Below are 57,671 nucleotides of genomic sequence, written 5' to 3' on the forward strand. Positions count from 1 at the left end.
GTCCGCTCGGCGTGTTCGTGTACCGGGTCCGGCGGCTGGGGCTGCTGCGGCGGCGGGACGGGAACGGGTGCGGACGATGCCAGTCCGAGGTCTGCGGGCGACGCCTCGTAGAGCGCGCACAGCAGCTGAAGGGCCTGCTCGCGGGGCTTGGCACCGAGGTCCTCCCAGGTACGCAGCAGCTCCCGGGTGCCCTTGAAGCGCGTCCCGTCGCGCTGCTCGGCGAGCGCCGCGAGCCGGACGATGACCTCCGGCCGGCTCCACCCCCGAGCCTGCCGGTGGGCTCGCAGGCGAGTGATCCCGCAGCACTCCTGCAACGCCGCCACCAGCACCGGCAGGCCGCCCTCGAGTACCTCGGGACTCCTGCGCAACCTGGCTGTGCACGACCGGCCGTGACGACTCGTCATACCGGCATTGTGCGGTCCGATGAGGGCTTCGGTCGCCGGATCGGCGGGAATCCGGGCCGAAATGGCCCGGATACCCGGCACGAGCCGGGCCGATCCACGAGAACGGCCCAACTCGCGGCCCGGAACTGTCGCTACGGCTCGATTCGCCCTGGTTGCCGGGCCCGTGCGACGCGACGAGTCTTTCCGGACCCAAACACCTCTGCCGCCGCGTGCGGCCCGTCATTTCGAAGGGGGAGGGCATGAATCCCACCAGGTCCACATCACCCGGCGATGCCCTGATGCCGTCACGGCGCCGCCCGGCGACGGGAATGCTGCACCGGCTCGGCAGCCGCCTGCCGCGGTACGGCTCCGCCGCCGCTCGCGTGCGCTCGGAGGCGGCGGCGCGCACACCGTCACTCGGGACGCAGTCTCACCCGGTCGCGGTGGAGACCGCGCCCAGCACGACGGACCTGCCCGACCTGACGGACGGCTTCGCCCTGCGGGACCGGCTCGTGCGTCTGGCCCAGGCGGTGCTGCGCGCTGACGAGCTGGCCTCCCACCGACCCACCTTCGGTACTGCCGAGGTGTACCTCGCCGAGGCGCGCCACGGCGTTGACGAGCTCCTGCGGATCGTCCGCGACAGGGGATGGCCGAGCGTCCAGCTGGTGGGGCGGGATGGTCTCGATGCCGCTCTGGTCCTCGCCCAGGCGGCCGGCCTCGAGGTCCAGCTCCGACTGCGACCCGCTCTGGCCGGGGCCGTCCACCAGGGCGGCGTACCCGAGTCGCACCTGGTTCACCTGACCACGCTGATCGCCCGCGTGACGGGAGATCCGATCGACGATGCAGACCGATTGGTTCCCCGGACCGGTACCTGGCAGGGCGTAGCTCTGCCCTCCTCACTCGGAGGTCGGTGATGGCGGTCTTCCCCCGTGCGGGCCGCCATCGGGGCACCGGCGAGGACGTTGTGGCTGTCGTGCGCCGGGAGGCGTACGACGCCGCCTTGAACAGCTTCGTCGCGACCTGGCTCCCGCACCTGTTGCGCACTGCCGAACTTGGTCTGCCGCCCCGGCTCGACGAGGCTCCGCCCGCTGTCCTGCAGGCTGCGGCCATAGTCGTGGAGTCCGTCGGCCGGGTCCGGGCGCAGGTCTGCGAGGATGCGGCCGCCGCGTCCCTGCCGGTCCTGGCCCAGCTCGGCCGGCAGGCCCGCGAGTTGAACGCGGCCCAGCAGCTGATCACGGACGCCGAGTCGCTGGCTGGCCTCTACCGGGCTGACCTGGCCAACGCGTTGGCCCTGCGTTTCGCTGTGCGGCAGGCGGCCCTGACCGGCGGGATCTGGCCGGCACCGCGCCGACAGCCCGCGCGGCTCGATGAGGTCGGTCAGGCCGCGACGAGCCGGGTGGCGGACTTCGAGCGGGTGCGGGTACTGGCAACCGCGGACCTCACCGTGGTGCCCGGGGCGGTCGAGCCCCTCGCCGCCGCGGTGGCGGAGCTCCTGGACAACGGGTTGCTGTTCGGCAGCCCGCAGGCGCACGTCGTCCTGGCCAGCTCGACGGAACCGGGCGGTGGCGGTGCCACGTGGCTGACCGTCACGGACAACGGCGGCCCCGGCATGGACGCCGGGACCCTCGCAGCCGTCCGGCAGGTCCTGGAGAGCGGTGGCCGTGTCCCGGCCGGGACACGGTGGCCCGGCCTGGGGCTGCGGATGGTGGCAGCGGTCGCCCGGTACCTGGGTCTGAAGGTCACCGTCACCAGCGTTCCCGGGCAAACCGTCGCGAGCGTGCTGCTGCCGACAGCGCTCCTCGTCCCGCCACCGGCCACCGTCAGCCACGTCCTGCGCCAGTTCCAGTGACTCCGTCGGCCAACGGCCGGACCGGACCGCATGTCTGTCGCCCTTCCCAGCGATCCACGAGGACGATCCCGATGACCTCCCCCAGCACCACCAACGGCGTGCCCGCGTTCGGCGACCGGACCCGGATCCCGGCCGAGCGCGTCCGTACGGGGCCCGGCGAGCTCAGCGCGGCCGCCGCCCGGGCCGGTGTCCCGGCGGCGCTGCTGGTGTCCTCGACGGTCCCGCGCACCGGTGTGCGGGCCACCAGGAACAGTGGTCGGCCCGCAGTCACCTGCTCCTACCTCGACGGGTCCTTCACCCGCGCCGAGCGGGCCATGCCGTTGCGGGAACGCGGACCGCAGATGCTGCTCGAGACGGTGCTGCCCGGGGTGACAAGCGGCGAGGCGAAGGTCTTCATCGAGAGCACGCTCCAGCCGGCCCTCGTGGCGGTGGCCGGCCGGTGGCGGGCCTACACGCTGCAGGCGCACGGATTGCTGCTGCTGGCCGTGGTCCCGGATCGGCCCGGTGCCAGCTCCGCCCCGCATCTGCACCTCGTCGGTCCCACCATCACCCGGGTCCCCGAAGTGAGGGGAGCCGCGTGACGACACCCCAGTCCGATCGCCGGCCACGCGATGTCCGGGCCGCCGCGCCCACGGGAAAGCCTGCGTCGTGGACCGGGCCCACGGCAGCCGCCGAACACAGGCGTTCGGGGCGCAGCCGACCGGGCGCCGGCCCGCGCCCACGGCGCGCTCCTCCCGTGCTCGGCCGGGTCCTGGAGCAGGGTCGGTATTCGCCGGCCTCCTCGCGACGCCGCTCACGGGACAAGTCCGGAGGAGCCCTGACCGGGGTCCTTGTGCTGGTGACCGTGGCGGGCTCGGTGACGGCAGCTGTGGCCGTGATCGCCGTCCGGACGGGGTCCTGGTCTGCTGCGCTGCTCATCGCGGTGCTGATCGTCGCGGGCGTCGGCGCCGGGACTGCGGGTACCGCCCGGCTGCCGGCCGTCTCGCCCCGGCCGGACGCGTCGCAGGGCAGGCGGCCCCGGGTCCGCGGCACCACCAGCCTGCTTCGGCCCCCAGCGGCCCCGACGTCCCGGCCCACGCCCATCATCCGATCCGTCTTCTCTGGAGGTTCGATGCCCCACCTCGACCCCACTGGCAGTCCCGCCGACCGCGCTTCGACGGCGCCGACGTTCGTCTTCGCTCTTCTGGCCGGTGGTGGCCGGGGAGAGGCCGCTGCCCAGGCGGGCGCCGACAGCGTCACGGTCTACGCGGACGGGTCCCGGGTCTCCCTCCACCCGCCGGGCCACGACGGCCCGGAGAGTCTGGTGGCCGCCGCGCTGCCGCAGGGGGCGACGGCGACCGGGACCCTGAGCGTCGACGGCGTACTGCTGCCGGCCCCGGTACGGGCCGACGGGACCTGGACCGCCCGCGCGGCCCAGTACCGGGGATGGGCCGTGGTGACGCTGACGCCCGCCGGCGGACACGAGATTCCCCGGGTGACGCTGACCACCGACAGCGGCACCCCTGTCGCCGGCCCGAACCGCGACGCGTCCTGCGAGCACCGGCCCGCGTGCCCCGTCGCCGAGGCGGCCGACTTCCAGGCGGCCGTCGCTGTGAACGGCCATCCCGAGCAGGGGTGGAGTCTGCTGTGCAACGGTGTCGTCCTCTTCTCGGACACCGGGGCGGCGATGCCTGACGGTCGCGTCGTCGCACCGCAGGACCGCCGCACCGGTATCTGCGAGCGTGCCGCGTGAGCGGGCCGGCTCTGACGCGCGCCGGCTCCGCGCACCGTGCTCGCGTGCCGCGGCCCCTCGGGATCATCCACGTCGACCGGCCCACCGGCGTCGGCGCGCCGTGGGACGACCCGTGGCCCGCCGCGCCCACGAGGTACCCGGTGCATCTGGAAGCCGCCTGCTCCGCCCGGGTGGCCAGCCACGTGCTGGGTGGCAAGGACAACTTCGCGCCCGACCGGGCTGTGGCGGCCCTGCTGAGCGAGGCCGACCCCGACTGGGCGGCCGACGCGGGCGAGGCCCGCCTCGCCGTCCTCGCCCTGGCCGCCCGCCTCGCCGACGACGGTGTCGGCCAGTTCGTCGACTTGGGCTGCGGCCTGACCACGGGCCAGGCCGGCAGCGCGCTCGCCCCACTGCACACCGCCGTCCTCCCGAACGCCCCCGCGGCCCGCATCGCCTACGCGGACCGGGACCCGATGGTGATGGTCCACGCCCGCGCCCTCCTGCACACCCCCGCGGCCCCCGGCCGGATCCGGCACCTGCACCTCGACCTGACCAGAGCCCACCGGACGCTGGCGGTACTGCGCGGCCCGCGCGGATCGGGTTTCGACTGGAGCCGACCGGTCGCGGTGGTCCTCTCCGACGTCTGCCACGAGCTGACGGATGGCCAGGTGACGCGCCTGCTCGCGGTCCTGCACCGGGCGCTGCCGCAGGGGAGCGCCGTCCTCGTCAGCCACCGCGTCCGCGCCGACGACCACGTGCGGCGCGCCGCGGTGGCCACCGCCCACGCCGATGCCGCACTGCCGTGGCAGCCGCGCACGCCCACGCAGTTCGCCGACCTGGCGCAGTCCTGGACGAGCACGACGGTCACGACGGACGGGGCCGGACTCGCCGTGGCCGTGCTGACGGACGGGAGGCAGGGCCGGTGATCGCCGCCGTGCCAGCCGCCGTTCCCCGGCACGCTCTGTCCGTCGGGGGACTGCGGGCCGGCGGGGGCGTCCTGTCTGCGGCGCCGGTTCCGCAGGTCACGCGCTGGAGCAGCGAGGTCCTCCAGCGCCCGGGGCCCGTGCGCGCCGCCGACGGCAGGCTGCGCCTGGGCTACCGACGCGAGACACCCGCCGACCGTGTGGCTGGCGCGCTGGTTCTGCGCTGCACCGGGGCGCCGCGCTGGGTGGCGGCTACCCACCTGCTGCGCACGCTCACCGGATGCAAGGTCCTCGCTCCCGAGGATCTGCGGGCCCTCCACGTGGGCCGGCCTGCCGTTGCCGGGGTGACGGGGTGATCACCAACACGATCGGCGGCCAGGCGCACGTGGCGGGGCCGGTGTTCCAGGCCGGCAGCATCCACGGCGGCATCCACGTCCACCAGGGCGCCAGCGAGCCGTGGGCCCGCCCCGAGCAGCTTCCGCGCACGGCGCCAGCTTTCGTGAACCGGGACACCGAGCGGCGGACGGTGGCCGCGGCGCTGGACGCGGGCCGGGTCGCGGTGCTCGTCGGTCCCGACGGCGTCGGGCGGACGGCCCTGGCGGCGCGGGTGCTGCGCGAGAGCGACGAGCCGGGCGGGTACCTGGCCGCCGACCTGAGGCCCGCCCCCGGCGGGCTGCCGTCGGCACTGGACGTCCTGGGCGGGTTCCTGCGCGCGCTCGGTGCGCCGCTGGTGCCGGGGCGGCTAGATGAGGCGAAGGGCCTGTGGCGGACCCTGACGGCGGCCCGCCGCCCGGCGGTGCTGCTCACCGGGGCGCACGACGAGATCCTGGTGGGCGACCTCCTGCCCTCGGCGGGCTGCAGGACGGTGGTGACCGCCCCGGTGCCCCTGGCCGGCCTGGTGCCTCACGGTGCCGTGCACCTGGACGTGGGCCCGCTGCCTGCGGGCGAAGCGGCCGACCTGCTCGCCGCTCTCGCCGCACGCGATGATCTCGACCCCGGCGACCGGAGGGGCCTGGAACGGCTGGTGGAGGCGTGCGCGGGCCTGCCGCTCGCGATCGGGCTGGCCGCCGCCCAGCTCCAACTCGACCCGGACCTTTCACCCGCCGCCCTCGCCGACACCGTGACCGCACCGGCCACCAGCCGCTGGCCCCGCCCCTTCGAAATGGTCGTGAACCGCGCACTCGACCAGGCCTACAGCCGCCTCGACGACGCCCCCGCCGGCGCGTACCGCGCGCTCGGGGCGCTGCCGCCGGTCCCGGTGGACGCCGCCCTGCTCGCCGCCGCCACCGGCACCGGCGTCCCCGCCGCAGCCGCGCACCTAGCCGCCCTCACGCGCCACCGCCTCCTCGCACACGCCGACGAGGGCACCGCCGGGCCGCGCTACCGGCTCTCCGGCCCCGGGCACGACCACGCCGCCCACCTCGCGACCGCGGCCCTCGACGGCGCCGAGACCGCGGCCGCCACGGTGCTGCGCACGGTGCGCTGGTGGGTGGCCACCGCCGAGGAGGCCGGCACTCTCACCAGCGCCCGCCGCCCGCTCCTGCGACCCGAGCCCGGGCCCGACGGTGCGGCCTTCACCGGGTCCGCCGACGCCTGGGCGTGGACGGACACCCAGGACCCGCTGGTGCGCCCGCTCGTCGGCGCCGCCGCCCGCGCCGGGCACCACGCGCTGGTGTGGCGCGCCGCCATCGCCCTGTGGCCGCTCGTCCTGCGCCGCCGCGACTACCCGCTCTGGCTGTGGCTGTACGGTCACGCCCTCGACGCGGTACGCCAGGACGCCAGCGCGCCGCCCGCCGCGCTGCGCCAGACCCTCAACTCCCTGGCGATCGGCCTCCGGGCCGTCGGCCGACACGACGAGGCCCTCACCCTGCTACATGAGGCGCTCGCCGGCGCGGACGGCGAGGGCGCGGCACTGTCCCGGTCGCAGCACCTGCACGACATCGGCGCGACCCTCCACGACGCCGGCCGCGTCGCCCAGGCCCTGGGCCCGCTCGAGGAGGCACTCGGGCTGCGTCAGGCCCTCGGCTACGAGCGGGGCGTGGCACTCACCAGGATCGTCCTGGCGGGTGTCCACGCCGACCTCGGCGCAATCCGGGCCGCCCTGGCGCAGCTGCGCCGGGCCCGCACCGCGCTGGCCGGCGAGCCGCTGGAGGCCATGCGGGCGCTCGCCTGGACCGGCCACGTCCTCGTCCTCGCCGGGCATCCGCTGCTCGCCGGCCGGGTCCTGCGCTACGCGCAGGCCGACGCCGAGGCGCTGGGCAACGCCCTGTGGAGCGCCCGACTGGTGGAGTGGCGCGCCCTGGCGGCCGAGTCCGCCGGCCGCAGGGCCGCCGCGCGACGGCTGCTGGAGGTCTCGCTCCGCGCCTACACCGCGGCCGCCTCCGGCTCCGACATCCGGCGGCTGACCGGCCACCTGGAGCGTCTCGACCGGCCGCCCCCGGCCGCGCCGCGCTGATCCCCCGCCCCTTTCGATCCCGCTCCTGGAGAACCTCGTGCCCCGCTCGTTCCCCGCGCCGACCGCCCTCTGGGCCGCCGGTGCGCCGTCGCCCGGCACGGACGGCCTGGCGCCCGATCCCGGCGCCGGTGTGCCGCTCGCCGAGCGGGCCCGCGTCGTGGCCGAGGCGACCGGGCTGCCGGTGGCCGTCCTCGACGACGCCGCGGTGCCGTCGTGGATCGACGCCGACAGCGAGCCGGTGGACGGCCGGATGCGCTACGCCGGCGTCACCGCCCACTACGACGGTGGCTTGTCCGTCTCGGTGCGCGCACGCCGCACCCTCCCGGAACCGGCGAACGTGCCGACCGGGGAGCGACTCGCGGCGGCTGGCGGCCTGTTCGCCGACGGGACGCTGGTCGTGGACGGGGTGACGTACCTCGCGGTGGGATGCCGTGCCCTGCCCCGCGGGCCCGTGAAGGGGTGGACGGCGTGCGCGGCCGGCTGGCTGGTCACGGTGCGCGGCGCCGCGCACCGCACCGGCGTGCGACTCCTGCACGCCGGTGCGGCGGTGCCCGGGCCCGGGCACCCCGTCCCCCGCCGGGGAACGGCCGCTTTCCTGGCGGTGCCGCTCCTCGAGGACGGGGACGCACCCCGCATCACCCCGGTCACCGGCCCGGCCACCGGGTGGCGCAGCACCTACCCCGACGGCACCGGCCTGCTGCTGACAGGGCCGCTGGCGCTGGACGAGGCCGCACGCCTAGCCCTCGGCGACGAGCCCATCGCCGACGGGCCGGAGACCTTCGTCCAGATCGACGGCCGCACGCTCGCGGCGCGGCTGCGCTCGAGCGGCCGTGTGAGCGCGCGGGTGGCCGACCTGGAGGACGCCCGCGGCCCGCGCACGCTCGTACTGGTCACCCCCGGCCGGTCCCACGGCCCGACTCCCCGGATCGTGCTGACCGATCCGCCCGGCGGCGGGCGCGCCATCGGGCCGGGCACCGAGGACGTGCGGTGACGGCCCCGCGCAGCGGGCCGCCCCGCGGTGCCTCCTCGGTGGCGCTGGCCCGCCTGCTGGCCGGCCCGGAGACGGCGGACGGCATCGCCGACGCCCTGGACTGGACCGCCGCCCAGGTGCGCAGGCAGACCGCGACCCTCCACCAGGCCACGGGCGCGCGCAGCCGGGCCGAGCTGGTGGCCGATTACGCCTGGGCCGGGCACCTGGCCCCGGAGCACCTCGGCGCCCGCGACCTCACCGCCGTGCACGCGCTGCCCGCCGGGACGCGGCTGCTGCTGCGGCTGACCGCCGCCGGGATGGACGACCGGGCGGCGGGCGGGGAGATCGGCGCGAGTGCGGAGACCGTGCGCCGGCGCCGTGAGGGGCTGCGCGAGGCCCTGGGGGTGGACAGCGACCACCAGGCGGTGGGGCTCGGCTGCCTGGCCGGCATCGTGCGCCGCTGTGACATGCCAGGACGCCGTCCCCCGCGCCCGGCCGTACCGGTCCCGGAGCACCTGTGTGCCCCGGCGGCCCGCGCCCAGCGGCACCTGGCCGCGGACGGGCGGGCGCTGGTGGTGGTGCCGCGCCGCGAGCAGGCCCGCCTGGCCGCCGCGGCCGCCGCACTCGCCGGCGGGCGCCGGCGGGCGCTCGTCCTTACGGCGCCGGGCGAGTACTGGGAGCACGACCTCGCCGCGCTCGCCGACGCCCACCACGACATCGGGCAGGTCGTCGCCGTGCTGGACCGGTCCGAGGCCGCCCGGCTGCCGCTGGCCCCCGACGTTGCGGCCGCCACCAGCCCGCGCGCGGTGCGCGCCGCCGCCGGGACGACGCTGCCCGCCGTCCTCGTCACCACCCCCAACGGCCTCCCTGTCCTCGACCGGCTCCACCGCGACGGATGGCCGCCGCCCCCCGACCTGGCGATCGCCCTGGACGCCCACCTGCCCGCCCTCGGCGAGCGGATCGGCCACTGCCGCGGAGGCCCCGCGCCCGCCGCGGTGCTGCGCCTGACCTCCGCCCCCCGGTTCACCGCCGCCGGCCGCGCCTACCGCGGCGGCTGCGACCCGGCGACCACGGGCCCGCTGACGGCGGTCCTGCCGCTGCGCCGGGCCGTGGAGGCCGGCCTGATGCGCGGCTACCGGCTCGCGGCCGTGTGCACGACCAGCTCGGCCAGTCATATGGGCCCGGCCCGGCTGGTGGCTGACCTGATCGCCGCTCACGGTCTGCGGCGCGTGATCGTGCGCAGCACGGGCCCGACCCCGTCCCTGCGCCTGGCCGAGGCCCTGGGCACGGCGGGGCTGGCCGCCGAGGCGTTGCCCGCCCGCGACCGGGCCGGGGCGCTGGCGCGCTTCACCGCGCCGGGTCCGGAGACGCGGGTGCTGGTCTGTGACGGGGCGCTGCCGCCGGGGCTGGGCGCCGACGCCCTGGTCCACACCGGGGCGACGGCGCCGACCGCGTACACCGCGGCCGCCGTGGAGGCCGCACTCACGCCCGGCACACTCGGCGAGGGCCCGCTGCTGGTGGTCTCCGCCGACCGGGCCGAGGACAGCGGCTGGCCCGTCCTGGCCGCCCTCACCGCGGCGCTGGCCGCTCTCGACCCGCACTTGGCCGCAGACCTCGCCGAGGCCCGGGCCCGGTGGTCCGGCCACGACGGCCTGGAGTTCGCCCTGCCGCTGCCTGTTGGTGCCGACGGGCAGCGGGCCCGGCGGGTGTGCGCGTGGGCGGACACCACCTGGGACGAGGAGATGCGCACCGTGGCGGCCCGGGCGATCGCCGACGACCTGCCCCGGCGCCGTGTCCTCTCGCCGTCCGGACGCCCGCTCGCCGCCTGGACGCTCCCCGCCCGCCGCACGCCGGCGGGGGCACCGCCCGCGAGCAACCGCACCCACGGCCGCTCGGCCGGTGTCGGCCCCTGGCCCCCGTACCCGCCACGACCGGCCGAACGCCCCGCCGCGCACGTGAGCCTGTCCACCTGGTCCCGCCCCGCATGAACGGAGTCCCCATGCCCCGCACCGACCTCACGCCCACGCGCGCGGACGAGCCGTCCGGCCACGAGGACCACGAGCGCAGCGCCCATCACGAGAACCTCCTCAAAGACGTCCAGGACTGGCTCGCGCCCGTCGCACCGGACGGCGCACACCGGGTCCTCGACCCCGGGTTCGGCCAGTCAGTCCCCGCTGTGGCCCTCCCGGCACGGGCCCAGGCGCTGTCGGCCGCGACCGGTTTGCCGGTAGCCCTGCTGGAAGACGCCCCGGCACCGCACCGTATCGAGGCTCTCACCGACCTGGTCGACGGAACCGTGCGCTACGTCGGAGTCAGGACCCGCTACCGGGACGGCCTGCACGTGACCGTGCGCTGGCTCAACCCGGCGGACGAGCCCCCGGCGAGCGACGAGCTCCGCCAGGCGGCGGCGTCCTGCTCGCTGTTCGACGACGGCCTGCTCGTCGTGGACGGCACCCCCCTGCCCGCGACCGTCTACCGGCCGCGGCACGGGGCCCCGGTGATCACCAGGGCCGCCATGGCCCGCGGCTGGTACGTCAGCGTGCACGGTCCGGACCGTGACGGCATCCGGGTGCGGCTGGAGGCCGCCGACCGGGCGCCGGGCCCGGGCCTCCCGCGCCGGGGCAACGCCACCTGACCCGCCCGACGCCCCTGACCGCCCCGCACCTTTGCGACCGAGGACCCGATGTCTGCCGCCCAACCGCCCGTGTCACCGCCGCCCGCCTCCACCCGCCGGCCGCCGGGTCACCGGTTCCAGGGCGACGAGGGGCCCGATCCCACCGCCCTTCACCGCCCCTGACACCACGGCCCGCACCCGACCTCCAGGAACCCTGTGAACCACGCCGACCCCGTGTCCACTCCCGTCACCGTCCACACCCCGCCAAGCGCGGCGCAGTTGCTCGCCGGGACCCTGCCCCAGGGCCGGGCCTCGCTCGACTGGGCGGCCGCGCTGTGCGGTCCGGGCAGCGTCAGGAGCATCGCCGCCAGCCAGAAAGCCCCGCTCGCCACCGTCCGGCGCGAAACGGCGGCCCTGATGGAGCGCTGCCACACCTTCCTTCGCGCCCAGCTCACCGCCCAGTACGCGGCCGCTGGCCTCATCCCCGCCATCCGCCTGCCGCGCGTGGCGGCAGACCCGTGGGACCTCGACGCAGCGGACCGGGCCCTGCTTCGGCTGCTCGCCCGCCTCCCCCACGCCGAGATCGCCGCCGAACTCTCCCTGACCCAGGCCACCGTGCGCGAGCGTGCCGCACGGGTCCGGCGGCTGCTGCATGTGGCCACCGACCACGAGGCGACCGCACTCGCCGCCAGCCGTGGCCTGGTGCGGCCGGGCGACGCCCGCCCCGGCCTTCCGCTGCCCGCCCCGGACGTCCCCGCCCCGCTCGCCCCCGCCGTGGAAGCGATCCTCAGCGCCCTGGCCAGCACGCCGGACGCGGCCGCGCAGATCCCGCAGCCCGAGCAGCACGTCGTGGCCGCCGCCGTCGCCCACGCCCGCGCCGGCCACGCTGCCCGGGTCCTGGTGATCGCCGCAGACGGCCCGGCGTGGGACAGCGCGATGGACACGTGGTCCCGCGCCCGCGAACACGAGGGAAGCGTGGTGGGGCTGCGGCCGCGCCCCCGCGCCGCGCACGACGACGGGGAGCGGGCCCTGGCCTGGACCCAGCGCGGCCTGCTCTCTCTGGCCGGCACCCGCCAGCCGGTCACCGTCGTGGCCACGCCCGACGCCGTGAATCGGCTGGCCGGCCTGAAGCTCGCCCCGTGGCACCTGATCGTCACCGTCGACGCCCGCACCTGCCCTCCCGGGGCGCCCGAACATCCCGGCGCGCGGCCAGGTGAGAGGCGGGACCTGCACGCCGCGGCCCGCCTCACCCTCACGTCCCTTCCTCTGCACTGCCTTGCCCGGGACACCGACCTCGCGGTGCGGCGCACTGCGGCACTCGCCGCCGGGCAGGGCCTGGTACGCGGCCACCGGCTGCTGGCCGTGCCCTGGACGGGCGACGCGGCCACCGTGGTCCTCGAGGCGGCGCGGCGGCACGGGCTGCAGCGGGTGCAGGTGGCCTGCCACTCGCCGTCGATGTGCCGGCGGGTCGCCGACGCGGTGGGCCGAGTGGGGGCGACCCTGCCCGCGTGGCGGCGCCCGGCGTCCTCGTGGACCGGCGCGATCGCTCCCGGCCTGCCCGAAAGGGAGCGGACCGAGGCGGCGCTGCGGTTCGCCGAGGGCCGCGAGGAACTCCTGGTGCTGGCCACGTGCGGACCACTGCGGGCCGCGGGTGCGGACGCGCTGCTGGTCCTCGCCCCACACGACGAGCACACGGCGGCCGAGGCCGTCGAGTGGGCCCTCGAGCCCCGCGACCGGCACGACAGTGCGCGCACACTCGCCGTCCTGGTCCCCGTCGCCTCCGATCCCGCCGCCGGCGCCGGCCGCGCCGAGGCGCTTCTTCGGGCGTGCGCCGCGCTGGACCCCGCCCTCGCCGGCCGCGCCATCCAGCACCCGGCCGGGTCGCGGTGGCCGTGGATCGAGGGCACCCCGTACCTGGACACCAAGCAATGCGATCACCTCGACGCAGCCGTCCGCGCCCTGACCGAGGGACGGGCCTCGTGACCGCCGGCCCCGACGACACCGAGGGGACCGCAGTGCGGGTGCCGAGCGGTCCAGTCGTCGCAGGCCTGCGCCTGGCCGCGCTGCGCGAGGCAGCCAACGTCACCCCGCAGGCAGCCGCCGACGCGGCGAAGATCGGCGTGCCACAGCTCACCGCCGTCGAGGCGGGCCGGGCACCGGCCCCGCCGCGTCCGCGGCTGAGCCGACTACTGCGTGCGCTCGGCGCCGACGAGGACCTGCCGGTCCTGGACGCTTTCATCCGTCAGACCTGGGGCGAGAGCACCGCCGACGACCAGGCCGGCTGGGCCGGCCGGCTGGAGAGCGTCCTGTCGCAGGCCACCGGGTGGCGGACGGCGTGCGGCGGCATCGTGCCGGCGGGTGTGCGGACCGCCGCCTACCACCGGGCCCTGACCCGTGGCCGGAGCGCGCGCGCCGACGGAGCCGTGTTCGCGCGCGTCGCGACGACGGCACCGCCGGTGCGGGCCTTGGTGCTCCTCGACGAGCAGGTCCTCGACCGGGCCACCGGCGGCCCGGCCACCGCCGCCGAGCAGCTCGACCACCTCGCCGAACTGACCGGGCACAGCTGGGTGACAGTGGCCCTCGTCCCGACCGTCGCCTCCACTGGCGGCCCCGCGCTGACCCATCTCACCACCCCCGCCGGCCCGCTCATCGTGGAAGCGGACGCAACCGGCGCCCGCTACCACACCGGAACGACGGCGCAGCGGGCCATCGGCCTCATCGACTCGGTCCGCCACCGCGCGGGTCGGCCGCAGGACGCCCCCGGGCACCTGCGCGCCGCGGCCCAGTGGATGCGTGCCCGCACCACTGTGGCAGGAGCGGCACGATGACCGCCTCCGGCACCGTGACCGGCCCTGACAACGCCGAGCCACCGGCAGCGGCCGGGTCGCTGCTTCCTCCGGGTGGCCGTGGTCGCGGCCTGCCCCGCGCCGGGGACGCGCAGGCGAGCGTCGGCGCGCCGACCACCGCCGGACCCGGCTTGAAGCTGCGCCGAGACCGGGACGCGGTCACTCTCGTCCTCCAGCTGGCGGGCCCGGAGACGACCCGGACCGCCGAACGCCGGACCGCCGGCGGCCTCAGGCCGGGCGCCCTGTACGCGGCCTACCGCGTCCACCGGGCCGGCCTGGTCGCCCTGTACACGCTCGCGCGGGTGGTCCGGGCCGAGCACGTCCGCGCGGGCCACGCCACGCGGACTGCGGCCGAGCTCACCCGCCCCGAGGAGCACCTGCTGCGGCTGATGGCCCGCGACCTGACGAACGGCGAGATCGCGGCCGTCCTCGGGGACCGCCCCTCCCTGGTGTCCGGCCGGATCGGGGACCTGCTGCGCGCGCTGGGCGTGCCGTGCCGGCATCAGGCTGTCGCGCTGGGCTGCCTCGCTGGCGTCGTGGCATTCGACGACGTGCGCCCCGACCTCGTCCCTGGCGCCGACGCCCGCGTGTCCGCTCCCGCGTGGCTGCCGGGCGAGCGCCTCGCGGGACTGCTGGAAGCCCTGGGCAAGGGCCGCGCGTGCGCGATCGTGCCGCACGCCGGCCGGCACGCGGTGGCCGAGGCGGTCGTCCGGCACCGTCGGGCAGCCCGGGTGCTGGTCCTCACCTCGAGCGATCCGACGTTCGCCGACACCCTCACCCGGTGGCGGACGGCCGCGCCGGCGGGCGTCCGCGTCACGGGGCTGGTCACCGCGAGCGACCGCACCCGCCCCGTGTTCCGGACCTTCGCACTGGACCCGCGCCTCCTGGCGGGCCCCGACCGGATGCCCGGCCGCCTCGCCGCCCCGGGGCTGGCCGTCGTCGTGGCGAGCGCGTCCGGACTCGCCGCCCTCGCGGCGGAGCACCGGCACCGCCCGGACCGGTTGGGAGAGTGGGACCTCGTCGTGTCCTACGACGCCCCGCTACACCCGGCGGCAGTACCGGGACCCGACGCGGACGTTCCCGCGTGGGCCCGGCTGTACCTCGGCGTGTCCGAGGAGGCCGTCACCTCCGATCGGGCCGAGCGCCGGCGCCTGCCCGCGGCGGTGACCGGTCCGGTCGCGCTGCGGGTCCCCCTGCCGGTCCTCACCTCGACGGGATCGGCCCGCTCCTACCGGCTGCTGGCCGCTGAACCGCCCCACGGCGCGTCCACGGAGCCGATGCGCCTGCAGATGCTGCTCGTGGACATCGCCGCCCGCTACGGCCTGACGCGGATCCACGTGCACTGCGCCGGCGACCGTGACGCCGCCGCCCTGACCGCGGGCTTCGCCGAGGCCGTGCGCCGGACGGAACCGTGGCTGCGCCCGCGCCGGCACTGGATCGGCCACCTGAACGCCCGTGCCACCGCGGCCCAGCGTGGCGCCGTGTTGCGGAACTTCAGGTCCGGGCCCCAGGACCTGCGGATCCTCGCGACCACCGAACCGGTTCCGGAGGCCGGCGCGGAGGCCTACGTGCACCTCGCCCCCGCCGCTCCCACCGAGGCCGTCGCCGACGCCATCGGCCACGCCCTCACCTCCCGGTTCCCGGCCGACACGCAGACCCTGTTGCTCGTCGCCCCGGTCCTGACCCGCCCCGCGGTCCCGGTGCACGCGGCCGCAGGCCACCTCGCCTCGCTCAGCCGCGCGGTGGCGGCGCTCGACGACGACTACCGTCGGCACCTCGCGGACCTGCGCCGGCACGGACACGGCATCACCGACGCGGCGCGGCTGGTCGTCACCGGCCACACCCTGGACGCCCACGCGCGCATCCAGCTGACCCATTTCTGCGCCTGGGCCGACACGACCTGGGCGGAGGAGTACCTCGCCCGCATGGGCCGGGAGAACCGGGCACCCGACGATGTCGGCCCCAGCGGCCTGCCACGCGCGGCCGTCGAGCGCGCCGTACGGCGCCTCGGCCAGGAACCGTCCCCGCCGCGCGGAACACCCGGGCGCCGCCCGGTCCCCATGACCGGCCCCCCGGACAGCGCTCGCGTCCCGGGAAGCAGTCGGCAGCCCGCCGCCGCGCCCCGCGAGAGCACCGTCCGGCCGGCACGGATGGCGACGCCCGCGCATCCGTCCAGTGCCTGGCCGGCCAGCGGCCATGCGGCCGTGCCGGGCGGTCAACCGCGCGGCGTCCAGGGCGTCCACGGCGGGCCGACGGGACAGGAGGCGGCACCCGATGCGTGACCACCGCGCCGTCCTCACCGCCTGCACCGGGGACCTCCACACGGGCGGGCCCCACCCCGGCGCCCTGCTCCTGGGAGCCTGCCTGCGGGCCGAGCGAATGACCGCCGACCTGGGCCTTGGCCAGGCCGCGTCCTCGATCCGCGGCACCGTCCACGACCTGGCCGCCATCGAGTGCGGGCACCGCCCGCCGGGCCCGGGGCAGGTTCGGCGGCTGCTGGGCGCCTATGGCACCGACCCGGCCGGCGACCCGTGGACCGCGCTGCCGGCCATCGCCGCGCGCCTGCACACCGACGGCCCGCGCCCGGACTTCGAGGACACCTACCCGGGCTGGGCGGGCCGGCTCCTCCAGGCGGCCCGGGGCTGCCGGCAGGTCCGGGCCACGGCCGCCCTCGTCGTCCCCCTCGGGCTGCGCACCCACCGGTACGGGATGTGGATCGCCGGCACGCAGGGCGCGCCGACCCCCGACGACCTGGACCACCTCACCGTCCCCCTGGACCCGGCCTCGCTGGGAACGCCCCGCTGGACGGTCCTCCTCGGCGAGGCCACCGCCGTGCAGTTCGGCGTGCCGGGCCTGGCCGGACAACTCGACCACCTCATACGCCTCTCCGAAAAGCGGGTGATCGACCTGCGGCTGGCCACCCAGCCCGGCCCGGACACCGAGCTCCTCGAACTCCACCACCCCGCGGGCTCGCGGCACCGGCTGCTGGCCGAGGCCGGCCCGGGCGGCGTGACCTACCGCACCGGCGAGGCCGCCGCCGCGCGCAGCCGCCAAACCGACGTCCTCCTCGCCCGCTCCCGGGACCCCGCCACCAGCCGCGTCCTGCTGTCCCAGGTCAGCACACACCTGGCCACGACCCCCTGACCACACCCCGGCTCGGCCCCCTGGACCGGGTCCCCACCCACCCTCCCGAACGGATACCCCCTCGTGAGCACCATGACCATGCCCCACCCCCCGGCCAGAGCCGCCACCGCCCTGGAGGACCTCGTGCCGCTGGGCGACAGCCGCACCGCCGTGCTGCTGTCCACCGCCGGCGTCGTCGAGTGGGGCTGCGACACCCTCGGCGGCACAGCGCACTTCGCCCGTCTGCTCGGCGGCCCCGAGCACGGGCACTGGGCGCTCGCCCCCACGGGCGCCAGCCGCGCGACGAGCAGCAACTGGGACGGCGACGCACTGGTCCTGGTCCAGGAGTGGGACACCGCCGACGGCGGCCGGGTGCGGGTGACGTCGTTCATGCCGCCCCAGCCGCAGGGCTCGACGGTCAGCCGCCTCCACCAGATCGTCGAAGGCCTCGCCGGCACCGTCCCCATGACCTCCCACTACGCGCCGATGTTCGAGTACGGGCGCCTGCCCGGCCACGCGCAGCGGCTGCGCCGGCCCAACGGCGCCGAGGCCCTGCGCCTGTCGGCCGGCCCCGTCGCCCTGCTCCTGGACGGCCCCCGGCACACGCCCGCCGACGTCGGGCCGGGCTGGGCGGCGCAGTTCACCGTCACCGCCGGGCAGCGCGCGACACTGACCCTGACCATCGGCGGCTCCCGCGCCGCCACCTCACCCGCCCCGGTGCCGGACGTCGACCTGCTCGCCACCCGCCGCGACTGGACAGCCTGGTCATCGAGGCTCACGTACCAGGGCCCCTACCGGGAGGCGGTCCTGCGCGCCGCCGCGCTGCTGCGCCTCCTGACCGTCCGGGACAGCGGCGCCGTGGCCGCGGCGGTGACGACCTCGGTCCCCGAGTGGATCGGCGGCGCCCGCAACTGGGACTACCGCTTCTGCTGGCTGCGCGACTCCGCGCTCACCGTCGAGGCGCTGGTCCGCTGCGGCTTCCTGGAGGAGGCCGCGCGGTGGCGCCAGTGGCTCCTGCGGGCGGCCGGCGGCGACCTCGACCAGCTCGCGATCATGTACACCCTCGACGGCGGGCGCGACCTGACGGAACGCGAACTGCCCTGGCTGCCCGGGTACGCCGGCTCCTCACCCGTGCGCACCGGCAACGGCGCGGCCGGCCAGGCGCAGCACGACGTCCTCGGCGAGCTGGTGCAGGCGCTGGTGGCGTGCGAGCGGGCGGGGCTGCCGGCGGACCCGGACGTCGACCGGCTGATGGCCGGCCTGGGCGAGCGGATCTGCGCGGTGTGGTCGCTGGAGGACGCGGGGATCTGGGAGGTCCGCGGCCCGTTGCGCCACTTCACGCACAGCAAGGTGCTGTGCTGGCAGGGTCTGGACCTGCTGGTCGGGTGGGCCGCCGGTCGGGCCGCGGCCGGTGCCGAGGTCGTGGAGGGCGCCGTCGTCGCGCGGTGGACGGCGGTACGCGAGGAGATCAGGGAGTCCGTCTGCCGGCACGGCTACAGCGAGGAGTCCGGCGCGTTCACCCAGTACTACGGCGGACGGGACCTGGACGCCGCCGTGCTGCTGATGGCGTCCTGCGGCATCCTCGACCGGGACGACAAGCGGCTGCTGTCCACCGTGGACGCCGTCGTGCGCGACCTCGCCGACGCCAACGGGTTCGTGCGCCGCTACCAGCCGCGCCCGGACGGCGCCGTCGACGGCCTGACCGACGACGAAGGCGCCTTCGTCGCCTGCTCGTTCCACGCGGTCGAGGCCCTCGCCGCGGTCGGCCATACCCACGAGGCCCGGGCCCTGTTCGAACGGCTGCTGGACCTGCGTACCCCGCACGGGGTGCTGTCGGAGATGTGGGACGCCGACCGCCAGCGGCTCACCGGGAACCTCCCGCAGGGCTTCTCCTTGTGGGCGCTGATCTCCGCCGCCCTCGCGCTCGACCCCCCGTCACCCGGCCCGCTGGCCCGCATTCCCCACAGCCGGCGCCCCGTGGACGCGGAGGCCGCCGCATGACACCCCCAGCCCCCGTCACCGCGGCCGCAGCGCCGGACCGCACCCTGGTGGACCAGGTCATCGACGGCCTCCTCACCACGGCCAGGTCCTGCCGGGTCACGAACTACTACATCGGCGGCTCCGACTCCTTCCCCGTCGACCGCGCCACCGGGCTCGCGTTCATGCGGTGGGTTCCCAACGCGCCCGACCTCGCCTTCCACGCCAGGGCGTTCACCGAGCACAGCGTCCGCGCCCTCGCCCGCGAGCACGGCATCCGCCAGTTCCTCGACCTCGGCTGCGGCCTGCCCCTGCACAGCCACCGCAACACCCACGAGATCGCCCAGGCCATCGCCGCGGACAGCACGGCGGTCTACGTCGACAACGACCCCCTGGTCCTCGCCCACGCCCGCCTCTACCTGCACTCCGACCGGACCGCGGTCGTCGACGCCGACCTCGCCAACGGGCTGCGCCCGGTCCTCGAACACCCGAAGGCCCAGGCTCTCCTGGACCCGGGCAGGCCAGTCGCGGTCCTGCTGTGCTCCACCCTGGAGACGTTGCCCGACGAGGCGCTGCCCGCCGCGCTGCTGGCCGACCTGCCCGCGCTCCTGCCCGCCAGCAGCTTCGTCGTCCTCACCCACCTAGTCAGCGACGACGCGCATGTCGCCGACCGGGCCTCCGCCCTCATGCAGGAGCAGATCGCGGGCGGCTGGGGACGTATCCGTTCCCGCGACGAGGTCGCCGCGCTCGTGGCCGGGCTGCCGCTCCTTGGGCCGGGCCTGACCGACCTGACCACCCTGCCCCCGCGCGCACCCGCCGTCCGAACGGACCTACGCGTCACCGGCCCCAGCCCCGTCACGGTGCTGGGCGCCGTGGCCCACCTCGACCCGTCCCTCCCACCGCACCGGCAAACCGCCAGCCGGTGCAGCGATCGCGTACGGCGGCAAACGACGCCTTTCACCGCCGCGCCCGTTGACACCCAGTCGGCGCTCCTCCTGCCGTCCGCGCCGCACCTGGACTGCCACAGCCTCGCCCTGCTGCGATACACCCTGCTGCCCGGCACCACTGCCGACCGCGCGGCCGCCGCCGACCTGGCACCGCACGAAGCGAGGGACGCCGAAGAGCAGGCCTACCGCATGCTCGCCGCCGCCACCCCGGGGCAGGCCGGCGCGCTCACCGCCGCCTACCGGCTGCTGACTCCCCAGCAGATCGGCCTGGCGCTGGTGCCGGGCCCGGCCACGCTCTCCCCGCGCCACCTGCGGGCCCTCACCCTGGTCACGGGCGGCCTGCCCGAAAGTCGGCTCGCCGACCATCTCGGCCTTCAGGAGTCGTTCGCGCAGGCGCTCCTGCGCGCCGCCGCCCGCGCGTTCGGCGTCCACACCGCTGCACACCTGGGCTACGCCGCAGTCGCCACCGGCACCGTCCGACTCGACGCGGTCCACCCGGCCATTCCCCGTCTGCCCCTGCCCGACGCCCTCACCAGGAACCCGTTCCCCGCCCCCGCCGGAGATTGCCGATGAGCACTGCCAGCGACCCCGCACAGCCCGCCTCGCCGACCACCCGCGCCGAGCTGCTGTTGGTCGACCAGCGCGGCCGCGTACTGTTCACCACCAGCCCGGACGGACCCGTTCTTCCCGGGGGGCCCGTGCCACCTGGACTGACACCTCACACCGCCGCACAGCAGCACGCCCAGGCCGCAACCGGGCTGGCCATGCTGACGCCTGGACGCATGCTCGCCACCGACTGGTACCCGGACACCGCGCAGACGGTATTCACGTACGAGCACCGAGTGCTGACCGACGCCCAGGCCAGCGCAACCATCGTCGACGACCGACACCGGGCCCCCCGCCTGATCGCCCCCGCCGACCTGCGCACCGAGGCCCCACAGGCCGAAGACCGAGTCGTCTCGCTGCTCCACGCCCGGATCGAGGGGCGCACCGTCGAGCTGGAGCACGGCCGCCCGCGTCGGCCCAGCCCGCTGGACACCCACCGGGTCATGGGCCGGGCACAGGCCTGCACACCCGCCTTGTGGTCACCGGTGGGCCGTAACCACGCGATGGCGATCGGGGACGTGCACGCCTGGCTCGTCCACCCTGCCGGCCTCGTGCTGGTGTGTCACGACCCGAGCACCGGCCGCACCATGCTGCCGGGCGGCCGCCTCGACCCCGGCGAAGAGGACGTCCCGCAGCGGGCTCTGGGCCGGGTGTGCGCAGAGGTCGTCCGCACCAGGCCGACGAACGCGGCGGTCATCGGCCACCGCGGTGCCAGCGTCCGCCTCGTCGCCGACCTGCCCGGCCCTCTTCTCGCCATGCCGTCCGGCTCCACTGTCCTGCGTCTGCTGGTCACCCCCGATCAGGTTCTCGACCTGTGCGCGGGACAGGTGGGCGCCGACGAGGCGCAAGCCGCCTGGCGGACGATCGACCCCGCGGGCGCGGCGCAGCTCGGCGGACGGCGTCCCGTCCTCGCCGTGCCGAGCGAAGGGCTGACCTGGTGACCACCGACGAAGCCCTCGACGGGGCGCCCGGGCTCGCTGGGCCGAACGGGCTGGGAATGATGGACCGGCTGGGCGGCGGCAGCCACCACTTCCACGCCGACCGCGAGGCCGCCGCCGAACTCGAGGCGCTCGCGGCCGGCGTGTCCGCCGCGGTCCGCAACGCCCACGCCTTCAAGGCCTCCGTTGTCCGCGCCGCCGCCGGCGCAGGTGTGCGTCAGTTCCTCGACCTCGGCTGCGGCATTCCGCGCCAGCCCTACGTGCACCAGATCGCCCGGGAGTACGAGCCCGGTGCGCTGGCCGTCTCCGTCGAGCAGGACCCCGTCGCCTACGGCTGGGCTTGCGACTACCTCGAGGTGGACGAGCGCACCGTACTGGTGGACGCCCCCTACCTGAGCGCGGACGCGTTCGACCACCCGGCGGTCGCCGGCAGCCTTGATACGGCCGAGCCCGTGTGCGTGCTGCTGGTCTCCGCTCCCCATACCGCTCCCCTGTCCGAGTTCGGCTTCGCGAACCTGGTCTGGGCCGTGGTCGGACGACTCGGCCCTGGCAGTGTCCTCGCCGTCTCGCAGTGGGCGGTGGACGAGCCCAGGCTGCGCTGGGCCGTCAACGGCTTCATGGGCGAACGCACCCAGGGACGGTGGGGCGCGACGCGCAGCAGCGCCCAGATCGCCGATGTGCTCAGCCGCTACCCGATGCCGTCGTGCTCGCCGGGTCCCGTCAGCGCATGGTTGGCGCCCGGGCCCGCTCCCGCCCGGGCACTGCCTGCCGGCACGCCACCGGGTCTGGTCGAGTTCGGCGGCGTCATCGAACTGGGCGATGCATGTCGATTCCAGGTACCGGGGGGTGCCCCGTGAGCGCTGTAGCCGCCGACACCAGCCCGCGCCACACTCGGCGGGAGGCACCATCCGTCGGGACCGAACGGAGATGGCTCTACCGCGGCGATGCGTCGGCCAGTACCGGCCGACGCATCGCGGTGGCATGCCCGGCCCTCCAGATCGAGTCACTGAGCATCGTGCTGGGCTGGGCCGGGCGCCACGCTGTGCCGGCCCGGCCCGGGCCGGCGTGGACAACCTGGTACTCGTCGTCGGCGCCACAATGCCCGCGGCGGCGCCACTGCAGTACCCGAGCGACGTCGACGACGCCCTCGCGCGGGTCCTGTCCGTCCGGGTCGCGGCCCGGATCCAGGAGCAGGCCCCGGCCCTCGTGGTCCCGCACGACGAGGGCGCGAGCAGCCCGGACGTCGCCGAGTTCGTGTACTCGAACAGAGGTGCCAGGCCCGTGCGCGCGACGTCGGGGCCAGCCGGAGTGCTTCACCGCGTCGGGCGGGCCGGTGCCGAGATCGGCGTCTCCCTCGACGGTACCCAGGCCCGTGCCCTGCTCGAGGCTCCCAACCGCGAGCTTCTACACGGAAGATCATCAGCTCCGCCGACCCCGAGGCACACCTTGATCACCTTTCTTCCGTCAGGCGAGACGGCCCTGGCGAACCGGATTCTCGGCGAGCACCTGCGCCACCTGCGTGAATGCCAGGGCGACGACGTCACCGCCGTCGTCGAACGGCTGCCCGCCCACCTCCGGATCAGCCCCGACGACCTCACCACGGCCGAGCACGGGCGCAACGCCCTGCTGCGCACCATGATGACGGCAGGCGAGGGCCTGGCGCTGGCCCGCGCCTACGGCGCAGGCCACGACGCCGCCGACGACTGGAAGCGCCGCGTCCTGGCACATCAACAGGACCTCATGCTGGGCTTCACGCCCGGCCGCTTCGAGGACGAGGGACTCGGGTGGGCGCACCGGTACCAGGTGATCGAGCAGCGCGCTGGCGACGTCCTGCTCGCGTGCGGTGGTCATCTGGTGCCGGTGCCGCTGCGCACCGCGGCCTTGGAGGAAGCCGTCTGGGCGGGGCTCGGTTCCAGGTCCCGCGGCCACCGTGACCGCCCGTCCCTGGGCGCGCTGCCGGGCGCCGGATGTCGACTGTGCCAGGTGTACCGGGCCGGCGTGCTGAGGGACCGAGCCGCCGTCCATGCCTGGCGGCGCGAGGTTCATCAGGCCCGCACGGACGCCTTCGCCGCGCGTGTCCGGTCCCCGGGCGCGCCGAGCACTGTGGTTCTCCTAGACCAGATGCTGCTCTGGCGTCAGTCCGGTGGCGCCCAGATCCATGCGGGGCAGATGAGGCATCTGGCTCGCCTCGCTGACGAGACATCGTTGGAGATCCGCATCGTCCCTGCCTCCGGCTTTCACGCGGGCATCATCGAGCGTGTCCAGCTCGAACTCCCCGACGGTGTCCTCTCCGTCTCCGTCAATGACGACATGGGCGCCGTGTACGAGAGCGTCGTGGACCCGAGGCTGGCCGGCATGCGGGCCCGCGCTCTCGGGGCTGAGGAGAGTCTCGACATGCTCCGGAGCGCAGCAGACGGCACGCTGAGCAAGCCGTGGTAGCCCCCGGCACGCCTCAGGGCCCGGCACCCGAGGGCGGAGGCCCTGCTCCGGGCATGACGACCTTGCTGCCGAAGCCCTCCGACCTTGGCCCGCGCGGTCGTGGCCTTCTTCGCGGATCCCTCCAGGGCCGAGGCCATCGTGCTCCGCCGCGGACGCGGCGCCCTGCGTCCGCCCGCACCGTACGAACACGCGGGGCAGCGGCGAGCCGGCCTGGTCACGTCCTCCGAACTCGCCAGCCGGTCCGCCCGGCTCGCAAGCTGGCCCTCCCTCTGCAGGACCTCGGGGGCCGGCCATGACCGAACAACGACAGCACCAAGTGAAAGTTGGCCGTGAGTGAGCACTACCAAGACCGAGATCCGAGTGCCGGGTGTCGGCTCCACTCCCGCACTCGGGGTTCCGCAGCCGGACGATTCATGGATGGCACCCCAGCTCCCCGAGGGTGCTCTGCGTGCTGACCAGATCGAGGCCGCCACTGCCATCGTGCGCGTCCTGGAGAAAGAGGACCGCACCATCCTCACGAAGGCGTGCGGGACCGGGAAGACGCGCACCAGCGGCGAGATCAGCCGGCGGATTCCTCATCGCACCGAACTGCGGACCTTCCCGAGCCTGGCACTCATCGCCCAGACCGCCGCCGAACTGGTGGCCACCTTCGGTCGAGCCAGCCTCGGCCGTGTCGTGGCGGTGTGCTCCGACAAGAAGGTTCTCGCCCGCCATCGTGGCGTGCTGGACGATCTCGGAGCCAGCGTCACATCCGATCCCGCCGCCCTCGCGGCGATCGTCGCCGAACCTGCGGCTCGGGTCACCGTGTTCTGCACCCTGCAGAGCCTGGATGTCCTGATCACCGCCCACGCCCAGCACCGGCTGCCCGCATGGAACCTGGCGATCATCGATGAGGCCCACCGCACGGTCGGGCTGGAGGACCGCGGCTGGACCGCCGTTCACGACCAGCATCGGATCCCCGCGGACAAGCGCGTCTCCATGACCGCCACGATGAAGATCGTCACCAGCCGCGTGGCCGAGGGCCACGACGACATCGTGAGCATGCACAACCGCAAGGTCTTCGGTCCGATCGGCTACCGCCTGTCCTACGCGACAGCCAGAGAGCTGAAGATCGTCGCGCCCTACCGGCTGGTCGTCCCCGTCATCACCGACGAACGTGTGCGCGAGGCCGCCACCGCCGTCGACAACCCGGTCTACTACCAGGCCGGCGCCGCCGGGATCTCGGCCGAGGTCCTGGCCACCCAGATCGCCCTGCTGCGGGCCGCCACCGAGGCCGGTTCGCGCCGCATGATCACCTACCACCGCACGATCGCCGACGCCCGATGGTTCGCCACCACACTCCCCCTGGCCCTGCAGCATCTGGACCCCTCTGAACGCCCGGCCTCCCTGTGGGCCGCGCACATCTCCGGCCGACAGGACGCGGAACAGCGCGAACGGATCCTGGACCGACTGCGCTCTGCCGAGCCAGGACTTGTCGTGGTCTCCAACGCCGCGCTCCTGACCGAGGGGGTGAACATCCCGGACATCGACTCGATCGCTCTGCTCTCCCCACGTGGCGACATCGACTGCCGCCAGGCCATCGGACGCGCCGGCCGGCTGCCCGACCCGAGCGTCGACAAGACCGCCCTCGTGTTCGCTCCAGCGTTCCTGCGTGAAGGCGAAGACCCCGCTGCGGCACTGCGAGGCCCTGAGTTCGCGACGGCCTACGGTGTCGTACGAGCCCTGGCCGCGTACGACGACGAGCTGGCAAGCACCCTCGAGAAGACCCGCCGCTCCTTGGGCGCGTCCTCCTACACCGGCCGGGGGCACAGCGCACCGGAGATCCCCGACTGGCTCGCGGTATCGGGCATCGAGGTGCCACCGGAGTTCGCCGCAGCTATCGCCGTCCAGGTGGTCCGATCAGCTACGTCCCCGTGGGAGGAGTTCCTCGGCGCTGTTGCCGCGTTCCGAGCCGAACACGGACATCTGCGGATACCCCGGGGATGGGCCACGCCCGACGGACTCCAGGCGGGCAACTGGCTTGAGTACCAGCGCACCCGCTACTCCCAAGGGCTGCTCGCCGCCGAACAGATCGAGCAGCTCGAAGCCCTCGACGTCGTATGGAACACCTACGATCGCGTCTGGGAGACTTTCATCTCCGATCTGAAGGAATTCCGTAAGGAGTTCGGACACCTGAAGGTCCCCGTCACCTACGTGAACAAGGCCGGCCGGCCCCTCGGTACCCAGGCGAACACGCGACGCACCCAGTTCCACGACCTGCCCCCTGAGCGCGCCGAGGAACTCCTCTCCCTCGGGTTCATCGTCAACATGCTCGATCACCGCTGGGAGGAGCACTTCAAGGCCTGGCTGGAGTACCGCGACACGCACGGCACGCCGGTCGTCCCCCGCCTTCACGTCACCAAAGACGGGATTCCCCTCGGAGACTGGCGCATCAGGCGGCTCCAGGAGTTACGCCGCGGCACGCTGGCCGCTGACCGCCGCCAGAAGATCACCGATGAGGGCCTGCACCTCAGCGGCAACGAGTTCCGGTACCAGCGCAACGTCAAGGCCCTACGGGCGTTCCGTGAACAACACGGCCACGTCCGGGTCCCGTACAACGCCACCGGTCCTGACGGCGCCAAGTTCGGTGAGTGGGTCGGGCGGCAACAACAAGCGCTCCGCGACGGCAAGCTCACACTCGAGCAGGCGAAGATACTCGTCGCCATCGGACTGACCCCCGCCAAGCCGAAGGGGTCCTGATGACGAACCTCGACCCGGGACGCATGACCCAGCTCCCGCTCCGCCGTCCCGCCATCGGAGACCTCGTCCTCGGACACCACCTCGGCCACCTGCGCGCCACCCGCCGCCTGACAGCCGACGAGGTCCACCGGCGGCTACCGGCCCGCCGCTACCTCACCCCCCGCAGCCTCGCCGACATGGAAGCCGGCCGCAACACCGTGCTGCGCCGCGCCCTGGACGACGGGCTCGCTCTCGCCCTCGCCCGCGCCTACGGCAGCATCCGGGCCGCGGACGACTGGGAGGCGACCCTCGACACCCACCACCGCGACTGCGAGACCGGCACCAGCAATCCGGACCTGTCCTTCGCCGACACCGGCCCGGGCTCGCTCCACCGCTACCAGCTGCTCGAACAAGCGGCCACCACCCTGGTGGTCACCGTGGCCGGGGACCTGATGCCCGCACCGCTGCACACCGAGGCGATGCGGCAGCAGATCCTGCAACGGCTCCCCTCGGCCCGGGCCGCTCTCAGGTCCCGCAGGCGGGTGTACGTCACGAACGAGGCCCGGTGCGGGCTGTGCATCCTCTACAACGACGGCCTGCCGCTCGAGAACAACGCGCTCTGGCAGTACCACGTCGACATGGCCCGCTCCCAGGCCTTCACCGCCCGGCTGGAACGGCCGGGCGGCGGCGTCGTCGCACTGATCAACGAGAGCCTGCTCCACACCTACGCCCAGGCCGGCACACAGCCGTGGACCGGGCAACTGCAGCACGTCGCGAGGCTGGCCGAGGGCACCGGTCTGAGCGTTCGCATCGTGCCCCTGCGCAGCGGACAGACAATCCTCGTCAACCGCGTCGAACTCCGCTTCGGCCAGCACCGGACCGTCACGGTCACACCGTGCGGGCCCCACGAGACGCTCTACGAGGACATGGCCGACGACCGGCTGACCGCCCAGCGCCGAGCCGCACTGGGGCACCGAGAGAGCCTCGAACTACTGCGACGGGCTGCTGTAGGAACGCTGGAATTGCCGTGGTAGCCCCGTCAGGCGCCCCCGCCGCAACGCTGGCATTGGGCACCGAGAGGTACCACAGCGTCCCGGCCTCCGGCCCTCCCCTCGGGTGGTCCTTGGCTGGGCTCTATGCGGGGCCGGAGTCGGGCCTCAGCACCACCCGACGGGCCAGGTTGTTTCAGCAGCCCCGGTCCTCGTTCCTGCCCCTTCGTCCACAGCGGCTGACACCACGAGGTGACCCATGTCTGCACGGGATCGAAGCAAAACTGCGCCACCGTTCACTGGGGCCGACGGCGGTCAGGCCGTAGGCTCGTCCACCGCCCGGCGCGGAGTTGCGCCGACACCTCACGAGGTGAACACCGCTCTGGGAAGCCTGATCGCGGAGGCCGACGTGAAGCGGGCGTGGCTCGCGCGCGAGGTCAACCGGCTGTCCCAGAGCGACGACAAGCCGACCGTCTACACCCATACCCATGTGCAGCGCTGGCTCGACGGGGCAAGGCCCAGCGAAGTGACGGCGAAGCGGATCGTCCGGCTGCTGGGCGAACGTTTGAACCGTGTTGTCACTCTTGAGGATGCCGGGTTCGGGGAGTTGGCGCCGTTCGAGCCCGCGGTCGGGTTGGATTTCCCCCGAGACCGTGAGAGCGCTCTCGAAACCGCCGTAGCCTGCTGGAGGACCGTGCACCGCCGTGATGTCCTGCGCCTGCCCAGTGCCGCACCCGCCGTCCTCGGCGCGGCGACGATGCGGTGGATGGCGGTCCCCGCCGATGCCCCCGCACCGCGGGACGGAGAACGGCGCGTCGGCAAGACCGATGTCGACGAGGTGTGGGCGGCGGCTGCTCAGGCCCAGCTCATGGACTCCCGGTACGGGGGCGGGGACTGGCGCCACAGCAACGTGCTGGTCTGCCTGCGGTCTGCAGCCCCGCTGCTGGTCGGGAACTACTCTGCGGAGACCGGGCAGGCGCTGCACAGCGCGCTCGCCGAGCTGTCGCGGGTGGTGGGATGGGCAGCAATGGACGCGGGGCACCACGGCGCGGCGGACCGGCTGCTGATCCAGGCCCTGCGCCTGGCCCGGTCCGCCGGGGACGTGGGGCTGGGCAGCTACGTGCTGGCCACGCTGGCGCTGAAGACGTTCCTGGCCGGCTGGCCGTCGCAGGCCGCGGACATGGCGGAGGCGGCGTACGAGCGGGGTAAGGGCCACGCCGCACCGAGGGTGCTCGCGTTCTGCAAGCTCGCCGAAGCCAGGGCGCTGGCCAAGGACGGTGACGGCGCGGGCGCCGCTGCCGCACTGGTGCGGTGCGAGAACCTTCTGTCCGGGATCCACCCAGGTACCTACGACCCTTCGTGGATCGCGTACATGACCCCTGAGCGGCTGGCCACCGACAGTGTCGAGGTGCACAGGGACCTCGGGCTCACGGCAGCGGCCCGGCGTTGGGCCGAGCGCGCCGGCGCGATGCCGGTGGACCGCTTTACGCGCGCGGTCGGCATCCGTCACGCCGTCCTCGGCAGTACGCACGCGATTGACCGGGACCTCGAGCAGGCGGTGACCGCCGGCTACCGGGCACTGGACATCCTCGCCGGGGTGCGATCGCCGCGGGCGCACAGCTACCTCCACGACCTGGTCGGCAGGCTCGACCCGTGGCACGGCGATCCGCGGGTGCGTGAGCTCACACACCGGGTCGGTTCCGACCTCCCACCGCCGGCCTGAGCCTCCGGGCGCCCGGCCACCGGCGCGGCGAACACGAGGTGTTCAGCCGAGGACCCCTGTCCGCCGTGCGAAGTCGCGCACGCCGGCCGCAGGCATCGCCGTGTAGAGCAGTTCAGACGTGAGCGCCCGCAGTGCGGGGCGGCGGGCCTCCTCGGGGGCGACCCGGTCGACGAACTGCAGTGCGGCCAGGGTCCGCTGCTGGTCGCCGAGGCGCATCCACATGCGGGCAGTGTCGGTGCCCCAGCGCGCTTGGCGCTCCGCGGTGGGCAGGGCAGCCGGGTTGATCCGCGTCGCGTAGGGGATGGCCTTGTCCGGTTCGCCGAGAGCCGTGTGCACGCCGACCTGGTACAGGTCGACCTGGGTCTGCGTCGCGTCCACACTGAACAGCCGCTGCCGGGGGAGGCCGGCTGGCAGCCGGTCGACGGCCTCGGCGGCGCCGGCCAGCAGGTCGTGGGCCGTGCCTGCGTTGTGGGCGCATGCCGCGGTGTAGGCGGCCGTCTCCACAGGCTGGCTGCGACGGCCCGCGCGGCGGGGCCGTGGTCGTCGAGGTCGCGGGCTGTGCGCTCCAGGAGGACGACGGCCGCGCCGGGTCGGCCGGCCCGGCGCACGGTGACGGCGAGGACGCGGACGACCTCGCCGATGACGACGGGGTCGCCGCTCTGGCGGGCGGCCCGTACGGCCCTGTCGGCCGTGGCCCAGGCGAGGTCCGAGTGGTGCTTCGCGGCCGGTTCCGTGGCCAGGACGTAGCCCGTGCCGCGAGGGCGTGGGCCCGTTCGCGGGCGCCGTCACTGGAGGTGTCGCGGTGGGCCTCTGCGGTCGCGATCAGGCCTCGCAGGACGGAGCCGAGACCCCGGTAGCGCGAGGCCGTGAAGTGCGCCCGGGTAGCGGCGAGCAGCCGGTCCAACTGCGGGAGCGAAGCCACGGGCACGGGTGGCGGCAGTGTGTAGAGGAGTCCTACGAGGTTGTCGGCCGGGTCGGTGGGGTTGTTGTGACCCCAACGCCTCTGCCGGGCTGCCCGGTTCGCACATGCTGAGGTCGATCTCCAGTACGTCCTCGAAAACCGTGAGTGAGCGGGCAGACGGGCACATCTCGCCCTTCTCGATCCTGCTTACCGCCGAAGCGGAGTAGCCGGTTTCCCTCCCCGGCTTGGCCTGTGTCATCCGCCTGACAGTGCGAGCGCCGCGAACGGCTGCCCCAAGGCCACGGCTCCCCTTGGGTGACGTAGCCATCAACCTCCCCAACTCGCCCTGACTGCACGCGCAGTGAGCGCAGCCGTCCTGCGGGTCGGTTCACAGGATGTGCAGGTTCTGCACCCGTTGTGCGGGCGGTGCCCCGAGGGGCCTCACTACCGCGCTCGGCAGCGGTGTGCCGAGCTCCGCCGCCCGGTGCGGACGACCATCGAGCCTACATGGCGTGTCCATGCCTGATGTGTTGAAAAGTGCCCCCCTGAAAGTGCCTTCCGCTGTCCTGCAATCTGGTGTCTGCTGGGTCCTCCGCACGATGCGCTCGCCGGTCGGACGCCGGACAGCCCTCTGTGTCCAGGCCCTCCGTCGGCGGCAGCAGGTGTTCCCGGACAGCCCTCGCGGCGTCTGGCGACGCCGGGGCGAGATAGCTCTGTGGGAAGGAGCACCATTTCCCACGATGTACGAGGAGACTCGATGCGTCTTGTGATGGTTGACGACATCGACCTGGTCGGCAGGACCGCCGTGGTCGAGGCCGTAGTACGAGACGTCGCCGATCACAGGGTGACGGCGGCGCGGCACCGCGGGATGCCCACCCGGCGCTACCCGCAGGATCGGCCCCTGCGCCGGCTGTCCATGGTCCGCCAGCCGGACAGCGCGTTCACCACTACCGCGCACCTGTTTGCCTCCGCCTCGGACGGCGCTGGCCTGTCACGGTCACCCCGAGCGGGGTCGAGACGTTCTACGAGGACCTGGCCGACGACCGGCTGGCGACGCAGCGCCGGACGGCATTGGGCCACCGGGAGAGCCTCGACCTTCTATGACGGGCTGCTGGCGGAACGCTGAAGCCACTGTGAAGGGCAATAAGCCTACCTGGCACCCGTAGCTTGCCTCCCTAACTTGCCCTGTCCGATCTGCCTGATTGAGCGTCAGATAGTGGTCCGCCCGAGCAGCGAACCCGTGACCGACTACCTGGGTCGCTCGACCGGCTGTCCCACGACCGGGTGCACCCTGTCCGGTTCGAACGGCTGGTTCTTGCCGAGTGCCGTTCCATGCGGCCCAGTGCCGCCCCGCCTTGAGGAGATGATGGCCCTGTCCGCCTCCCTGTCCGCCGTCGAGATGCCGCCCGGTACGGTCAGCATCGGCAAGTCGTTCACCTTCGAGGCCGGCCACCGGCTGACGGGGTTGCCGCCCGAGCACCAGTGCTCCCGCCAGCACGGGCACAGCTACATCGTCGAGGTCGAGCTGGTCGCGGACGAGCTCGTCGCGCCGGGCTTCGTCACCGACTTCGCCGACCTCAAGCCGTTCAAGGCATTCCTGGACGGCCAGTTGGACCACCGCAACCTCCACGAGGTCCTGCCCGTCGAGCCCACCTCCGAGCTCCTCGCCCGGTACCTGGCCGGCTGGTTCATCCAGCACGTGGAGCCCGGTATCGCGGGGCGCCTGGCCGCTGTCCGGGTCCGCGAGACCGGGAGCAGCTGGGCACGCTTCGAGGTGGCGGTCCGGTGAGCGCGCTGAGCCTGCCCGGTGCGCCGGTTCCCGCCGACGGGACGCTGCTGATCGCCGAGCGCTTCGGGGTGGAGGTGCCCACCTTCCAGGGGGAGGGACCCAGCGGGGGCCGGCCGGCTCTGTTCATCCGCCTCTCGCGCTGCAACCTGGCCTGTGCCAGGTGCGACACCAAGCAGACGTGGGACTGGAGCCGGTACGACCCGCGCGAGGTCTCCACCCGGGCGACGGTGTCGGAGCTGGCGCGGTGGGCGCTGTCCTCGCCGGTCGAACTGGTCGTGATCACCGGCGGCGAGCCGCTGCTCCAGCAGCAGCGGCTGCTGCCGCTGGTGCGTGAACTGCTCGCGGGCGGCAAGCGGATCGAGTTCGAGACCAACGGCACCATCGCGCCGGTTTCCGAACTGCTCGTCGACGGTGTCCGGTTCAACGTCTCCCCGAAGCTGGCCAGCTTCGGGGAGGACGAGGGCCGCAGCATCGTGGCGGCGGTGCTCGCCGCGTTCGCGGCCGGCGGCCGAGCGGCGTTCAAGTTCGTCGCCTCTAGCCCGGACGACCTCGGCCGGATCGCCGAACTCGTCGAGGAGCACCAGCTCGTCGAGGTGTGGGTGATGCCGGAGGGCACCACCACACAGGCTGTCACCGCGACGCTGCGCGCCATCGCCGACGAGGTCGCCGCCCGCCACTGGAACCTGACCCCCCGCCTGCACACCCTCGCGTTCGAGAACGCCAGCGGCCGCTGAGCCGCCCGCCCCCGTGTCACCCGCTCCTCATCCGAGAAGAGAACCCGCCATGTCGAGTACCGATCTCGCCACCCGCCCGGCCGGCGCCGAAGCCGCCCCGGCCCAGCCGTGCATCGACCTCGCCCGCGTCGAGTGCCTGTTCACCGAACTCCTGGTCGCGTTCGGCGAGGACCCCACCCGAGAGGGCCTGGTGGGCACCCCGCGGCGTGCCGCCGCCTCGTGGGCCTCCTTCCTGTCGCCCGCTCCCGCGGACGCGGCGTGCTTCCCCGAGCCGCGGCTCATGGGCCAGATGGTCCTCGTCGACGGGGTCAGCGTCTGGTCGAAGTGCGAGCATCACCTGCTGCCGATGCACCTGACGGTTGCCGCCGCCTACCTGCCGGGCGAGGAGGTGCTGGGCCTGTCGAAGTTCGGCCGGATCGCGCAGTACTACGCCGGCCGGCTCCAGGTCCAGGAGCGCTTCACCGGGCAGGTCGCCGACCACCTCGCCCAGGCGGTCAACAGCCCGGACATCGCCGTCCACGTCGAGGGCCAGCACCTGTGCATGAGCATGCGCGGCGTGCGGATGGAGGACGCCCGCACCACGACCCTGCAGGCCCGGGGGCGCTTCGAGAAGGACCCCGTGCTCAGCCAGCAGTTCCTCGCCATCGCCACCCGGCACCGCGCGGCCTGAGAGGCCGAGCCGCCCACCGACCCATGGAGGAGCACCCGATGGACACACCGCCGACGGCCCCCGCACACGACACCGCACCGCCCACCCCCCTCCACCTGACCTGGGACGACATCCGCTCCGCCGTACAGGTCCTCACCGAGCGGGTGAACGCCGGCGGGCTGCCGCAGGCCGTGGTCGCCATCATGCGCGGGGGCACGGTCCCGGCCGTGTGGCTCGCCCACCGCCTCGGCATCCGCGACGTGCGCGCCGTCGAGGTCGTGCGCACCACAGGCGATGGCGTCAACGCCGACAAGAACCCGCTGCCGAACGTCCGCAACCCCGCCTCGCTCGGCGACCTGCGAGGCCTGGACGTGCTCCTCGTCGACGACATCGCCGGCTCCGGCGTCACCCTCGCCCACACCGCGGACCTGCTCCGCGACCTCGGCGCCGCCCGCGTGCGCACCGCGGTCCTCGCGGTGAACCGGGCCAACTGGCAGCAGGACGCCCCGCCCGAGGACGCCGTCAACCACATCGCCGCCCTCTACGACACCTGGATCGTCTTCCCCTGGGAGGAAGCCGTATGACCGCCGAACTGACCGAGCAGCACCTCACCCGGCCCGGCACCCCGATGATCGGGCAGTACAGCACCAACCAGATGGACGACTTCTACGGCGCGCTCGCCGTGGGCGAGGCGAAGCCGTCGGGGCTGATGAACCTGATGCAGCACCTCATCGTCGCCGAGCAGAGCCCGCAGGGCGCCCACATCCTGGACGTGTGCTGCGGGCGCGGCCTGGCCCTGCCGCTGCTGCACCGCTACGCCCCCAAGATCGCCCGCTATGTCGGCCTGGACATCAGCCCGGACAACCTCGCCGAGGCCCGCACCCGGCTGGAGGCGCTGCGCGGGCACTACGGCTCCCTGTTCCCCGTCGACTTCCTCCAGTGCGACGTCTCCGAGCCCTGGCCGGACCTGCCGCCGTTCGACGTCGCGATCTACACCTCGGCGCTGGAGCACCTGCCCTACGAACTCGGAGTCAAGAGCCTGGCGGCCACCGGTGCCGCGCTCGCCCCCGAGGGCGTGCTGTACCTGTCCACGCCGCAGGCGTTCGGGCCGCCACCGCGCCCGCTGCAGTACCGGGTACACGTCTACGAGTGGTCGCGCGAAGAGGTCGAGCGCGCCGTCGCGGACGCCGGCCTGGTCGTCGAGGACGTGATGGGACTGCTGCCGCCCACCCCGGACGAGATCGCCGCGGAGCTGGAGGAGCGCTTCGGCCCCGCCGCGGTCGACTGGTACCGCCACCTGACCGCCCGGGTGCCGAAAGCGCTGCTGGACACGGTCTCCTCCGTGTCCGTGCCCGACCGGGCGACTGAGCTGCTGTTCGTGTGCCGGAGGCCGGCGTGAGCACCACCGCCGTTCCCCGCCCCCGCCCCGCCACCGGCCCGCACGGCGCGGGCAGGCCGCTGTGGGTGAGCGTCGAGGGCATCAACGGGGTCGGCAAGAGCACCGCGGTGCGCGCGGTGGCCGCGGCGCTCGGCCCGCGGTGCCTGCGCCTGGAGGAGCTGACCGACCAGTCGGCCGACTCACTGCCCGGCCAGGTCATCACCGCCCTCGCCGCCGGCGGCGACGTGTGCCTGCGCACCGGTCACCCGGTCACCGAGACACTGGCACTGCTCGCGCTGAAGTTCCGCGAGTCCGAGCGCCTGACCACAGCCCGGCCCAAGGGCGTGCAGATCGTCCTGGAGGACCGCGGTGTGGACAGCGTCGCCGTCTGCCAGGCCGCGATCCTGCACGCCGAGCACCCCGCCACGCCCGCCCCGGCGATCGCCGAGCGGATCCTGGCCACCGCCCGCCGCTGGCGGCCCATGCCCGACGCCACCGTGCTGCTGGTCGGCGACAGCGACGTGTGTGCGGCCCGCTTCGCCGAGCGCATCGGCCGCGCCGTCCCGCCCGACGCCCGCGCGGTGATCAAGCACACCGGCCGGCTCTACCGGCGGCTCGCCGCCGCCGAACCCGACCGGTACACGCTCATCGACGTGAGCGGGTGCAGCCCCCAGGAAGCCGCGAAGGCCCTCGAGGAAGCCGTCCGCGCCGCCGAAGCCCACCGGGAGGCCGCCCATGCAGCCTGACACCCGAACCCGGCCGCTGCAGGAGCGCGACATCACCCTGCTGTGGGCGCTGCGCTCCCCCTGCTCCTTCGGCTGCCCGCACTGCTACTTCGGCGAGCTCGCGGACGACAAGATCGGCCCGCCCAAGGAAGTGGGCCTGCTCTCCCACATCCCCGTGCGCGACGTGGAGCGCGCCGAGCTTGAGGCGTTCGCGCGCACCCTGGCCGACTCGCCCGTCGAGCGGGTCGTCCTCGCGGGAGGCGAGCCGCTGGACTGGCTGCCCACCCTCAGCGTGATCAAGACGATCAAGGAAGCCGGGTGCGAGGTCGTCATCGCGACCAACGGCGTGCCCCTCACCCGCCCCGGCATCGCCCGCACGCTCGTCGAACTCGGCATCGACGGCGTCTCGGTGTCCCTCGACAGCGCGGACGCCGCCGTCAACGACCGCCTGCGGCCCTCCCGCTCCGGCCGCGCCGGCCACCGCGAGGTCCTGGCCGGCATCCGCACCCTCCTGGACGAGCGGGGCCAGGGTCCCGGCCCCCGCGTCGGGATCTACACCGTCGTCATCCGAGCGCGCCCCCAGGAGATCACCAACGTCGCCCGCCTGGCCGCCGAGATCGGCGTCGACTACTACGTCCCGCAGCCCATCTCCCTGCCCCCCGGCCACAAGCTCTTCACCGAGCGCTGCCACACCGCCGCCGACGCCCCCGCCGTCGAGCAGGAGCTGCTGCGCCTGGAGCAGGACCCCGGCGGCCTCACCCTGCCCGGCCCCACGTACGTCCGGCAGTTCCTCGACTCGATCGCCACCCAGGACAGCGGCCGTGTCGAGCGGTGCTTCGGCGGGGCTCAGCTGTTCTTCGTCCAGCCTGACGGGACGGTGTGGGACTGCCCCTCCGACCGGCGGATCGCCGCGACACCGCCGTCGGCGCGGCGCACGATCGTCGGCGCCGACGCGAAAACTCTGTTCGACGGCCGCCCGGCGTGCACGGACTGCTCGCACTTCTCCCGGGACTGCGTCAACATGACACCGCTCGTGCTCGGCATGCCCAGCTTCCTGGGCCGGGTGGGGTCATGAGCGGCCCGCCCCCGCCGCCCGCGGCGGACCAGCTGGGCCCCGGGGTGCTGGCGGCGCTGGCCGACATGCCCGACCCGGCCCGCAGCGCCCACGCCGACGCCTTCGAGGGCGGCCTGGCCGGCGCGCTCGGCACGCGGTACGCGGTCGCGGTGAACTCCGGGACCGCGGCGCTGCACGCCGCGCTGTTCGCCGTCGGCATCGGTCCGGGCGACGAGGTCCTGGTGCCCGCGCTCACCGTGATCATGACCGCCGCGCCCGTCGTCCAGCTCGGCGCCACCCCCGTGTTCGTCGACAGCGACCCCGCCACCCTCGACCTGGACTACGCGGACGCCACCTCCAAGGTCACGGCCCGCACCAGGGCGATCGTGCCGGTGCACCTGTGGGGGCGGATGGGCGACCCGGCCACCCTGGCCGCCTTCGCCTCCCTCCACCACCTGGCCGTGGTGGAGGATGCCGCCCAAGCCGCCGGGACCTCGCGCGCGGGCGTTGTGGCGGGCACGGCCGGCAGCGCCGGGTGCTTCAGCATGAAGGACGGCAAGATCCTCTGGAGCGGCGAGGGCGGCTTCGTGGTGAGCAACGACGCCCACCTCGCTGCCCGGGCACGGGCATTTCGCGGGCACTGGCTCACGCCGCCGCCCGGCGACCGTGCCCAGCAGCACCTCGCGGTCAACGCCCGCCTGGCCGAGCCCCTCGCCGCGCTCGCCCACGCCAACCTCCGCCGTCTCCCGGCCCTGCTGGAGCGTCGCCGCTCCCAGAGCACCTACCTGCTGCACGCCCTGGCCGGCGCCCGCGGCCTCTCCCCGATCCGCCCGGCCACCGACGAGACGTGGAACCACTACTCCCCGCTCCTGTCGATCGCCCTGCCCCGGCCGCGCGCGTTCGCCGAACACCTCGCCCGCATCGGCGTGCCGAACTCCACCGGCACCTTCCACCTCATCCCGTGCGACACCCGCCCCATGTTCGCCGCCGGCGCCCGGCCGCCGTGCCGAGGCGCCGCCCAGATCCTGGAACGCACCCTGGCCGTCGTCCTCACCGACCGCGACGACGAAGCGGTCCTCGACCGCTACGCCGCCGCCATCACCCACGCCGGCTCCGAGTGGAACGGCTGACCGCACACCACCCGAGCCCGGGCCGCCGCCGCACCCGCGGCGCCGGCCCGCCTTCCCCGAGGGGACACCGCAGCATGACCACCACACCGAACCGAGGGCGCTGCCGCCGCGGCCCGCTGATCTCCGCCGAGGGCCTCAACGGCGTCGGCAAGACCTACCTCACCAACCGCGCCGTCGAGACCCTCGACGACAAGCCGGTGATGCTGGACGAGTTCTCCCAGCGCGCCGACGGCCGCCCCGGCCTCGGCGAGGCACTCCTCCAGGCACTGCGCCAGGCCAGCATCGGCGATCCGTTCCTGCGCGGCGGCACCCCGATGGCCGAGGCCCTGCTCCTGATGGCCATCAAGCGGCACGACCTCGACACCGTCCTGCCCGACCTGGCCCGCGGCCGCGCCGTCGTGGAGGGCCGCAGCGTCGACACCACCGCCGTGTGCCAGGCCCTGCTCCTGCACCCCGGTGACCCGGACGCCGCCCTGCGCACCGCAACCGACCTGCTGAACCTCGCCGCCTCCTGGCGGCCGCTGCCCGACCTGACCGTCCTCGTCACCGACGACCCCTCCGAAGCACTCAAGCGCGCCCAGCGGCGCGACCGCTGCGTCTTCACCGGCGAGCAGGCCCGCTTCATGAGCGAGGCGTCCGCGCTCTTCGAACAGCTCGCCGCCACCGACCCGGTCCGCTACCGGGTCGTGGACCGCCGCCACGTCGACGAATACCAGGCAGCCGACCTGGTCCGCACCTGGATCCGCGACGCCGGCGACGACCTGGACTGCCTCACCGAACCCTGGCAGGGCCCCGGAGCCGCGTGCCTGTGCTGCCACCGGCCCGCCACGGCGGCAGCGGCATGAACCCCGACAGCCCGCCGCCACCGTCGTCCTGCCCGGTTGGGCACGGCTGCGTTCCCGCGCTCGACGAGGAAACCGGCGCCCTGATCCTCGACTTCGACGGCACCCTCGCCGACACCCGGCAGAGCCACGAGGACGCGCTGCGCACCGCCCTGCTGCCCTACGGCATCGTCCTCGATGCCGCCTGGTACGCCCGGCACGTCGGGCTGTCCATCGGCGACCTGCTGGCGGCACTGCCCGGCGGCCGTACGCTGCCGCGCGACGAGGTGATCGCCCGCAGCCGCGCCCACCTCCTGGCCGAGGTCCACACGATCACGCCCATCGCGTGCACCGTGAAACTCCTGCGGCGGGCGCGGGCCGCCGGCCTGCCGTGCGCCGTGGCCTCCGGCGCCAGCCGGCAGCTCGTCGGCCCCGGACTCGACGCGCTGGGCCTTCACGGCGAGTTCGCGGCTGTCGTCACCCGCGAGGACGCCGACCGAGGCAAGCCGGCCCCGGACCTCTTCCTCACCGCCGCCCGCCGGCTCGGCATCGCGCCCAGGCGCTGCCTGGCCGTCGACGACGCCCCCGACGGCATCGCCGCCGCCCGCGCGGCGGGCATGCGGATGCTCACCATGGCCGGCGCCCACCTCGCCCCGGTCAGCAGCACACCGGCAACACCCCGCAGTGGCGCCGCCCGGCGAGCCCACACCCCGCTCCACGACCCGACCTGATGACGGCCCCCGCGCCGTCCGAGAGGAGCACCGTGCCCGTTCTGCACTCCACGAAGAAAACGATCGTCCTGAGCCCGCCGACCGCCGACCGCGAGGGCGTCGGCGAGTTCCAGTACACCGACCACTACAGCGTCTTCCACTACGGCCCGATGCCGGACGCGATCCCCGGCAAGGGCGAAGCGGCCTGCCGGATGGCCGTCTTCAACTTCCGGCTGCTCGAAGCGGCCGGCATCCGTACGCACTTCCTTCGCCAAAGCGGCCCGAACCGGCTCGAGTTCACCCTCGCCCGTCTCCCGGAGACGCTCGACCACCCGCCCACGCCCGAGTCGGGCAACTACCTCCTGCCTCTGCAGGTCCTCTTCCGCAACCAGCTCCCACCCGGCAGCTCCGTCCACCGCCGCCTGGCCTCCGGCGGCGACCTGACCCCGGCCGACCTCGGCCTGACCGCGGTGCCCGCCGTCGGCGAGCGCCTCCCGCACCCGACCATCGAGTACGCGACCACCCGCGAGGCGGTGAACCGCTTCCTGACCCGCGCAGACGCCCAGCTCCTCTCCGGCCTCGACGACCACCTCTTCGACGCCCTGCGCGAGACCACCACCGCGGTCAACACCGTGCTGAGCGGCCACGCGGCCTCCGTCGGCATCGACCACTGCGACGGCAAGAGCGAGTTCCTGGTGACGAGCGGCCGGGAGCTGCTGCTCGCCGACAGTCCCGGCACCCCGGACGAGAGCCGCCTGATGTTCGACGGCGTCCACTGCGGCAAGCAGGTCCTGCGCGACTGGTACGTGCGCTCGGGCAACGAGGTCCCCGTCGGCCGACTGATCGCTGACCGCGTCCCCCGCCACCGGTGGCCCCGGCCCGCCCCGCTGCCGCCCGGGTTCGTCCCCGTGATGAGCGACCTCTACCGGGCGCTGTGCGCCAGATGGACGGGCGAGCGCCACGGGAACGCGCCCGGCCTGGAGGCCGCGACCCGAGCCGTACGCGCCCTCGCCGGCAAGTGAACAGGCACCGCGGCGCCGCGCTCACAGGCATGCTCTTACCGGCGTCCTACTACGCACGGCACACGACGGCCGAAGAACTCGAGGAAGCGGTGGACACATGGGCCTGACCGGCGACCCGGACTTCCGGGCGACGACGTTCATCGTCGTCGACTTCGAGACGACTACCCCCGCCGGCCACCCTGCCCAGCCCATCGAGGTCGCCGCCCTGGCCCTGCGCCTCGACGGCGGCACCTGGCAGGAGAAGGGCCGCAGCACCTCCCTGATCCGCCCGCCCGCGTTCGCGCCGCTCACGCCCGCCGACACCGCCCAGACCGGCCTGACCGCCGAACAGCTCGCCCACGCCCCCACCCCGGCCCAGGCCCTCGGCGCGCTGGACCGCCGCCTCACCCCCGGCACCCCCTACCTGCTGGTGGCCCAGCACGCCGCCACCGAGGCGAACGTCATCCACCACCAGGCCGAGCACTGCCCGGCGCTGGCCCGCACCAACTTCATCGACACCATCCCGCTGGCCAAGCACCTCATCCCCGGCCTGCCCAACTACAAGCTCGACACCCTCCTGGCCCACTTCGGCATCCCCCAGCCGCCCAACCGCCACCGCGCACCCGACGACGTCGACGTCACCGCACAGCTCTTCCTCCGCCTCATCGCCACCGCCGACCTCGGCCCGCGCCTGGACAGCCTCGCGGCCCTCTGCAAGACCGCCGGGCGCACTGCCAAGGCCAACCAGCCCGTCCAGGCCGGACTGTTCGACTGACCCACCATCACCCCCCGTACGAGCGACCCGAGACAAGGACGGTGCCCGCCCGATGCTCCACGACGACGAACCGCCCCGCACATTGGTGCCCTTCTGGTTCGACCCGCTGTGCCCGTGGGCGTGGATCACCTCCCGCTGGCTCCTGGAAGTCGAGAAGGTCCGCCCCGTCCGCGCCGACTGGCGAATCATGTCGCTGGCCTACCTCAACCTCCACCAGCGGCAAGGCGAGGGCCTCAGCACCGAGTACCGGGCGCTGATGGAGAGCGCCTGGGCCTCGGTACGGGTGTGCGCCGCCGCCGCCGAGCACGCCGGCCACCAAATCCTCGACCCGCTGTACACAGCCATCGGCACCCGACTGCACAACCAGCGCCGCCGCAACGACCCCACCGTCATCCCTGAAGCCCTCGCCGCAACGAACCTGCCCGCCGCCCTGGCCTCCGCCGCCACCACCACCGACTACGACCAGCACATCATCGCCTCCCACCACGAGGCATTCGACGAAGTCGGACTCGACGTCGGCACCCCCGTCCTGCGCGTCGCCGGCACCGCCCTGTTCGGCCCCGTACTGCGCCAAGCCCCCCGCGGCGAGGCCGCCGGGAAGCTCTGGGACGGCCTGGTCCTCCTCGCCCAGACCGACGGCTTCTACGAGCTCAAGCGCAGTCGCGGCCGCGACGTCAAGCCGGTCTTCGATTGAGCCAGACGGCACCGGGCCCACGCCGGTCTGCCCCTGCCCCCGGGGCAGGGGCAGACCCGGAGATCAAGGTGCTGCGCCCGCCGCCCAGGGTCTACGCGGTGACGCCAAACGCCCGGGCGACGCGCTCCCCGACCACGCTCACGGCCGACTCCAGTGGATACCAGGCCGCGCCGGTGACCTCCGTCTCCTGGATGGAGCCGATCTCGGCGCGCTCCGTCGAGAAGGCATACCCGATGTCCAGGTGGTAGTGCTCCGGCTCGTCCTTCTCCGGCCGTGCCGGCACCAGGCCGAACTCAACGTAGACCGGCACCGGCAACAGCGGCGCGATCAAGCGCCCGTCGAGGCCGGTCTCCTCCGTCAGCTCACGAAGTGCCGCATCGAGCAGCGTGGTGTCGGTCGGTTCGAGATGGCCGCCCGGCTGCAGAGTGATCCCGTAGGCGAGGTGGTCGATCAGCAGCACCTCGCCATCGCGGACCAGGAGTGCGCCGACCGTCACGTGCATCGGGAAGGTGCGCCGCGAAGAGAACCCGGAGCCCGCGCCGAGGAGCCGCAACGGCTCGGCCAGCGCTTCGGCCTCGCGCGGGAACCGCCCGAGGTACGCCGAAACGGTCTGCCCGATGGTCGCGTCACTGATCGCCACGGTTCACCCCCGATCCGGCCCGGGAGCGGGACTCCCATCGACCAATCGTTCGGGCACGGGCGGCGAGCATGCGCACAATCAGCTCCAACGGGCTTGGCGTCCAAGGGTCGCACTCTACAAGCCGCTCAGGTCCGCCTCGTTCCGGCAGATCTCGCCCGCCGTCTCATCTTTCACGTCGACCGCGCCGTGTCCACCGGCCACCACGAGGTTCTGGCCACCGGGGTGACGGATACCGGACCGCCCTCCTGGCCGTTTTCACTCGAAAGAGTGAATCGTCGGCGGCAGTGTCCCGCATGGCCTCTCCGTCCGCCTCACAGCCGGTGCTGCCCTGGCCGCCATCGCGGTGCGCACCGACGACGAACGCGCCGCACTGTTCGACACCTACCAGCAGCAGCGCCGTGATGCCCGGCTGAACGCCACTCTCGTCGGCGACTTCGACCGCCAGCTCGCCCGTGCCCTCGCCGCCCTGCCCACCACCCGCGTCATGGCCTGCCCCAGCCGCGGCGAGACGCTGGCCAACGTCGTCTTCGAGACCGGCCTGTGGGCGCAGCACCACGGCGCGATCGTCCTCGCCCCCGGGTGCGACGGCTTCCTGGAGCAGATCACCGACGGCCACAACGGCCTGCTGTACCCGCCGAGCGAGGTACGTCTCCAGCGGCTCGAACCCCCACGCGGCGCGCAGCGCCTCGACCGTGTCGGGGTTCCGGACGGGACGCGGAACGAGGGTCCCGTCCGGATCGGGGCCAGGTGGGGCAGATCGACGCCGAAGTGGCAGGGCCTTCGGATCGGCCACGAGGAGGCTACGAAGAGTAGCTGTCGCGGGCAGCCGTATCGGCCTCGCGTGCCTGTCCGGGGGGCCGTTCGGAGTAGGTGACCCTCGTCACGGATTCCTTCGGAGGCCCGGAGCATATCCGTTAGTCTTCAAACTGTAATTTTTCGGGCACACCCAGCCGTTGACACCGGTTGATGGCCGATCTGCCTCGTCAGGGAACAAGTGTGATGGCACGTCAGCTATTCCCAGCGGCGACTATGGGTCACATCACCCCCCCGCCTCCATCACTTCTGCCTGGGCGACAGGAGCATCCGGGGGGCCTCCTCGACGCCAAAGCCTCCGGAGGGTGACGGGCAATTCAGACTTATCCGACTCTGATATGCAACAAAACGGACAATTAGATCATTTCACCTACACGAGTACTACACATTGTGACAATAGGTTTTCGATTGACTCTGTAAGGTGATCGTGCGAGATTCGGCCAAGAGTTCTGTGTTCGACATGTCCGAAAATGGACACGCCAATCATCGCGTTGTCATGCAAGGGGGACCAGGTGCAGCAGAGCCATTGGATCGGCCGTTGCCGACCCTGTGCTGCGGATGCCGTCCTGGTTGAGTCGCTTCAGCGCACTCCCGGCCGGCGCCCGCCCGGCAAGACGGCCAACTGATGCACTCATTACGGACCGTGACCATTACTCGCCAGGGGGTATAACAGTGGCAATTGCCAATCGACGTTCGCGCCGTGCTGCCGCAGCAGCGGTACTGGTCGGTTCGGTGCTCGCGCTCGCCGGATGCCAGTCAGGCGGCACCGCCGCGGCGCCGAGCACGGCCGCCGTCGCCTCGCCCGTGACCGCGACGCCCAGTCCGTCCGCCAGCCCGGAGAACGAGGCCCGTCAGCAGGTCCTGGCGGCGTACCAGGGGATGTGGGCCGAACAGGTCAAGGCGTTCACCAGTGGATCACTCAAGGACGTGAAGCTGGAGACCTTCGCGGGAGACAAGGCGCTGTCGGACATCAAGAGCGCCGCCGTCTACTACCAGGACAACAACCTGGTGCTGAAGGGCCAGCCCAAGCTCGCCCCGGAGATCACGGCACTCGACCTCGCCACCACCCCGAACCGGGCCACCATCCGCGACTGCGTGGATACCAGCGACTTCCTGCCCTACGACAAGGCCACCGGGCAACCGGCGAAGCTGACCGACACCAACCGCCGCCACGTCCAGACCAGTTCGCTGCGCACCTACGACGGCCGATGGGTGGTCATGGAGTCCACCCTGAACAAGGACCAGACGTGCTGAGGTCCCTGCGTGCCCTGACGGGCTCGGCGGCAGTCGTCGCCGCCCTGGTCGGTGTCCTGGCCGCGCCCGCCAACGCCGACGGCGGCGCACAGTGCCCGCCGTTCGTTCTGGACTGCACCGTCAACGCCGGTGGCGGTGGCGGCACCAATGGCGGCGGTGGCGGCACCAACGGTGGCGGTGGCGGAGGAAGTTCCGGTGGCAGTGGCGGTGGAAGCGCCCCCACATGCCACGCCGGGGAGAAGGAAGTGCCCTGCTACCGCGACAATCTGGGATGGTTCAACAGCTTCGACAGCTGCTACTACCTGCTGATGGACCCGCAGCCGCCGGCGGACGATCCGATCTGGGTCGGACCGATCCCGGTTCAGGCGAAGGCCTACCAGGCGACCTGCCCCTACAGCGGCTCGATGACGAACAATCCGGGTGGCGTGCGGGTGCTCAGCACCCCTCCCCCGGGCTACGGGGGCCCCGCGGTGGACCCGCGTCAGCTCGCGGAGACGGCCGTGGAGAACATGCGGCTGCAGGGTGCCGACATCGGGATCGCGCCGAAGACCGGCGGCGTGAGTCTGATCGGTCTCCCGGTGTGGCTGTGGACGACCGTGTCGGACACCACGTGGGGTCCGAAGTCCGCGAGCGTGAGCGCGGGCGGCGTCACCGTGACCGCGACCGCGAGTGTCGACAAGATCGTGTGGGCCATGGGCGACGGCAGCACCGAAGTCTGCCGCACGCCCGGCGACCCCTACGACCCCTCGTTCGGGTCGCGCAAGCCGACCTGCGGTCACACCTACACCAAGGTCTCCGGCGCCAGCCCTTACAAGATCACCGCCACCAGCACCTGGATCGTGAACTGGACCTCGTCAACAGGCCAGAACGGCACGATCACGACCACCCGCGAGTCGTCCACGACGGCCGCGATCGCCGAACTGCAGACGGTCAACCGCTGATCTGCACTGTGAACCATTCATGAGGAAACCGATGGCCCGCAGCATCATCAAGCAGCGCCCGGCTCCGGAGGCCGAGACGGCGCCGGCCTCCGTGCCGATCACCGAGTCGTCCCCCAAGCGCGGCCGGCGCCCGGCCCTGGTCGGGCTCGGGGTCGCCGTGGCCGTCGTCGGCGCGCTCGGCGGGTGGACCCTCGTGGACCAGGCCCGTGACCGCGTCCAGGTCCTGGCCGTCGCCCGTCCGGTCCCGGCCGGTCAGGTCATCAGCGCCGCCGACCTTGTGGCCGCCGAGGTCGCCCCCGACCCGGCGCTGCGCCCGGTGGCGGTCGGCCGGAGCAAGGAGATTATCGGCAAGACCGCCGCGGCGGACCTCGCGCCGGGGTCGCTGCTGACGACCGAGTCGGTGCGCGAGGCCAAGCCGGTGACCACCGGCAAGGACACCGTCGGCATCCTCACCAAGCCGGGCCAGATGCCCGAGGGGCGGCTGCAGATCGGCGACGCGGTCCTGCTCGTGGCTACCCCGCGGCAGGAGGACACCAAGCTCGAGGCGCAGCCCGCGACGATCAACGCGGTCGTCGCGCGGGTGGGCCAGGCGGACGGCAACGGTGTCATCGTCGTGGACGTGGCGGTGAGCCCGGTTGACTCACCGTCGGTGGCGTCGTGGACCGCCTCGGGCCGTGTCGGGATCGTCCTGAAGGCCAAGAGCTGATGATGATCTCCCTGGTGTCCGCGAAGTCCGCCGGCGTGACCTGCGCAGCGCTCGCTCTCGCGCTCGCGTCGCCGCGGCCCACCGCCCTGGCCGAGTGCGACCCCGCCGGCGGCACGATCCGCACCGGCTACCTCGGTGGCGGCGGGCCGACTGCGGCGGTTGGCCTGCACCGGCTGGCGACGGCCTCGCGTGAAGGAACGATTCAGCACGTGTTTCCGGAGCACTGGGTCCGTCTCGACGACCAGGGCCATCGGATGCTTCTGCCCGGCCTGACCGACCCGTCCCAGGCCTTCGGCCTCGCCGGCACGTGGAGCGACCTGGGACGGCTGTTGAGGGTGTGGGAGGACCCGGGCGGGCACGACGTGATCATCGACGCCGGCCGGGTCCACGTGGCGTCCAAGACCAGCCTTGACAGCGTGTCGTACCCGGCGCCGCTGCTGCGCCAGTCCGACCTGGTGCTGCTCGTCGTCCGCAACACGCTGTCGTCCGTGCTGTCGGCCGCTCCGGTGGTGCAGACGCTACGTGCGGATCTCGCGGACCACGGCACCGGCGCCGACGCTCTCGGTGTCCTGATGATCGAGGAGGGTGGTCTGTCGAGCTCCGAGATCGGGGCCCGGCTGGGTGTGCCCGTTCTCGCTGGCCTTCCGTGGGACGAGGACATGGCCCAGAGCCTGACCAGCGGCAAGCCGCTGCGTGGTGGCAAGCCGTCGCGGACCCTGCTGATGCGCCGGGCGCGTTCGGCCTGCGACCCGATCAACGAGGCCGCCACCCGGCGGAAGATCCAGCTGCGTCAGCCCGGCGCCCGGATCAGCACTGCGGAGGTGGCGTGATGGCGGACAAGACCCTCAGTGCTGCTGCGCCGGGGAGCAACCCGGCCCAGGCCCTGGCCGGGGCGTTCAAGGACGCTCTCCAGCCGCGGCCGGCCGCCCCGGCACGCGTCGTCCAGCCGATCGTGACGGGACCGGTCTCCGCGGCCACGGTGTCACCGGCGGCGGTCCCCGCGCCCAGCACTCCCAACGCCGTGCTCCCCGTACCGTTTTCCGAGATCAGCGCGCTGCACACGCTGGTGTCCAACGAGCTCGCCACCCAGACCGCGTCCCGGCCCGGTCTGTCCGAGGCCGACCGGCGCCAGCTGGGCCAGGAGATCGTCACCCGCGTGGTCAGCGCCTGGGCCACGGACTACGCCGCGACGCAACGACCGCTGAACCGGGCGGACGAGGTCGCCGTCCAGGCCGCCGTCTTCTCTGAGCTCTTCGAGGCCGGCCGGTTGCAGCCGTTGTTGGACGACCCGCGCGTCGAGAACATCTTCATCCGTGGCCACGACGTCGTGCGCGTCGACTACTACGACCGCCCGAGCGAGCTGTGCCCGCCGGTTGCGGACAGCAACGAGGGCGTCATCGCCCTGGTCAACAAGTTGGCGCGCCAGGCCGGCCACTCCGAGAAGGCGCTCACCGGCGGCAGCACCATGCTGAACCTGGCCCTGCCCGGCGGTGCCCGTCTGGCCGCGACCGCCTTCGTCACGCACCAGCCCGAGGTCGTGATCCGTCGCCACCGCGTCCAGTACCAGACGCTGGACGACCTGGTCGGCTGGGGCACCATCGACACCACGCTCGCCGCCTTTCTTCGCGCTCTCGTCCGCGCCCGCAAGAACATCCTTGTCGTCGGCAGCCAGGGTGTCGGCAAGACCAGCCTGTTGCGCGCCATGGCCCGCGAGATCCCCGCCAACGAGCGGGTCGGCACCCTGGAGACCGACTACGAGCTGTGGCTCCACCAGGACGACGGCGGTCCCGAGGTCGTCGCGTTCGAGGCCCGGGAATCCAACGGAGAGCGAGGCCCGGACGGCAAGCCCGCCGGGGCGGTCACCCTCTCGGACATCTTCCCGCAGGCCCTGCGCATGTCGCTGCGTCGGGTGATCGTCGGTGAGGTCCGTTCCAAAGAGGTGATCCCGATGCTGCACGCCATGAACGAGGGCGAGGGCGGATCGCTCGGGACCTTGCACGCCCGTACGGCGCGCAAGGCCATCGAGCGTCTGGTCACCCTCTGCCTGGAGGCCGGCACGGGCATGACCCCGGACCTGGCGTACCGCCTGGCCGCCGGTGTGGACTTCATCGTCTACGTCCGGTTGGTCGACGAGAGCGAGCTCGGTGGCAAGCGCTACCGCTTCGTCTCCGACGTGCTCGAGGTGACCGGTCTCGGCGAGGGCGGCCGGCCGTCCACCGCCGGGGTGTTCGGGCCCCGCGAGGCCCACGGCCGCCGCGAGCCCCGCGCCGTGCCGCTCCTTCCGCCGCAGTGCCTGGACGACCTCGTTCGCGCCGGCTTCGACCGCAGTCTCCTCCGCCAGGAGTGGGGCGCCTGGAGCGAGCCGCTGAGGACGGTGACGCAGCTGTGAACCTGACTCTGGACTCCCTCGGCGGGGCCCTGTGCGGCCTGGTGGCCGTGCTCGGCGTGATCCTCGCGATCCTCGGCATGACGCGGCGCGCACCCGCCGCGTCCCGGCGCCGCGGGCCGCTGGAGCGCAGGATCCGCACCGTGCTGGGCACGGACGAGACCGGCACCCGCAGTGCCTGGTGGGCGCAGGGCCGCACCCGGATCATCGGTTCCGTCGTGGTGGGCGCGGCCGTGTGGCCACTGACCGGCTGGCTGCTCGGTGCGCTGCTGGTCACCGTCGCGCTGCTCGGGCTGCCGTGGATGCTGCAGCCGGGCAAGGGCACCAAGCAGCAGATCGTCCGCTTGGAAGCGTTGGAGGACTGGGTGCGTCGTCTGTCGGACATCCACACGGCCGGCGTCTCGCTCGAAAGCGCGGTGAACTCGAGCTTGCGTACCGTCCCCAAGCCCATCCAGGTCCCGGTCAGCCAGCTCAGCTCCCGACTGAAGTCGGGCTGGCCGGCGGCCCGGGCGTACAAGGCGTTCGCCGACGACCTGAACGACGTGACCGCCGATCAGGTGGCCGCCCTGTTCACGCTGCACGCGCAGGATCGCGGGTCCGGCCTGAGCACGGCCCTGCAGGCCCTGGCGGGCGATGTCGCCGAGCAGGTCAGGATGCGCCGTCAGGTCGAGGCCGACCGGGCCAAGCCGCGGACCAACGCCCGCTGGGTCACCGTGTTCTGCCTGGTCGTGTTCGGCCTCGCGGTGCTGAGCGGCAACTACACCGAGCCGTACGGCACCGCAGTGGGTCAGCTGGTTCTGGTTCTGCTCGCGCTCTCCTTCGTCGGCGCCCTGCTGTGGATGCGCAAGATGGCCGATAGCCGTCCCACGCCCCGTTTCCTGACCGGCACCGACCGCACCGGAACCGAGGAGACGTCATGATCACCAGCGCTCCTGCCCTGGCCGCGGGTGCCGCCGTCGGCGGCGGCCTCGTCCTTGCCGTCGCCGGCCTCCTGCCGGCGCGCGCCGACCTCGGCGACGTCATGCGCCGCATGGACGCCGGCCGGATCGACCACCTCGAAGCCCAGGCGGCGACACCCGCCGGCCTCCTGGACAGGCTCGGTCTGCGGCTGCTCTCCCAGCTCGGCGAAGGCTTCTTCCGGCTGCCGCGCCGGGAGCTGGACCTCATCGGGCGCAGCCCCGCCAACCACGTCGGTCTGAAGATCGGCATGGGGCTGGTCGGCCTGTTGATGCCCACGTTCGTGGTGCTGACCACCGCTGCGCTCGGTGCGGCACTTCCCCTGGCCGTGCCCGCCTTCGGCGCGCTCGCCCTGGCCGTGCTCTTCTACATGCTCCCTGACGTCCAGGTGAAGCAGTTGGCCGCCGAGGCCCGTGGCGAGTTCAGGACCGCGATCGCCTCCTACCTGGAACTCGTGAGCCTGGAGCGGGCGGCGGACGCCGGTCCGATCGAGGCGCTGCACCGGGCTGCTGGGGTGGGCGACGGCTGGGTGTTCCACCGCCTGCGCGGCGCGCTCAACGCCGCTGAACTCGCCAACGTCCCCCCGTGGGAGGGCCTGCGGCAGCTGTCGGAGGACCTGGGCGTTCCCGAACTCGGCGCTCCCGCGGACATCATGGCGCTCGCCGGCGAGGAGGGCGCGGCCGTGTACTCCACTCTCCAGGCCCAGGCCAAGTCACTGCGCGGCGCCCTGCTGACCGAGGCGCAGGCGGAGGCCAACGCGGCCTCCGAAAAGATGATCCTCCCGGTCTCCATGCTCGTGATCATCATGGCCGGCTTCGTCGCCTACCCGATGATCATCAAGATCATGTCGAGCTGATCCGGCTCGGCGTCCACTCACCAACTCCCAAGGGGGAAACCACCATGCAGGACATCAAGTTCCTCGCCCTGGCCATCCGGACGAAGTTCGAGCAAGCGCGCGCGCTCGCGAAGGAGGGCGGCGCGGACCGCGGCGCGATCTCCCTCGAGCTGGCTGTCCTGATCGCCTGCCTCCTCGGCCTGGGCATCACCCTCGCCGCCGTGGCGCTGTCGAAGGCCACCGAGAAGAACGCCGTCATCACGGGCCAGTGAGCCGGCCGTTCACCGCGTAACCGATCTCGTCCGCACCAGCCAAGGAGACGTCGTTGCGTAACCTGCTCCGCGCTCCACGGCGCGCGGATGGGCGCACCACGCGCAGTTCCAGGGACAGGGGAGCCCTGTCCCTGGAACTGGCCGTGCTGTTCCCCGTCGTCATGATCGTCATCTTCACGCTCATCGAGAGCGCCTTGTGGTTCCACGCCCGAAACGTGGCGCTCACCGCCGCGCAGCGCGGTGTGGAGACCGCCCGTCTGCAGAACTCCTCCCTCGGCGACGGTGCAACGCGCGCCCGCGCCTACCTCGACAAGGTCGGGGGCGGGAGCCTGCGGGACGCCTCTGTCAGCACCAGCGGAGGGGCGACCGTGACCGTCACCGTCACCGGGCGCGTGGACACCTGGATCCCCGGCCTGACGTTCAGCGTCCGCCAGCACGCCTCGGCGCCGAAGGAGCGGGTGACGCAGCCGTGATGACCCGACTTCAGCGGGGCGGCGAGGACCGAGGGGCGCTCAGCCTCGAACTCGCCGTGCTGTTCCCCGTGCTCCTGGTCCTGCTGGCCCTGGTCGTTGTCGCCCACCGGGTGTCCCAGGCGGGCATCGTCGTCGACTCCGCGGCCCGCGCGGCGGCCCGCGCCGCCTCGCTGGAGCGTGACGGGGCCACGGCCCGCAGCAAGGCCGTCGCCGTGGCGAACAGCACGCTGGCGGACCAGGGGATCCGCTGCGTCTCCAGCTCCGTCGACGTGCCCACCGGCGGATTCCAGGCCCCGCTCGGCACACCGGCGACCGTCACCGTGACCGTGGTGTGCAACGTCAACCTCTCCGACGCGGCGTTCCCGGGCGCTCCCGGCACCAAGACGCTGCGGTCCTCCTTCAGCAGCCCGATCGACCCCTACCGGCAGAGGTCCTGAACCATGATCCGCTCTGCGACCCGCCGCCTGCGCCGCGCTCTGGGCCCCGACCCGCAGCGCGGCGCGATGTCACTGCTGTTCGCCGTCGTCGCCGTCGTCGTTATTGTCCTCGTCGCTCTGATCGCCGACGGGGCCGGCAAGCTGCGCGCCGTCTCGAAGTCCGAAGCCACCGCCCAGGAAGCCGCTCGCAGCGGCGCCCAGGCGATCAACGTCGGCTCCGCGATCGCCGGCAACGGCATCGTGATCGACCGGGAGGCTGCCCTGCGGGCCGCCCGCAGCTACCTGGCGTCCGCCGGGGTGAGCGGCACCGCCGATCTCAGCGAAGACCGCCGCAGCATCGTCGTCACCGTCACCGCCACCTACCGGCCGGTCATCCTGCCCGGCGCCACCTGGTCGGTCACCGGGCACGGGTCGGCCGCACTCGTCGTCCAGGGAGGCTGAACCCGATGCCCCGCAAGTCCACCTCCCGTGTCGCCGCCGCCCTGCGGGCGCTGCTGGCCCTGGTCGTGCTCATCGCGCTGCTGGTCGTCGTCCCGCTGCTGCTGTGGCAGGTCGGCGTCCTGCCGACCGCCGTTCCCGGCCTCGACGACATCACCGGCGCACTCACCAGCCCGGACAACGGGACGCTGTTCCTCGGCGCCCTGACGTTGCTGGGCTGGGCGGGATGGCTCCAGTTCGCGTTCGCCGTGGTGGTCGAGCTCTTCTACGCGGTGGTGCGACGCCGCTCCGCCCCCCGCATCCGCGCCCTCGGCGCGCCCCAGCGCCTGGCCGGCGTCCTGGTGGCCAGCATCGTGCTGCTGATCCCCACCGGCGCCGCGATGGCCAGCCCTACCACCGCCACCGCCGCCACGGCCGGAGCCAGCATCAGCGCCTCGGCCACCCCCGGAGCTGTGAAGACCACGCCGGCCACCACCCAGGCCACCACCGTGTCCCGTGCCCAGTGGACGGGCCCCACCCATGAGGTACGCGAAGGCGACACCCTGTGGGGCATTGCCGAGGCGAAGCTCGGAGACGGCGTCCGCTGGCTGGAGATCGCCAAGCTGAACACCGGCGTCACCCAGCCCGACGGCACTGTCATGACCGCGGACACCACCTGGCTGCAGCCCGGCTGGACCCTGCGCCTGCCCGGCAACGCCGCCACCACGGCATCGACCACGTCAGGCACCACCGCCCCGGCAGCCGACACTGCGTCGGCTCCCCGCAGCCACACCGTCACCGCTGGCGAGACGCTGAGCTCGATCGCTGAGCACGAACTCGGCGACGCGGGCCGGTACCCGGAGATCGCCGACCTGAACAAGGGACACGTGCAGGCGGACGGAGCGGCCCTGACCAATCCGGACACCATCAGGACCGGCTGGGAGCTCGCTCTGCCTGGACCGTCCGAGGCCGTCACACCACAGGCCCCCGCCCCCAACACCCCGGCCCCGGCGCCCGAAGTCACCACGCCGGCCACGCCCGCTCCGGCACCGGCCACCGCCGCGCCCAGCGCCACGCCGAGCACCCCGGGGCCCCAGACGCAGACGCCGACCGCCGAGCCGAGCAGCACCGCCCAGGAGAGCCAGGCCACCACCGGCGGGGCCACCGACACGGGATCCGACAACACCGACACGGACGGCTCCGACACCCAGGACGCGCAGCTCGCCGTCATCGGTGCCGGCGCGGCGTTCCTCGCCGCCGGACTCATGACCACGATCGGTGTGCGCCGTACCCTGCAGCAGCGCCGCCGGCGCCACCGCCGGCGCATCCCCATGCCCCAGGGCGAGGTGGCCACGCTCGAACGCGAGATGCGCAGCGCCCAGAGCATCATCGGCCCCGATTACCTCGACCGGGCCCTGCGCACCCTCGCCGTCCGCTGCGCCGAGGCCGGCCGGCCGCTGCCCGAGATCGAGGCCGTGCACCTGAGCCCCCGCGGCATCGATCTGTACCTGGCGGCGCCCGCGGGCCCGGTCAAGCCGTTCGTCGCCTCCGACAACGAGGCCTGGACCTGCCCCGCCCGATCCCCCCACGTGCTGTCCGAGGAGGAGGCCGCCGTCACCGCCGCGCCGTACCCGGCGCTGGTCTCACTCGGCGAGACGCTCGAGGAGGACAGCAGCGTGCTGGTCAACCTGGAGTGCGTGGGGCTGATCGCGCTGGACGGCACCGAGGCGGACGTGCGGGACGTGCAGCTGGCGCTGGCGGCCGAGCTGTGCACCTCGCGGCTGACGAGGGAGGCTGCTGTGGTGCTTGCCGGTGTCGGTCCGGAGTTGGCCGAGCGGTTCTCCGACCGGGCCGGGCACCATGAGGAGGTCGCCGAGGCTGTCGCCGAGCTGCGATCCCACGACGCACTGCAGCGAACGGCGTTGGAGGAGGCGGGGGCGGCCGGTCTGGGCGAGGTGCGCCTGGACGAGGCGGGTGCCGACGCCTGGACGGCATCGGTCCTGCTCGCATCGGCACTTGATGAGGGCGATGCCTGCGAACAGGTCAAGGATCTGCTCATGTCGCGGCCGCGCACCGCGGTGGCGGTCGTCGCCCCGGCAGGCGCACTGTCGGTGCCCAGCGCGTGGGTCCTGGACGCCTCCCCCGGCGCCCTCGTCGCACTACCGGGCTTCGGGCTGGAGGTCGTCCTTCAGCGCCTGACCCCGGACCGGTACGGCAAGCTCGTCAACCTCCTGGCAACGGCCGACCGTGAGGACGACGTCGCTCCCCCGGCGTGGACGCTGGGCGCCCAGGCCATCGGCACCACTACGGAGGGTGGGCCCGGCTTCCTGGAAACCGCGCTGGCCACCGACGCGATCGACACCGACGAGGACGAGGACGCCACCGACGTTGCCGGGCCCTCGCCGGCCCGCGCCGACGCGACCGCCGACAACCAGGTGGATCAGACCGCGCAGGAGCAAGAGCAGACGGCCGAGGCCCAGCCGTGGCAGGCGTCGCCGACCGCGGCGCTCTCGCCGGCGGCGATGCCCAACTTCACCGCCATGCTGCTCGCCACCCGTGGAGAGGTGATGCAGGAGGACCCGGTGGGCGGCGACGCGGCAGAAGCAGGCGACGACATCGAGGAGGCGGACGAGCCGACCGCCGCGCCGACGCGGCTGAGCTCCATCTCGGACGTGCTGGTCGCCCTGAATGCGAAGCCGGATGTCCCCGAACACCCCCAGGTCCGGCTGCTCGGCGCGGTGGAGCTCACCGGCGCACAGGGTCCGGTGGAGTCCAAGCGGCAGCGGACCCTGCTGGAGATCGCAGCATGGTTCGTCCTCCACCCCGGCCGCCGATACGAGGAGATGGACGCGGCCCTGTGGCCGGGTAAGCGGGTGACTCCGCAGTTCCGCAACCCGCTCGTCTCCAAGCTTCGGCTGTGGGTCGGCCGGAATCCGAACCTGGCCGTCGACGACCCGGGGGCCCAGTACCTGCCGGCCGCCAGCAAGCAGTCCTACGCCTTCCATCCGGCGGTCAGCAGTGACTGGGCCCTGTTCCAGGAGCTGTACGCCCGCGGGATGAACGCCACCGGGCCGGAAGCCGACCTCGACCTCGCCCGGGCGCTGACCCTGGTGCGCGGGCGCCCGTTCGCGGACATCAACCCGTCCCGCTACCAGTGGGTGGACGCCGATCTCCAGGAGATGATCTCCGGGATCGTCGACGTGGCCCACGAGCTTGCCACCCGTCGCATTGCCGCCCGGGACTTCCACGCGGCGGCCCTGGCCGCGAGCAAGGGTCTGACCGGTGTCCCGGACAGTGAGCTGCTGCACCGAGACCTCTTCGTCGTCTGCCACGCCACCGGCGACCGGGAGGGCCTCAAGCGTGCCGCGCACCAGCTCGCACGCGTCAACGACGAGCTCGACACGGATCCGGAAGACGAGACGGTCGAACTGCTCGCCCGGATCCTGGAAGGCCACCCCGTGTCCGCCTGACTCGTAGGGTCCGCGGTTGCTCATGAATTGGATTCGGCCGATCTGCGTCGGTGCCGTAGAGTTCAGGGCACCGACGCGGGGTGGAGCAGCTCGGTAGCTCGCTGGGCTCATAACCCAGAGGTCGCAGGTTCAAATCCTGTCCCCGCTACGCGAAGCGAGGGTCCGGCAGATGCCGGGCCCTCGCTGGTTTTCGGTGTCCGAATCGCTGTACCGCGGGCCACGCCGCGCCTGCATTGAGTGCATGACGGGCTACTGTGAGCCATATCACTGCGGGGTGGCCCACTCCTGGGCGGTCCCGGCGCGGTGCGGCCGGGACTCTGTGGTCGACAGAGCCGGTCCCGATGGCCGGCGTGCCGATCGCTCGGAGGCTCACGGTGCCGACCGCCCCTACACGATTCCTGACCCTGCGTCGGCTACTTCTGGCGCCCGGGACCACCGCGCGGGCGGTGTGGCTGTGGCGTGGCGGTCGCGCGGGGGTCTCTCTCGACGTGGCGTGGCGACAGGCCCGGCTGACCGGCTGCCCGGACGAGGCGGTGTTCCAGCGGTTCGGCCACCAGGGGCAGCCGGTCGGCGGCGCCGGGGTGCACCGCCAGGTATCAAGGAGTCCCGGCACGGACGTGGGCTGAGGAGCGCGACCTCAGTCCTGCGGGGCACCGCCGACCGTGCCGGGTCTAGCTGCTGCGGTCGCTGCCCTCGCGCTGCTGGTACCACTGCTCGAAGAAGTCCTCTACGGCGTGGACGTCGGTGGGCAGGGCGGCCACAATCGCGGGCAGGTCCTCTCCGGGATGCTGGGGTCGCGGGTCCTGGCGCAGCAGTGTGGGGATGTCGCTGCCGTGCAGGGCTGCTGCTCCTGCGCGGTGGCGTTCGTGCAGCGGGGTGAGGCCGGGAAGAGCTTCGGCGGCGGTCAGGTAGATCTCGGCGAGTGGGTCGACGGCGATCTGGTGGGCGGCGAGGTGGCGGCGGTAGGCGGGGGTGTCGACGGCGGCGGTGTTGGCCGGCTCGCCGGGGCGGGTGGCGGCCAGGACGTGGTCCTCGCCGAGCATCGCGGACACCGTGCCCGGCTCGGGCCCGTCCGGTCCTTGGCGCCAGTGTCCGTCGGCCGGCGGGTTGTAGAGGTAGGGCTCGTCCTGGCGGTCGAGGTCGGCCAGGGCCCGAAGTCCGGCGCACAGCTCGTACAGGTCGAGGACCATCTCGCGCGGCGCCGCGGCGGCGATGAGTTCGGCCGGCTGCGGGTCGGCGTCGGCCGGCACCGGGCGGGGGATGAGCAGGCGCCGGTCGAAGCTGCGCACTGTCCGGGCGCCGGCGGCGACTTCGCGACCGGCGTGCTCGGCCAGCAGCATGGCGGCGGGCAGCGAGTCGGTGCTGGCGAACCGAAGTGCCGGGGTTGCGTGGTGGACCCACGCGGGCACGCCCTCGGGGCCGGGGTGGACCGCGTAGCCGAAGCCGCCGTGGCGGCGCTGCTCGACGCGCAGCTGGAGGGGAGCGGGACTGTCCAGCAGCGGCATGGCGGCAGTCCACCGCGCCGCAGGCTGCCGGTCCGCGGACCAGGCGCTGCCGTTCGCGGGGTCGGCCTGCTGCCAGGGGGCGCGGGCGGGGACCTGGTGGGTGGCGGCGGCCAGGGCCCAGTCCAGCAGGCGGATCAGGATCTGCCGTCCGGCCTCGGTCAGCTGCTCGTGGTCCGGGCGGAGCTCCCGGGCGGCTTCGTGGTCGATGGCCGGAAGGTAGTCGAGCCGGCCCAGGTCCGCGAAGTCGACGGGGCACCGGGCCAGCAGCCGCGCGCACCCGGGCGGGTCGAGCGGGCCGCTCTCCCCGATGAAGTCCTCGGCGAACCGGCGCCGGTTGCCCGTCCAGCCCCCCTCGTCGTCCAGGAATCCGCTGTTGGGTTCGGCGAGCTCAGCGTCCGCGACCTCCAGTGCCCACCCGGCCGCCCGCAGCGCGACGTCCTCCACGCGGACGCCGGCCAGCTCGCACAGACCGTGCCGGGCACCGCCGGGACGCACCGCGCCGGGCAGAGTCGGGTAGCGGGCCAGGAGCGGCAGCATGGCGTCGCTGGCGCTGCTCCGCCCCTTCGCCGGGGTCCGGTCGGGCCACAGCGACCGGATCAGGCGAAGGGTGATCCACGGGGCGCTCAGGCGCGCCCGCCCGGCCGACAGGTTCACCAGGCGCCCGGCGTCGACGGTGAACTCCACCGCCCCGCCGTGAAAGGGCCGGGCGGCGAGGTGCTCCAGTAGCAGCACCCGCCGCAGCACCGCCGAGAGGTCCCCGGCACACGGCACCACCCGCTCCCGCTGCGCCCGCCCGGCCGCCGCCTCCCGCTCCCCGGGCCCGGCCGCCCGGTCCGGAGCGTCGGCCAGGAGCACGTCGCCCCTTTCGACGGCGCCGGCCACAGCACGGCTCCAGTCCCGGGCGAACGTCGTGGCCAGCCGGACCCGCCGCTGCGGCGCGCCCGCCGGGTGGAGGACGACGTCTTTCGCACCGGTGCTCCAGCGCAGGCCGGC

52 protein-coding genes and 1 tRNA gene (2 of these 53 only partly in view) are annotated in these 57,671 nt (G+C 73.6%); 49 read left to right on the forward strand and 4 right to left on the reverse strand.

All coding sequences use genetic code 11. From position 1 onward, the window contains the following. On the reverse strand, window positions 1–368 hold the beginning of the coding sequence (locus ACFRMQ_RS00320; RefSeq protein WP_380725204.1) for a hypothetical protein. It extends 937 nt beyond the left edge of the window; only the first 368 of its 1,305 coding nucleotides appear in the window; its start codon is at window positions 366–368; its stop codon lies off the left edge, out of view. Window positions 369–643: 275 nt separating this feature from the next. On the opposite strand from ACFRMQ_RS00320, the gene ACFRMQ_RS00325 reads away from it, so the two are divergent. The 21 genes from ACFRMQ_RS00325 (at window position 644) to ACFRMQ_RS00425 (ending at window position 29,211) form a co-directional block, all read left to right on the forward strand. Beyond that, window positions 644–1,297, forward strand: coding sequence for a hypothetical protein (locus ACFRMQ_RS00325; RefSeq protein ID WP_380725206.1), 654 nt, complete (start codon window positions 644–646; stop codon window positions 1,295–1,297). A gap of 50 nt (window positions 1,298–1,347) precedes the next feature. Further along, a complete protein-coding gene (locus tag ACFRMQ_RS00330) occupies window positions 1,348–2,232 on the forward strand; it encodes an ATP-binding protein (protein WP_380725208.1) in 885 nt (294 codons plus the stop codon). Window positions 2,233–2,303: 71 nt separating this feature from the next. Further along, the gene (locus ACFRMQ_RS00335; RefSeq protein ID WP_380725210.1) at window positions 2,304–2,813 is read left to right on the forward strand and encodes a hypothetical protein; all 510 of its coding nucleotides are present in this window, start codon (window positions 2,304–2,306) and stop codon (window positions 2,811–2,813) included. Between the two features lie 530 nt (window positions 2,814–3,343). After that, a complete protein-coding gene (locus ACFRMQ_RS00340) occupies window positions 3,344–3,964 on the forward strand; it encodes a DUF5999 family protein (RefSeq protein WP_380725212.1) in 621 nt (206 codons plus the stop codon). A gap of 44 nt (window positions 3,965–4,008) precedes the next feature. Further along, the gene (locus ACFRMQ_RS00345; protein ID WP_380725214.1) at window positions 4,009–4,869 is read left to right on the forward strand and encodes an SAM-dependent methyltransferase; all 861 of its coding nucleotides are present in this window, start codon (window positions 4,009–4,011) and stop codon (window positions 4,867–4,869) included. Between the two features lie 349 nt (window positions 4,870–5,218). Next, the gene (locus ACFRMQ_RS00350) at window positions 5,219–7,321 is read left to right on the forward strand and encodes a tetratricopeptide repeat protein (RefSeq protein WP_380725216.1); all 2,103 of its coding nucleotides are present in this window, start codon (window positions 5,219–5,221) and stop codon (window positions 7,319–7,321) included. A gap of 37 nt (window positions 7,322–7,358) precedes the next feature. Next, on the forward strand, window positions 7,359–8,312 hold the full coding sequence (locus ACFRMQ_RS00355; RefSeq protein ID WP_380725218.1) for a hypothetical protein: 954 nt from the start codon (window positions 7,359–7,361) through the stop codon (window positions 8,310–8,312). Beyond that, on the forward strand, window positions 8,309–10,279 hold the full coding sequence (locus ACFRMQ_RS00360) for a hypothetical protein (RefSeq protein ID WP_380725220.1): 1,971 nt from the start codon (window positions 8,309–8,311) through the stop codon (window positions 10,277–10,279). Before ACFRMQ_RS00355 ends, ACFRMQ_RS00360 begins: the two co-directional genes overlap by 4 nt. 11 nt (window positions 10,280–10,290) lie before the next feature. Next, window positions 10,291–10,926 carry a hypothetical protein gene (locus ACFRMQ_RS00365; protein ID WP_380725222.1) on the forward strand — a complete coding sequence of 212 codons (636 nt, stop codon included), beginning with the start codon at window positions 10,291–10,293 and terminating at the stop codon, window positions 10,924–10,926. Window positions 10,927–11,139: 213 nt separating this feature from the next. Beyond that, a complete protein-coding gene (locus ACFRMQ_RS00370) occupies window positions 11,140–12,888 on the forward strand; it encodes a hypothetical protein (RefSeq protein WP_380725224.1) in 1,749 nt (582 codons plus the stop codon). Beyond that, window positions 12,885–13,733 (forward strand): Scr1 family TA system antitoxin-like transcriptional regulator, encoded by an 849-nt coding sequence (locus tag ACFRMQ_RS00375; protein ID WP_380725226.1) that lies wholly within the window; start codon window positions 12,885–12,887, stop codon window positions 13,731–13,733. Before ACFRMQ_RS00370 ends, ACFRMQ_RS00375 begins: the two co-directional genes overlap by 4 nt. Further along, window positions 13,730–16,033, forward strand: a complete 2,304-nt coding sequence (locus ACFRMQ_RS00380) for a hypothetical protein (RefSeq protein ID WP_380725228.1) — start codon at window positions 13,730–13,732, stop codon at window positions 16,031–16,033. The genes ACFRMQ_RS00375 and ACFRMQ_RS00380 overlap by 4 nt, the downstream gene beginning before the upstream one ends. After that, window positions 16,026–16,895, forward strand: a complete 870-nt coding sequence (locus ACFRMQ_RS00385; protein ID WP_380725230.1) for a Scr1 family TA system antitoxin-like transcriptional regulator — start codon at window positions 16,026–16,028, stop codon at window positions 16,893–16,895. The genes ACFRMQ_RS00380 and ACFRMQ_RS00385 overlap by 8 nt, the downstream gene beginning before the upstream one ends. A gap of 72 nt (window positions 16,896–16,967) precedes the next feature. After that, entirely contained in the window at window positions 16,968–18,875 is a 1,908-nt protein-coding gene (locus ACFRMQ_RS00390; RefSeq protein WP_380725326.1) for a glycoside hydrolase family 15 protein, read from the forward strand. Beyond that, window positions 18,872–20,371: an SAM-dependent methyltransferase gene (locus ACFRMQ_RS00395; protein WP_380725232.1), complete on the forward strand. Its 1,500-nt coding sequence runs from the start codon at window positions 18,872–18,874 to the stop codon at window positions 20,369–20,371. The genes ACFRMQ_RS00390 and ACFRMQ_RS00395 overlap by 4 nt, the downstream gene beginning before the upstream one ends. After that, on the forward strand, window positions 20,368–21,345 hold the full coding sequence (locus ACFRMQ_RS00400) for a hypothetical protein (protein ID WP_380725234.1): 978 nt from the start codon (window positions 20,368–20,370) through the stop codon (window positions 21,343–21,345). The genes ACFRMQ_RS00395 and ACFRMQ_RS00400 overlap by 4 nt, the downstream gene beginning before the upstream one ends. Continuing rightward, window positions 21,342–22,199 (forward strand): SAM-dependent methyltransferase, encoded by an 858-nt coding sequence (locus tag ACFRMQ_RS00405; protein ID WP_380725236.1) that lies wholly within the window; start codon window positions 21,342–21,344, stop codon window positions 22,197–22,199. The genes ACFRMQ_RS00400 and ACFRMQ_RS00405 overlap by 4 nt, the downstream gene beginning before the upstream one ends. A 208-nt stretch (window positions 22,200–22,407) precedes the next feature. After that, on the forward strand, window positions 22,408–23,781 hold the full coding sequence (locus ACFRMQ_RS00410; protein WP_380725238.1) for a Scr1 family TA system antitoxin-like transcriptional regulator: 1,374 nt from the start codon (window positions 22,408–22,410) through the stop codon (window positions 23,779–23,781). 417 nt (window positions 23,782–24,198) lie between these two features. Beyond that, a complete protein-coding gene (locus tag ACFRMQ_RS00415) occupies window positions 24,199–26,520 on the forward strand; it encodes a Helicase associated domain protein (protein ID WP_380725240.1) in 2,322 nt (773 codons plus the stop codon). Continuing rightward, the gene (locus ACFRMQ_RS00420; protein ID WP_380725242.1) at window positions 26,520–27,533 is read left to right on the forward strand and encodes a Scr1 family TA system antitoxin-like transcriptional regulator; all 1,014 of its coding nucleotides are present in this window, start codon (window positions 26,520–26,522) and stop codon (window positions 27,531–27,533) included. The genes ACFRMQ_RS00415 and ACFRMQ_RS00420 overlap by 1 nt, the downstream gene beginning before the upstream one ends. A 325-nt stretch (window positions 27,534–27,858) precedes the next feature. Further along, complete coding sequence (locus ACFRMQ_RS00425; RefSeq protein WP_380725244.1) at window positions 27,859–29,211, forward strand: hypothetical protein; 1,353 nt, start codon at window positions 27,859–27,861, stop codon at window positions 29,209–29,211. 42 nt (window positions 29,212–29,253) lie between these two features. Here ACFRMQ_RS00425 and ACFRMQ_RS00430 read toward each other — a convergent pair whose 3' ends face one another. Beyond that, window positions 29,254–29,715 carry a hypothetical protein gene (locus ACFRMQ_RS00430; protein ID WP_380725246.1) on the reverse strand — a complete coding sequence of 154 codons (462 nt, stop codon included), beginning with the start codon at window positions 29,713–29,715 and terminating at the stop codon, window positions 29,254–29,256. Between the two features lie 1,739 nt (window positions 29,716–31,454). Here ACFRMQ_RS00430 and ACFRMQ_RS00435 point away from each other — a divergent pair. The 13 genes from ACFRMQ_RS00435 (at window position 31,455) to ACFRMQ_RS00495 (ending at window position 41,572) form a co-directional block, all read left to right on the forward strand. Continuing rightward, entirely contained in the window at window positions 31,455–31,901 is a 447-nt protein-coding gene (locus ACFRMQ_RS00435; RefSeq protein ID WP_380725248.1) for a 6-pyruvoyl tetrahydropterin synthase family protein, read from the forward strand. Next, window positions 31,898–32,635: a 7-carboxy-7-deazaguanine synthase QueE gene (locus ACFRMQ_RS00440; protein WP_380725250.1), complete on the forward strand. Its 738-nt coding sequence runs from the start codon at window positions 31,898–31,900 to the stop codon at window positions 32,633–32,635. The genes ACFRMQ_RS00435 and ACFRMQ_RS00440 overlap by 4 nt, the downstream gene beginning before the upstream one ends. A 49-nt stretch (window positions 32,636–32,684) precedes the next feature. After that, window positions 32,685–33,305, forward strand: coding sequence for a GTP cyclohydrolase I (gene folE, locus ACFRMQ_RS00445; RefSeq protein ID WP_380725252.1), 621 nt, complete (start codon window positions 32,685–32,687; stop codon window positions 33,303–33,305). A gap of 38 nt (window positions 33,306–33,343) precedes the next feature. Continuing rightward, window positions 33,344–33,868 carry a phosphoribosyltransferase gene (locus tag ACFRMQ_RS00450; RefSeq protein ID WP_380725254.1) on the forward strand — a complete coding sequence of 175 codons (525 nt, stop codon included), beginning with the start codon at window positions 33,344–33,346 and terminating at the stop codon, window positions 33,866–33,868. Then, on the forward strand, window positions 33,865–34,683 hold the full coding sequence (locus ACFRMQ_RS00455; RefSeq protein WP_380725256.1) for a class I SAM-dependent methyltransferase: 819 nt from the start codon (window positions 33,865–33,867) through the stop codon (window positions 34,681–34,683). Before ACFRMQ_RS00450 ends, ACFRMQ_RS00455 begins: the two co-directional genes overlap by 4 nt. Then, window positions 34,680–35,408: a thymidylate kinase gene (locus ACFRMQ_RS00460; protein ID WP_380725258.1), complete on the forward strand. Its 729-nt coding sequence runs from the start codon at window positions 34,680–34,682 to the stop codon at window positions 35,406–35,408. The genes ACFRMQ_RS00455 and ACFRMQ_RS00460 overlap by 4 nt, the downstream gene beginning before the upstream one ends. Then, window positions 35,398–36,462: a radical SAM protein gene (locus tag ACFRMQ_RS00465; protein WP_380725260.1), complete on the forward strand. Its 1,065-nt coding sequence runs from the start codon at window positions 35,398–35,400 to the stop codon at window positions 36,460–36,462. The genes ACFRMQ_RS00460 and ACFRMQ_RS00465 overlap by 11 nt, the downstream gene beginning before the upstream one ends. Beyond that, window positions 36,459–37,571, forward strand: coding sequence for a DegT/DnrJ/EryC1/StrS family aminotransferase (locus tag ACFRMQ_RS00470; RefSeq protein ID WP_380725262.1), 1,113 nt, complete (start codon window positions 36,459–36,461; stop codon window positions 37,569–37,571). The genes ACFRMQ_RS00465 and ACFRMQ_RS00470 overlap by 4 nt, the downstream gene beginning before the upstream one ends. 74 nt (window positions 37,572–37,645) lie before the next feature. Then, window positions 37,646–38,416: a dTMP kinase gene (locus ACFRMQ_RS00475; RefSeq protein ID WP_380725264.1), complete on the forward strand. Its 771-nt coding sequence runs from the start codon at window positions 37,646–37,648 to the stop codon at window positions 38,414–38,416. Beyond that, window positions 38,413–39,123, forward strand: coding sequence for an HAD family hydrolase (locus ACFRMQ_RS00480; protein ID WP_380725266.1), 711 nt, complete (start codon window positions 38,413–38,415; stop codon window positions 39,121–39,123). Before ACFRMQ_RS00475 ends, ACFRMQ_RS00480 begins: the two co-directional genes overlap by 4 nt. 32 nt (window positions 39,124–39,155) lie before the next feature. After that, window positions 39,156–40,124, forward strand: a complete 969-nt coding sequence (locus ACFRMQ_RS00485) for a phosphoribosylaminoimidazolesuccinocarboxamide synthase (protein WP_380725268.1) — start codon at window positions 39,156–39,158, stop codon at window positions 40,122–40,124. A 97-nt stretch (window positions 40,125–40,221) separates the two neighbouring features. Continuing rightward, window positions 40,222–40,878, forward strand: coding sequence for a PolC-type DNA polymerase III (locus ACFRMQ_RS00490; protein ID WP_380725270.1), 657 nt, complete (start codon window positions 40,222–40,224; stop codon window positions 40,876–40,878). A gap of 52 nt (window positions 40,879–40,930) precedes the next feature. Beyond that, a complete protein-coding gene (locus ACFRMQ_RS00495; RefSeq protein ID WP_380725272.1) occupies window positions 40,931–41,572 on the forward strand; it encodes a DsbA family protein in 642 nt (213 codons plus the stop codon). Window positions 41,573–41,663: 91 nt separating this feature from the next. Here the strand turns inward: ACFRMQ_RS00495 and ACFRMQ_RS00500 are convergent, their stop codons facing one another. Then, on the reverse strand, window positions 41,664–42,212 hold the full coding sequence (locus tag ACFRMQ_RS00500) for an NUDIX hydrolase (RefSeq protein WP_380725274.1): 549 nt from the start codon (window positions 42,210–42,212) through the stop codon (window positions 41,664–41,666). Between the two features lie 343 nt (window positions 42,213–42,555). On the opposite strand from ACFRMQ_RS00500, the gene ACFRMQ_RS00505 reads away from it, so the two are divergent. The 15 genes from ACFRMQ_RS00505 to ACFRMQ_RS00575 all read left to right on the forward strand — a co-directional run bounded on the left by ACFRMQ_RS00505 (window position 42,556) and on the right by ACFRMQ_RS00575 (window position 55,799). Continuing rightward, window positions 42,556–43,086, forward strand: a complete 531-nt coding sequence (locus tag ACFRMQ_RS00505) for a glycosyltransferase (protein ID WP_380725276.1) — start codon at window positions 42,556–42,558, stop codon at window positions 43,084–43,086. 611 nt (window positions 43,087–43,697) lie between these two features. Beyond that, window positions 43,698–44,279 carry a hypothetical protein gene (locus tag ACFRMQ_RS00510; protein ID WP_380725278.1) on the forward strand — a complete coding sequence of 194 codons (582 nt, stop codon included), beginning with the start codon at window positions 43,698–43,700 and terminating at the stop codon, window positions 44,277–44,279. Beyond that, entirely contained in the window at window positions 44,273–45,220 is a 948-nt protein-coding gene (locus ACFRMQ_RS00515; RefSeq protein ID WP_380725280.1) for a hypothetical protein, read from the forward strand. Before ACFRMQ_RS00510 ends, ACFRMQ_RS00515 begins: the two co-directional genes overlap by 7 nt. Window positions 45,221–45,251: 31 nt before the next feature. Beyond that, a complete protein-coding gene (locus ACFRMQ_RS00520; RefSeq protein ID WP_380725282.1) occupies window positions 45,252–45,926 on the forward strand; it encodes an SAF domain-containing protein in 675 nt (224 codons plus the stop codon). After that, a complete protein-coding gene (locus tag ACFRMQ_RS00525) occupies window positions 45,926–46,756 on the forward strand; it encodes a hypothetical protein (RefSeq protein WP_380725284.1) in 831 nt (276 codons plus the stop codon). The genes ACFRMQ_RS00520 and ACFRMQ_RS00525 overlap by 1 nt, the downstream gene beginning before the upstream one ends. Beyond that, on the forward strand, window positions 46,756–48,315 hold the full coding sequence (locus tag ACFRMQ_RS00530) for an ATPase, T2SS/T4P/T4SS family (protein WP_380725286.1): 1,560 nt from the start codon (window positions 46,756–46,758) through the stop codon (window positions 48,313–48,315). The genes ACFRMQ_RS00525 and ACFRMQ_RS00530 overlap by 1 nt, the downstream gene beginning before the upstream one ends. 47 nt (window positions 48,316–48,362) lie before the next feature. Then, window positions 48,363–49,232 (forward strand): type II secretion system F family protein, encoded by an 870-nt coding sequence (locus ACFRMQ_RS00535; RefSeq protein WP_380725288.1) that lies wholly within the window; start codon window positions 48,363–48,365, stop codon window positions 49,230–49,232. Then, entirely contained in the window at window positions 49,229–50,125 is an 897-nt protein-coding gene (locus ACFRMQ_RS00540) for a type II secretion system F family protein (RefSeq protein ID WP_380725290.1), read from the forward strand. The genes ACFRMQ_RS00535 and ACFRMQ_RS00540 overlap by 4 nt, the downstream gene beginning before the upstream one ends. A 44-nt stretch (window positions 50,126–50,169) precedes the next feature. Continuing rightward, complete coding sequence (locus tag ACFRMQ_RS00545; RefSeq protein ID WP_380725292.1) at window positions 50,170–50,376, forward strand: hypothetical protein; 207 nt, start codon at window positions 50,170–50,172, stop codon at window positions 50,374–50,376. 53 nt (window positions 50,377–50,429) lie between these two features. Beyond that, window positions 50,430–50,849, forward strand: coding sequence for a TadE family protein (locus ACFRMQ_RS00550; RefSeq protein ID WP_380725294.1), 420 nt, complete (start codon window positions 50,430–50,432; stop codon window positions 50,847–50,849). Then, on the forward strand, window positions 50,849–51,286 hold the full coding sequence (locus ACFRMQ_RS00555) for a TadE/TadG family type IV pilus assembly protein (protein WP_380725296.1): 438 nt from the start codon (window positions 50,849–50,851) through the stop codon (window positions 51,284–51,286). Before ACFRMQ_RS00550 ends, ACFRMQ_RS00555 begins: the two co-directional genes overlap by 1 nt. Before the next feature lie 3 nt (window positions 51,287–51,289). Continuing rightward, window positions 51,290–51,727, forward strand: a complete 438-nt coding sequence (locus ACFRMQ_RS00560; RefSeq protein ID WP_380725298.1) for a pilus assembly protein TadG-related protein — start codon at window positions 51,290–51,292, stop codon at window positions 51,725–51,727. A gap of 5 nt (window positions 51,728–51,732) precedes the next feature. Beyond that, window positions 51,733–55,173: a LysM peptidoglycan-binding domain-containing protein gene (locus ACFRMQ_RS00565; RefSeq protein WP_380725300.1), complete on the forward strand. Its 3,441-nt coding sequence runs from the start codon at window positions 51,733–51,735 to the stop codon at window positions 55,171–55,173. A gap of 74 nt (window positions 55,174–55,247) precedes the next feature. After that, window positions 55,248–55,321: transfer RNA gene (locus ACFRMQ_RS00570), tRNA-Met, on the forward strand. A 340-nt stretch (window positions 55,322–55,661) separates the two neighbouring features. Continuing rightward, window positions 55,662–55,799, forward strand: coding sequence for a hypothetical protein (locus ACFRMQ_RS00575; RefSeq protein WP_380725302.1), 138 nt, complete (start codon window positions 55,662–55,664; stop codon window positions 55,797–55,799). A gap of 45 nt (window positions 55,800–55,844) precedes the next feature. Here the strand turns inward: ACFRMQ_RS00575 and ACFRMQ_RS00580 are convergent, their stop codons facing one another. Then, window positions 55,845–57,671 carry the 3' portion of a hypothetical protein gene (locus ACFRMQ_RS00580; protein ID WP_380725304.1) on the reverse strand. 357 nt of this gene lie beyond the right edge of the window, so 1,827 of the gene's 2,184 nt are visible here — the last part of the coding sequence; its start codon lies off the right edge, out of view; it ends in the stop codon at window positions 55,845–55,847.

Source organism: Kitasatospora sp. NPDC056783 (assembly GCF_042789895.1).
Classification (GTDB): Bacteria; Actinomycetota; Actinomycetes; order Streptomycetales; family Streptomycetaceae; genus Kitasatospora.

Bases quoted from the DNA above. Each gene is read 5' to 3' on its own strand.
- ACFRMQ_RS00365 (WP_380725222.1), top strand. From the start codon at position 10,291: ATGCCCCGCACCGACCTCACGCCCACGCGCGCGGACGAGCCGTCCGGC.
- ACFRMQ_RS00540 (WP_380725290.1), top strand. From the start codon at position 49,229: ATGATCACCAGCGCTCCTGCCCTGGCCGCGGGTGCCGCCGTCGGCGGC.
- ACFRMQ_RS00525 (WP_380725284.1), top strand. From the start codon at position 45,926: ATGATGATCTCCCTGGTGTCCGCGAAGTCCGCCGGCGTGACCTGCGCA.
- ACFRMQ_RS00450 (WP_380725254.1), top strand. From the start codon at position 33,344: ATGGACACACCGCCGACGGCCCCCGCACACGACACCGCACCGCCCACC.
- ACFRMQ_RS00465 (WP_380725260.1), top strand. From the start codon at position 35,398: ATGCAGCCTGACACCCGAACCCGGCCGCTGCAGGAGCGCGACATCACC.
- ACFRMQ_RS00545 (WP_380725292.1), top strand. From the start codon at position 50,170: ATGCAGGACATCAAGTTCCTCGCCCTGGCCATCCGGACGAAGTTCGAG.
- ACFRMQ_RS00395 (WP_380725232.1), top strand. From the start codon at position 18,872: ATGACACCCCCAGCCCCCGTCACCGCGGCCGCAGCGCCGGACCGCACC.
- ACFRMQ_RS00555 (WP_380725296.1), top strand. From the start codon at position 50,849: ATGACCCGACTTCAGCGGGGCGGCGAGGACCGAGGGGCGCTCAGCCTC.
- ACFRMQ_RS00420 (WP_380725242.1), top strand. From the start codon at position 26,520: ATGACGAACCTCGACCCGGGACGCATGACCCAGCTCCCGCTCCGCCGT.
- ACFRMQ_RS00520 (WP_380725282.1), top strand. From the start codon at position 45,252: ATGGCCCGCAGCATCATCAAGCAGCGCCCGGCTCCGGAGGCCGAGACG.
- ACFRMQ_RS00390 (WP_380725326.1), top strand. From the start codon at position 16,968: ATGACCATGCCCCACCCCCCGGCCAGAGCCGCCACCGCCCTGGAGGAC.
- ACFRMQ_RS00470 (WP_380725262.1), top strand. From the start codon at position 36,459: ATGAGCGGCCCGCCCCCGCCGCCCGCGGCGGACCAGCTGGGCCCCGGG.
- ACFRMQ_RS00385 (WP_380725230.1), top strand. From the start codon at position 16,026: ATGCGTGACCACCGCGCCGTCCTCACCGCCTGCACCGGGGACCTCCAC.
- ACFRMQ_RS00530 (WP_380725286.1), top strand. From the start codon at position 46,756: ATGGCGGACAAGACCCTCAGTGCTGCTGCGCCGGGGAGCAACCCGGCC.
- ACFRMQ_RS00495 (WP_380725272.1), top strand. From the start codon at position 40,931: ATGCTCCACGACGACGAACCGCCCCGCACATTGGTGCCCTTCTGGTTC.
- ACFRMQ_RS00455 (WP_380725256.1), top strand. From the start codon at position 33,865: ATGACCGCCGAACTGACCGAGCAGCACCTCACCCGGCCCGGCACCCCG.
- ACFRMQ_RS00335 (WP_380725210.1), top strand. From the start codon at position 2,304: ATGACCTCCCCCAGCACCACCAACGGCGTGCCCGCGTTCGGCGACCGG.
- ACFRMQ_RS00490 (WP_380725270.1), top strand. From the start codon at position 40,222: ATGGGCCTGACCGGCGACCCGGACTTCCGGGCGACGACGTTCATCGTC.
- ACFRMQ_RS00480 (WP_380725266.1), top strand. From the start codon at position 38,413: ATGAACCCCGACAGCCCGCCGCCACCGTCGTCCTGCCCGGTTGGGCAC.
- folE (WP_380725252.1), top strand. From the start codon at position 32,685: ATGTCGAGTACCGATCTCGCCACCCGCCCGGCCGGCGCCGAAGCCGCC.
- ACFRMQ_RS00340 (WP_380725212.1), top strand. From the start codon at position 3,344: ATGCCCCACCTCGACCCCACTGGCAGTCCCGCCGACCGCGCTTCGACG.
- ACFRMQ_RS00380 (WP_380725228.1), top strand. From the start codon at position 13,730: ATGACCGCCTCCGGCACCGTGACCGGCCCTGACAACGCCGAGCCACCG.
- ACFRMQ_RS00560 (WP_380725298.1), top strand. From the start codon at position 51,290: ATGATCCGCTCTGCGACCCGCCGCCTGCGCCGCGCTCTGGGCCCCGAC.
- ACFRMQ_RS00400 (WP_380725234.1), top strand. From the start codon at position 20,368: ATGAGCACTGCCAGCGACCCCGCACAGCCCGCCTCGCCGACCACCCGC.
- ACFRMQ_RS00565 (WP_380725300.1), top strand. From the start codon at position 51,733: ATGCCCCGCAAGTCCACCTCCCGTGTCGCCGCCGCCCTGCGGGCGCTG.
- ACFRMQ_RS00415 (WP_380725240.1), top strand. From the start codon at position 24,199: ATGGCACCCCAGCTCCCCGAGGGTGCTCTGCGTGCTGACCAGATCGAG.
- ACFRMQ_RS00475 (WP_380725264.1), top strand. From the start codon at position 37,646: ATGACCACCACACCGAACCGAGGGCGCTGCCGCCGCGGCCCGCTGATC.
- ACFRMQ_RS00325 (WP_380725206.1), top strand. From the start codon at position 644: ATGAATCCCACCAGGTCCACATCACCCGGCGATGCCCTGATGCCGTCA.